General features: G+C 68.3%; 48 protein-coding genes, 1 tRNA gene and 2 riboswitches (1 of these 51 running past the window's edge). Of the genes, 25 read left to right on the plus strand and 24 right to left on the minus strand.

Annotation, left to right across the window (positions count from 1 at the left end; genetic code table 11):
• Positions 1-36 precede the first annotated feature (36 nt).
• On the plus strand, positions 37-3,909 hold the full coding sequence (locus ACTIGJ_RS02800) for a Calx-beta domain-containing protein (protein WP_439638759.1): 3,873 nt from the start codon (positions 37-39) through the stop codon (positions 3,907-3,909).
• Between the two features lie 54 nt (positions 3,910-3,963).
• Here ACTIGJ_RS02800 and astB read toward each other — a convergent pair whose 3' ends face one another.
• Genes astB through astD form a run of 3 tightly spaced genes read right to left on the minus strand, consistent with a single transcriptional unit; the run spans position 3,964 to position 7,845 of the window.
• Complete coding sequence (gene astB / locus ACTIGJ_RS02805; RefSeq protein WP_439638760.1) at positions 3,964-5,328, minus strand: N-succinylarginine dihydrolase; 1,365 nt, start codon at positions 5,326-5,328, stop codon at positions 3,964-3,966.
• A complete protein-coding gene (gene ltaE / locus ACTIGJ_RS02810; protein WP_439638761.1) occupies positions 5,325-6,383 on the minus strand; it encodes a low-specificity L-threonine aldolase in 1,059 nt (352 codons plus the stop codon). Before ltaE ends, astB begins: the two co-directional genes overlap by 4 nt.
• Before the next feature lie 4 nt (positions 6,384-6,387).
• Positions 6,388-7,845, minus strand: coding sequence for a succinylglutamate-semialdehyde dehydrogenase (gene astD, locus ACTIGJ_RS02815; protein WP_439638762.1), 1,458 nt, complete (start codon positions 7,843-7,845; stop codon positions 6,388-6,390).
• Between the two features lie 266 nt (positions 7,846-8,111).
• Between astD and ACTIGJ_RS02820 the strand changes: the two genes are divergently transcribed.
• From ACTIGJ_RS02820 to ACTIGJ_RS02860, 9 genes are all read left to right on the plus strand, one after another.
• Entirely contained in the window at positions 8,112-10,454 is a 2,343-nt protein-coding gene (locus ACTIGJ_RS02820; protein WP_439638763.1) for a catecholate siderophore receptor Fiu, read from the plus strand.
• A 25-nt stretch (positions 10,455-10,479) separates the two neighbouring features.
• Positions 10,480-11,163: a Fe2+-dependent dioxygenase gene (locus ACTIGJ_RS02825; RefSeq protein WP_439638764.1), complete on the plus strand. Its 684-nt coding sequence runs from the start codon at positions 10,480-10,482 to the stop codon at positions 11,161-11,163.
• Positions 11,148-11,861 (plus strand): energy transducer TonB, encoded by a 714-nt coding sequence (locus ACTIGJ_RS02830; protein ID WP_439638765.1) that lies wholly within the window; start codon positions 11,148-11,150, stop codon positions 11,859-11,861. The genes ACTIGJ_RS02825 and ACTIGJ_RS02830 overlap by 16 nt, the downstream gene beginning before the upstream one ends.
• 81 nt (positions 11,862-11,942) lie before the next feature.
• Positions 11,943-12,698, plus strand: coding sequence for a MotA/TolQ/ExbB proton channel family protein (locus ACTIGJ_RS02835; protein ID WP_439638766.1), 756 nt, complete (start codon positions 11,943-11,945; stop codon positions 12,696-12,698).
• Between the two features lies 1 nt (position 12,699).
• Positions 12,700-13,164, plus strand: a complete 465-nt coding sequence (locus ACTIGJ_RS02840; RefSeq protein WP_439638767.1) for an ExbD/TolR family protein — start codon at positions 12,700-12,702, stop codon at positions 13,162-13,164.
• Entirely contained in the window at positions 13,161-13,838 is a 678-nt protein-coding gene (locus tag ACTIGJ_RS02845; RefSeq protein WP_439638768.1) for a PepSY-associated TM helix domain-containing protein, read from the plus strand. The genes ACTIGJ_RS02840 and ACTIGJ_RS02845 overlap by 4 nt, the downstream gene beginning before the upstream one ends.
• Before the next feature lie 25 nt (positions 13,839-13,863).
• Positions 13,864-14,430, plus strand: coding sequence for a DUF2271 domain-containing protein (locus tag ACTIGJ_RS02850; protein WP_439638769.1), 567 nt, complete (start codon positions 13,864-13,866; stop codon positions 14,428-14,430).
• 8 nt (positions 14,431-14,438) lie between these two features.
• Positions 14,439-15,242 (plus strand): DUF4198 domain-containing protein, encoded by an 804-nt coding sequence (locus ACTIGJ_RS02855; RefSeq protein ID WP_439638770.1) that lies wholly within the window; start codon positions 14,439-14,441, stop codon positions 15,240-15,242.
• A 3-nt stretch (positions 15,243-15,245) separates the two neighbouring features.
• Complete coding sequence (locus tag ACTIGJ_RS02860) at positions 15,246-16,256, plus strand: FAD:protein FMN transferase (protein WP_439638771.1); 1,011 nt, start codon at positions 15,246-15,248, stop codon at positions 16,254-16,256.
• 20 nt (positions 16,257-16,276) lie between these two features.
• Here ACTIGJ_RS02860 and astA read toward each other — a convergent pair whose 3' ends face one another.
• From astA to ACTIGJ_RS02875, 3 genes are all read right to left on the minus strand, one after another.
• Positions 16,277-17,290: an arginine N-succinyltransferase gene (astA, locus tag ACTIGJ_RS02865; protein ID WP_439638772.1), complete on the minus strand. Its 1,014-nt coding sequence runs from the start codon at positions 17,288-17,290 to the stop codon at positions 16,277-16,279.
• A 106-nt stretch (positions 17,291-17,396) separates the two neighbouring features.
• Positions 17,397-18,653: a hydrolase gene (locus tag ACTIGJ_RS02870; protein ID WP_439638773.1), complete on the minus strand. Its 1,257-nt coding sequence runs from the start codon at positions 18,651-18,653 to the stop codon at positions 17,397-17,399.
• A gap of 78 nt (positions 18,654-18,731) precedes the next feature.
• Positions 18,732-19,781 (minus strand): NAD(P)-dependent alcohol dehydrogenase, encoded by a 1,050-nt coding sequence (locus tag ACTIGJ_RS02875; RefSeq protein WP_439638774.1) that lies wholly within the window; start codon positions 19,779-19,781, stop codon positions 18,732-18,734.
• Positions 19,782-20,102: 321 nt separating this feature from the next.
• Here ACTIGJ_RS02875 and ACTIGJ_RS02880 point away from each other — a divergent pair, with 321 nt between their 5' ends.
• Positions 20,103-20,522 carry a PaaI family thioesterase gene (locus ACTIGJ_RS02880; protein WP_439638775.1) on the plus strand — a complete coding sequence of 140 codons (420 nt, stop codon included), beginning with the start codon at positions 20,103-20,105 and terminating at the stop codon, positions 20,520-20,522.
• Here the strand turns inward: ACTIGJ_RS02880 and ACTIGJ_RS02885 are convergent.
• From ACTIGJ_RS02885 to ACTIGJ_RS02895, 3 genes are all read right to left on the minus strand, one after another.
• A complete protein-coding gene (locus ACTIGJ_RS02885; RefSeq protein ID WP_439638776.1) occupies positions 20,519-21,523 on the minus strand; it encodes an MBL fold metallo-hydrolase in 1,005 nt (334 codons plus the stop codon). The genes ACTIGJ_RS02880 and ACTIGJ_RS02885 overlap by 4 nt on opposite strands.
• A gap of 32 nt (positions 21,524-21,555) precedes the next feature.
• Positions 21,556-22,632 carry an alkene reductase gene (locus tag ACTIGJ_RS02890; RefSeq protein ID WP_439638777.1) on the minus strand — a complete coding sequence of 359 codons (1,077 nt, stop codon included), beginning with the start codon at positions 22,630-22,632 and terminating at the stop codon, positions 21,556-21,558.
• A 64-nt stretch (positions 22,633-22,696) separates the two neighbouring features.
• Entirely contained in the window at positions 22,697-23,428 is a 732-nt protein-coding gene (locus ACTIGJ_RS02895) for an SDR family oxidoreductase (protein WP_439638924.1), read from the minus strand.
• A 168-nt stretch (positions 23,429-23,596) separates the two neighbouring features.
• Here ACTIGJ_RS02895 and ACTIGJ_RS02900 point away from each other — a divergent pair, with 168 nt between their 5' ends.
• Positions 23,597-24,205, plus strand: a complete 609-nt coding sequence (locus ACTIGJ_RS02900; protein WP_439638778.1) for a TetR/AcrR family transcriptional regulator — start codon at positions 23,597-23,599, stop codon at positions 24,203-24,205.
• A gap of 43 nt (positions 24,206-24,248) precedes the next feature.
• Here ACTIGJ_RS02900 and ACTIGJ_RS02905 read toward each other — a convergent pair whose 3' ends face one another.
• Positions 24,249-24,815: a thymidine kinase gene (locus tag ACTIGJ_RS02905; protein ID WP_439638779.1), complete on the minus strand. Its 567-nt coding sequence runs from the start codon at positions 24,813-24,815 to the stop codon at positions 24,249-24,251.
• A 74-nt stretch (positions 24,816-24,889) separates the two neighbouring features.
• On the minus strand, positions 24,890-26,518 hold the full coding sequence (gene prpR / locus ACTIGJ_RS02910) for a propionate catabolism operon regulatory protein PrpR (protein WP_439638780.1): 1,629 nt from the start codon (positions 26,516-26,518) through the stop codon (positions 24,890-24,892).
• Between the two features lie 269 nt (positions 26,519-26,787).
• Between prpR and prpB the strand changes: the two genes are divergently transcribed.
• The 3 genes from prpB to acnD all read left to right on the plus strand — a co-directional run bounded on the left by prpB (position 26,788) and on the right by acnD (position 31,721).
• Positions 26,788-27,672 carry a methylisocitrate lyase gene (gene prpB / locus ACTIGJ_RS02915; protein WP_439638781.1) on the plus strand — a complete coding sequence of 295 codons (885 nt, stop codon included), beginning with the start codon at positions 26,788-26,790 and terminating at the stop codon, positions 27,670-27,672.
• Between the two features lie 140 nt (positions 27,673-27,812).
• Positions 27,813-28,970, plus strand: coding sequence for a bifunctional 2-methylcitrate synthase/citrate synthase (prpC, locus tag ACTIGJ_RS02920; protein ID WP_439638782.1), 1,158 nt, complete (start codon positions 27,813-27,815; stop codon positions 28,968-28,970).
• Between the two features lie 153 nt (positions 28,971-29,123).
• Positions 29,124-31,721: a Fe/S-dependent 2-methylisocitrate dehydratase AcnD gene (gene acnD / locus ACTIGJ_RS02925; RefSeq protein WP_439638783.1), complete on the plus strand. Its 2,598-nt coding sequence runs from the start codon at positions 29,124-29,126 to the stop codon at positions 31,719-31,721.
• An 87-nt stretch (positions 31,722-31,808) separates the two neighbouring features.
• On the opposite strand, the gene ACTIGJ_RS02930 is transcribed toward acnD, so the two are convergent.
• Positions 31,809-33,068, minus strand: a complete 1,260-nt coding sequence (locus ACTIGJ_RS02930) for an esterase-like activity of phytase family protein (protein ID WP_439638784.1) — start codon at positions 33,066-33,068, stop codon at positions 31,809-31,811.
• A gap of 90 nt (positions 33,069-33,158) precedes the next feature.
• Positions 33,159-33,245, plus strand: a riboswitch (glycine riboswitch).
• A 4-nt stretch (positions 33,246-33,249) separates the two neighbouring features.
• Positions 33,250-33,316: riboswitch (glycine riboswitch) on the plus strand.
• 234 nt (positions 33,317-33,550) lie between these two features.
• Here ACTIGJ_RS02930 and gcvT point away from each other — a divergent pair.
• From gcvT to ACTIGJ_RS02975, 9 genes are all read left to right on the plus strand, one after another.
• Positions 33,551-34,660, plus strand: a complete 1,110-nt coding sequence (gcvT, locus tag ACTIGJ_RS02935; RefSeq protein WP_439638785.1) for a glycine cleavage system aminomethyltransferase GcvT — start codon at positions 33,551-33,553, stop codon at positions 34,658-34,660.
• A gap of 59 nt (positions 34,661-34,719) precedes the next feature.
• Positions 34,720-35,103, plus strand: a complete 384-nt coding sequence (gene gcvH / locus ACTIGJ_RS02940) for a glycine cleavage system protein GcvH (RefSeq protein WP_439638786.1) — start codon at positions 34,720-34,722, stop codon at positions 35,101-35,103.
• Positions 35,104-35,140: 37 nt separating this feature from the next.
• Positions 35,141-36,505 carry an aminomethyl-transferring glycine dehydrogenase subunit GcvPA gene (gcvPA, locus tag ACTIGJ_RS02945; protein ID WP_439638787.1) on the plus strand — a complete coding sequence of 455 codons (1,365 nt, stop codon included), beginning with the start codon at positions 35,141-35,143 and terminating at the stop codon, positions 36,503-36,505.
• A gap of 32 nt (positions 36,506-36,537) precedes the next feature.
• Positions 36,538-37,038, plus strand: coding sequence for a thiol peroxidase (gene tpx / locus ACTIGJ_RS02950; protein WP_439638788.1), 501 nt, complete (start codon positions 36,538-36,540; stop codon positions 37,036-37,038).
• A 5-nt stretch (positions 37,039-37,043) separates the two neighbouring features.
• On the plus strand, positions 37,044-37,418 hold the full coding sequence (locus ACTIGJ_RS02955) for a hypothetical protein (RefSeq protein WP_439638789.1): 375 nt from the start codon (positions 37,044-37,046) through the stop codon (positions 37,416-37,418).
• Between the two features lie 111 nt (positions 37,419-37,529).
• Positions 37,530-39,017: an aminomethyl-transferring glycine dehydrogenase subunit GcvPB gene (gcvPB, locus tag ACTIGJ_RS02960; RefSeq protein ID WP_439638925.1), complete on the plus strand. Its 1,488-nt coding sequence runs from the start codon at positions 37,530-37,532 to the stop codon at positions 39,015-39,017.
• The gene (locus ACTIGJ_RS02965) at positions 39,017-39,376 is read left to right on the plus strand and encodes a diacylglycerol kinase (RefSeq protein WP_439638790.1); all 360 of its coding nucleotides are present in this window, start codon (positions 39,017-39,019) and stop codon (positions 39,374-39,376) included. The genes gcvPB and ACTIGJ_RS02965 overlap by 1 nt, the downstream gene beginning before the upstream one ends.
• Before the next feature lie 25 nt (positions 39,377-39,401).
• The gene (locus tag ACTIGJ_RS02970; RefSeq protein WP_439638791.1) at positions 39,402-40,343 is read left to right on the plus strand and encodes a carbohydrate kinase family protein; all 942 of its coding nucleotides are present in this window, start codon (positions 39,402-39,404) and stop codon (positions 40,341-40,343) included.
• Positions 40,344-40,386: 43 nt separating this feature from the next.
• Positions 40,387-40,462 (plus strand) — tRNA-Thr (locus ACTIGJ_RS02975).
• 122 nt (positions 40,463-40,584) lie between these two features.
• Here the strand turns inward: ACTIGJ_RS02975 and ACTIGJ_RS02980 are convergent.
• The 11 genes from ACTIGJ_RS02980 to ACTIGJ_RS03030 form a co-directional block, all read right to left on the minus strand.
• Positions 40,585-43,734 (minus strand): efflux RND transporter permease subunit, encoded by a 3,150-nt coding sequence (locus tag ACTIGJ_RS02980; RefSeq protein ID WP_439638792.1) that lies wholly within the window; start codon positions 43,732-43,734, stop codon positions 40,585-40,587.
• A gap of 32 nt (positions 43,735-43,766) precedes the next feature.
• Positions 43,767-44,717, minus strand: a complete 951-nt coding sequence (locus ACTIGJ_RS02985) for an efflux RND transporter periplasmic adaptor subunit (RefSeq protein WP_439638793.1) — start codon at positions 44,715-44,717, stop codon at positions 43,767-43,769.
• An 8-nt stretch (positions 44,718-44,725) separates the two neighbouring features.
• Entirely contained in the window at positions 44,726-46,009 is a 1,284-nt protein-coding gene (locus ACTIGJ_RS02990; protein ID WP_439638794.1) for a TolC family protein, read from the minus strand.
• A 48-nt stretch (positions 46,010-46,057) separates the two neighbouring features.
• Positions 46,058-46,510, minus strand: coding sequence for a hypothetical protein (locus tag ACTIGJ_RS02995; protein WP_439638795.1), 453 nt, complete (start codon positions 46,508-46,510; stop codon positions 46,058-46,060).
• Between the two features lie 27 nt (positions 46,511-46,537).
• Positions 46,538-47,101, minus strand: coding sequence for a phosphatase PAP2 family protein (locus ACTIGJ_RS03000; protein ID WP_439638796.1), 564 nt, complete (start codon positions 47,099-47,101; stop codon positions 46,538-46,540).
• Between the two features lie 123 nt (positions 47,102-47,224).
• A complete protein-coding gene (locus tag ACTIGJ_RS03005) occupies positions 47,225-48,022 on the minus strand; it encodes a class I SAM-dependent methyltransferase (protein ID WP_439638797.1) in 798 nt (265 codons plus the stop codon).
• A gap of 109 nt (positions 48,023-48,131) precedes the next feature.
• Positions 48,132-50,795 carry an aconitate hydratase AcnA gene (acnA, locus tag ACTIGJ_RS03010; RefSeq protein WP_439638798.1) on the minus strand — a complete coding sequence of 888 codons (2,664 nt, stop codon included), beginning with the start codon at positions 50,793-50,795 and terminating at the stop codon, positions 48,132-48,134.
• A 131-nt stretch (positions 50,796-50,926) separates the two neighbouring features.
• The gene (locus tag ACTIGJ_RS03015; RefSeq protein ID WP_439638799.1) at positions 50,927-51,430 is read right to left on the minus strand and encodes a DUF2505 domain-containing protein; all 504 of its coding nucleotides are present in this window, start codon (positions 51,428-51,430) and stop codon (positions 50,927-50,929) included.
• 27 nt (positions 51,431-51,457) lie between these two features.
• Positions 51,458-52,402, minus strand: a complete 945-nt coding sequence (locus ACTIGJ_RS03020) for an alpha/beta fold hydrolase (protein ID WP_439638800.1) — start codon at positions 52,400-52,402, stop codon at positions 51,458-51,460.
• On the minus strand, positions 52,399-53,253 hold the full coding sequence (locus tag ACTIGJ_RS03025) for an SDR family NAD(P)-dependent oxidoreductase (RefSeq protein ID WP_439638801.1): 855 nt from the start codon (positions 53,251-53,253) through the stop codon (positions 52,399-52,401). The genes ACTIGJ_RS03020 and ACTIGJ_RS03025 overlap by 4 nt, the downstream gene beginning before the upstream one ends.
• Positions 53,254-53,263: 10 nt before the next feature.
• Entirely contained in the window at positions 53,264-54,721 is a 1,458-nt protein-coding gene (locus ACTIGJ_RS03030; protein WP_439638802.1) for a flavin-containing monooxygenase, read from the minus strand.
• A 94-nt stretch (positions 54,722-54,815) separates the two neighbouring features.
• Between ACTIGJ_RS03030 and ACTIGJ_RS03035 the strand changes: the two genes are divergently transcribed.
• Positions 54,816-55,466: a TetR/AcrR family transcriptional regulator gene (locus tag ACTIGJ_RS03035; protein WP_439638803.1), complete on the plus strand. Its 651-nt coding sequence runs from the start codon at positions 54,816-54,818 to the stop codon at positions 55,464-55,466.
• Between the two features lie 106 nt (positions 55,467-55,572).
• Here ACTIGJ_RS03035 and acnB read toward each other — a convergent pair whose 3' ends face one another.
• A protein-coding gene (acnB, locus tag ACTIGJ_RS03040; protein WP_439638804.1) for a bifunctional aconitate hydratase 2/2-methylisocitrate dehydratase crosses the window boundary here: on the minus strand, positions 55,573-57,116 show its 3' portion. Its footprint extends 1,051 nt past the window's final position; the window shows 1,544 of its 2,595 coding nt (coding positions 1,052-2,595); the start codon falls outside the window, past its right edge; the stop codon is at positions 55,573-55,575.

The following is a 57,116-nucleotide window of genomic DNA, read 5'->3' on the forward strand; positions in this document are numbered from 1 at the left end:
AGCGCGGACTTTGTGGTGACGACTGCCGCGCCGACGGTGAGCATCAACGACATCAGCGTGACGGAAGGGAACAGCGGGACGCAGCAGGCGGTGCTGACGGTGAGCCTGTCGTCGGCGAGCGCGAACACGGTGACGGTGTCGTACGCGACGGCGGATGGGACGGCGACGTCGGGCAGCGACTATGTGTCGGCGAGCGGGACACTGACGTTTGCGCCGGGTGTGACGAGCCAACCGGTGAGCGTCGGGATCGTGGGCGACACGGTATTCGAGTCGGACGAGACGGTGCTGGTGAACCTGAGCAGCGCGAGTGGCGCGACGCTGGCGAAGAGCCAGGGCGCAATCACGATCGTCAATGACGATGCTGCAACGCCGGCCTTCAGCATCGCCGATGCCTCGGTCGTCGAAGGGAACTCCGGCACCCGCAATATCGTTTTCGTGATCACGCTCAATCCGCCTGCGACGACGACAACCAGTGTCCGCGCGACCACCACCAACGGTACCGCCACCTCCGGCAGCGACTACAACGGCGGGTCTGCGTCCGCCAGCTTTGCGCCTGGCGAAACCAGCAAGAGTGTTGCACTGAGCGTTCGTGGTGACACCGTGATCGAAGAAGACGAAACGTTCTTCGTGACACTCAGCGCACCTTCCAGCGGAACGACGCTGGGTCGCAGCATGGCCACCGGCACCATCATCGACGATGACGGCGATCGGTCTCCGGATCCGTTCTCGTTCCCCCCAGTCACCAACGCCGCACAGGGTAGTGTCGAGACCAGTGCCGCGACCGTGGTGACCGGAATCAATACTGCAACGCCGATCTCGGTGACCGGGGGCAGCTACAGCATCAACAGCGGCCCCTTCACTGCGGCGCCCGGAACGGTGACGGCCGGCCAGTCGGTGCGTGTGCAACTGACTGCAGCCAGCGCGCCGAATACGACCAGTGTTGCGACGCTGACGATCGGCAATGCTTCTGCTGCGTTCTCGGTGACCACGGCGGCAGCTGGAGACAGCGTTCCGGATGCCTTCAGCTTTGCACCGCTGACCGATGTCACTCCGGGATCAACGCAGACCAGCAACGCAGTCACGATCTCGGGAATCGATACTGCGTCGTCGATATCGGTGGCCGGCGGGCTTTACAACGTCAATGGCGGCCCCTACTCCGGCAATTCGGGCACGGTTCGCGCAGGTGATGTGGTGACAGTGCAACTGCTGGCGCCATTCACCGGCAGCACCACGGGTACGGCAACTTTGACTGTCGGCGGTGTCAGCGCGGAGTTCCGGGTGACCACGGCATCGGTGGTGGCCGACAGCACGCCAGACGCATTCAGCTTCGCGCCGCGTACAGAAGTCGAGCCAAGCTCCGAACAGACCAGCGACGGCATCACGGTCAGCGGCATCAACGTGGAGTCGCCGATCAGCGTCGTGGGCGGTAGCTACAGCATCAACAATGGGCCGTTCTCGACGGCCGCTTCGGTGGTTCGCAACGGCGACCTCGTGGCGGTTCGCGTGACGGCGTCGGCCGCCTTCACCACTTCAACGCAGACCACTCTCGACATTGGCGGGGTACAGGCGGTGTTCGTGGTGACGACACGCGCTTTCGTGGCGGACAACCAGCCCGATCCACTGGCGGTGTTCACGAACATTTTTGGCGCGACCCGTTCGACGACTTATACGAGCCTGCCGGTGCAAGTACGCGGCATCAACGTGCCAGTCCCGATCTCGATCACCGGTGGTGGCACCTACAGCATCAATGGTCAGCCTCGTACGATGGCGGTGGGGTCGGTTGTCAACGGCGACATCGTTGACGTGCAACTGCAGTCTGCGGCCGACTTCGGCGTGACTACCAGCGTCACGCTGACGGTTGGAGATGTCAGCTCGACTTACGCCGTCGAAACGCTTGCAGCCGACCAGCATCCGGATGCGTTCGAGTTCCAACCGGCGTTCAACGTGTTGCCGTTCACCGCGAGTACCAGCAACGCGATTACAGTCGCCGGCATCAACACAGCCACTCCGATCTCGATTTCCCGCGGCGCCTACCGGGTCAATGGCGGTCCGTGGACGATGCTGGCTGGGACGGTCGTCGCTGGAGATATCGTAGAGATCTCGTCGGGATTCGCCGAGCAGGACTCGACCGGGGCAGTTCTCACCATTGGCGATGTATCCGCCACCTTTCTGACGTTCGAGGCGAACGGTCTTGCAGCACCTACCGCATTCAGTTTCGCACCGACCACGGCATTCACTTTGCTCGGCACCGTTAGCGAACCGGTGACAATTTCGGGCCTCGTCAGTCCAGGTCGTGTCCAGATCAGTGGTGGAATGTTCAGCGTCAACGGCGCTCCCTTCACTGGGACGACGGGCGTTGTTCGCAATGGCGACACGCTGCGCCTGCTGGTGACGGCAGGACCGCTGATCGGTGATGTCCGTACTGCGACGGTGACGATCGGCAGCTACAGCACGTCGTGGTCGGTGACCACCCAGGCCCCGGTCGATACCCTTGTCGATCAGCTTCGGTTCCCGGATGTGCGCTCCGCACCGATCAACAGCGAAGTCGTGTCGCCGCCGATCCCTGTCAGCGGTGTCAACGTCGTCGTGCCGATCTCGATCAACGCGCCCTACAGCTACAGCCTCAATGGTGGCCCGTACACCGGTGATCAGGGGGTTGCTAAACCAGGCGATATCCTGCGAGTCCGCGTGCTGACGGGACCTGAGTACGGACGCACTTATTCGGTCGACATCACCATCGGCGGTGGAACGATCAACTGGCCTGTTCGTACCGCGTCGTCGCCGGCGCGGCCGAGCAGATTCACGCTGGCGCCTGCATCGACCTACTCGGGGGCGTTGGTGTTGCCGGGCACGGTGCAATTCACCCAGCCGGTTGTAGTCAGCAATTCCACGGGTCCGACAGCAGTGTCGGTGACCAATGGTTTCTACAGCATCAATGGGGGGCCGTTCACTGCGGTTGCCGGCACCGTCAACGAGGGTGACAGCATCGTTGTTCGATTCGTCATGCCGACCACTTACTCGGCCAGTGCAGCTGTGACGCTTCGCCTTGGCAACGTCAGTTCGACGCTGACCTTGTCGACTGTCATTGATCCTGTGGCGAACACGCCGACCGTGGTTTCAGGCGCCTCCACCAGCTATGTCATCCGGACAGACGCGGTGGTGCCGGTACGGGCGTTCGTATTCAACCCGCCGGGCCTGCAAGCGGGCGATCGCAGGGCTGCGTACATCGACTGGAGTGGAGGCGGTTGGGCGCGCGGTGGTTTGCCTCAGTCCCGGTCGCGGTATTGGGCAACTGACCAGGGCATGGTGGTCATTTCTCCTGATCAACGTGTGAACGAGCGCTTTGGCACTTATGCCTACGTGCATGCGGATGACGTTCGCAAGGTCGTGCGCTGGGCTCAGGAGAATGCTGCGCAACTGGGTATCGATCCGACTCGAATCGTGGTGACAGGAACCAGTTCCGGAGGCGGCAATGCGGTTTGGGCGTCGTTGCTGGAGCCGCCCGTCACAACCTCGTATCGAAACAACCCGCTGTCGCGAGTGGGTGCAGTCGTGTTGCGCTCCGGCGTGAGCTCAACTGCACCAGATAGCCAATTGGCTCAATCGCAGCTGGACCGGTTCGGCGAGTTTGTCGATGCGATCAGCCCTGAACGCGGCATTGAACGTAATCTGCCGCCGTACCTGATCTTCCATGCGGATGGAGACATCGTCTTCGCAGAGAACGCGAACCTGCGCCTGTGCACAACGATCCGAGCGCTTGGGCGGACTTGTGATTTCGTGAACATTGCCGGCCTCGGCCACGACTGGCCGAATTCTCCGGGCAAGTCGGAGGAATCGCGTGTTCAGGAACTGGAGTTCCTGACCAGGATCGGCATCCTCCCGTCGGTTCAGACCCCGCCAGCACCGTAGGCGCCGCTGCGCAGGCCGGAGCCTTGTATGGCTCTGGCCTGCGCGAGTGGATCGCTAGCGCTGGAAGTCGTAGAGGCTGCCCAGCCCCAACAGCTGCGTCAGCTCGTCAAGGGCGCAGCGGGATGCGTTCAACAACTGCGGATCGGCAAGATCGGCCAACACCAACCGGTCGCGGTAGTGCTTGCCGATCCACTCCTCCAGACGTGCCGCCAGCGGCTCATCGATCCATACCTTCGGGTTGACGGCAGCGGTTTGCGCTGCACCCAGGACCACGCGCAGGCGCAGACAGGCCGGACCGCCGCCGTTGCGCATGCTCTGGCGCAGGTCGAAGACCTCGACACCGGTGATCGGATTGTCTGGCGCGTCGATGATCCGCTGGATTGTCGCCCAGACCGTTTCCTGCTCCTGGCATTCAAGTGCGCACAACAGACGCATGCTGCCGTCCGGCATCGTCACCAGCTGGCTGTTGAACAGGTAGCTGCCGATGGCCGCGTCGACGCTCAGCTCGCGGGCCTTGATCTCGATGAAGACCGGATCGCGACCGCGCAGGCGGCGCCTGGCCCAGTCCCGGATGGCCTGGGCATCGACGAATGCCGACTCGTGATGCAGCAGCACGTGCTGGTTGCCGACCGCGATGACATCGTTGTGGAACACGCCGGCATCGATCGCCGACGGCTGCTGCTGGGCGTGGAGAACATGATCCGGATCGAGCCGGTGCAGCCGGGCAATCGCTTCGCCAGCGGCACGGTTCTGCCGCGCCGGATGCACCGCCGGTTTCGGTTCCTTGTCGCTGCCGGCGCCGTAGACGAACAGTTCCAGCCCGTGACGGCCATACTCGGCGCACAGGCGCGTGTGGTTGGCAGCGCCTTCGTCGCCCATCTGCGGGGTGGACGGCAGTGGCGCGTGATGCACGAAGTGCCGTTCGTCGCGAAAGATCGTCGCCAGTGCCCGGCCGGTCACCACCGGTTCGATCGAGCGATGCAGGTGGGTCGCCAGATTGGCCGGCGTGAAGTGCACCCGCCCGTCGGCGGTGTCGGCGCCTGGCGAGACAGTGGCGGCGTTGGCCGTCCACATCGATGACGCCGAGGACATGGCGGCCAGCAGCTGCGGGGCGTCGCGATGGACGCGCTTCAGCACGTCGGCTTCGCGGCCGTCGAAGCCAAGTTGCTTCAAGGTCGGGATGTGCGGGCGTTCCTGCGGTGGCAGCACGCCTTGTGCCAGCCCGAGTCGCGCCAGCGCTCGCATCTTGGCCAGGCCCTGCAGTGCTGCTGCCTTCGGATTCGACGGTTGCTCGGCATTCTTTGCCGCCGCCTGATTGCCTTGCGCCAGGCCCGCGTAGTTGTGTGTCGGCCCGACCAGGCCATCGAAGTTCGCTTCGACGGTGGCGGCTGTGGTGTTGCGCTCCGAATCGGGGTTCACGATGGGTCCTGCGATGAGTGGGTCGATGCTGTCTGGCGGCGGTGGGCGTAGTAGTCGCTGAAGACGGCCAGTACCTGCTCGACCTGCTGGCGGGAAATGTCCAGATGGGTGACCAGCCGGGTGCGTGGGCCGAGACTGGCGAGCACGCCACCGGTCTGCAACTGCGCCCGCAGCGCCGGCAGGTCTTCTTCCGAAAGGTGCAAGAACACGATGTTGGTCTGCACCGGTTCGACTGCCAGCCCCAGCGCTGTAAGCCCGGCGGCCAGGCGCGTGGCGTTGGCGTGATCCTCGGACAGCCTCGCCACATGATGTTCCAGCGCATACAGGCCAGCCGCCGCATAGAAGCCGGCCTGGCGCAGTCCGCCCCCGAGCGCCTTGCGCCAGCGCCGGGCGTTGGCGATCAGCGTCCGGCTGCCGAGCAGCAGCGAGCCGGCCGGCGCGCCGAGCCCCTTCGACAGGCACAGCGACGCCGAATCGAAGCCGGCGACCGCATCGCGCTCGTCCTGGGCCGACGCCACCACGGCATTCATCAGCCGCGCGCCGTCGAGATGGGTGGCCAGGCCGCGCGATTGCGCGAACGCGCAGGCCTCGCGGACATAGGCCGGCGGCAGCACCTTGCCACCGATGGTGTTCTCCAGCGCCAGCAGGCGCGTCCGCGCGAAGTGCAGATCGTCTGGCTTGATTGCGGCAGCGATGTCGGCCAGCGCCAGCGAGCCGTCCGGCTGGTGGGCGATCGGCTGCGGCTGGATCGAGCCGAGCACCGCAGCACCGCCCTGCTCGTAGCGGTAGGTGTGGGCATCCTGGCCGCAGATCACCTCGTCGCCGCGGCCGCAGTGGCTCATCAGTGCCGCCAGATTCGATTGCGTGCCGCTGGCGAACCACAGCGCCGCCTCGAAGCCCAAGCGATCCGCCGCGTGGGCTTGCAGACGATTGACCGAGGGATCGTCGCCGTAGACGTCGTCGCCGACTTCGGCGGCGTGCATCGCGGCACGCATCGCCGCCGTCGGGCGGGTGACGGTGTCGCTGCGCAGGTCGATCCAGCGGGTGGCGGTCATGGCGTCAGAGCGCAAGACCGGGCGCCAGTGTTGCAGGCAACTCGCTGGCCGGCGCCTCCATCGAGGCCACCGGGTAGGCGCAATAGTCAGCGGCGTAGAAAGCGCTCGGCCGATGATTGCCGCTGGCGCCGCTGCCGCCGAACGGGGCGGCGCCCGAAGCGCCGGTGGTCGGGCGGTTCCAGTTGATGATGCCGGCCCGGCTGCGCCGGTAGAACGCGTCGTACTCGGCCCGGTCGGCCGACAGCAGCGCTGCCGACAGGCCGAAGCGGGTGCGATTGGCCTTGTCGATGGCCTCGTCGATCGAGGCATATCGATCGACCTGCAACAGCGGGCCGAAGTATTCCTCGTCCGGCAGCTCGGCGATGGCGCTGACATCAAGCAGCGCCGGGCTGACAAAAGCCGGGCCGAGCGGCAGCGGCTGCATCTCGACAATCGTCCGAGCGCCCAGCGCCAGCAGGTTCGCCTGCGCAGCCAGCAGGCCCTGCGCCGCGCGGGCCGAGATCAGCGGACCCATGAACGGCTGCGGATCGGCATCGAAGGCACCGATCCGCAGGCGACGGATGATGTCGGCCAGGTGGTTGATGAAGGCGTCGCCGGCGCTGCCGGACGGCACATACAGCCGCCGGGCGCAGGTACAGCGCTGGCCGGAAGACAGATAGGCGGACTGGATGATGTCGTGCAGCGCGGGGCGCGGGTCGGCGATCCGGCCGACGATCAGCGGATTGTTGCCGCCCAGTTCCAGCGCCAGGATCTTGTCCGGCCGCTCGCCGAACTGGCGGGCCAGCAGGCGGCCGGTGGCAGCGCTGCCGGTGAAGTACAGACCGTCGAGTTCGGCGTCGGCCGCCAGCGCGGCGCCGGTCGTCCGTTCACCCTGCACGAGGCCGATCACGCCGGGCGGCAGGCCGGCTTCCAGCCACAGTTTCACGGTTTCCTCGGCCACCGCAGGTGTCAGCTCGCTGGGCTTGAACACCACGCAATTGCCGGCCAGCAGGGCAGGGACGATGTGGCCGTTCGGCAAGTGTCCCGGAAAGTTGTACGGCCCGAATACCGCCACCACGCCGTGCGGCCGGTGCCGCAGCACCTGGGTGACGGCGCCCAGCGGCTTCTCGCTGACGCCGGTGCGGGCGTGGTAGGCGCGGACGCTGAGGTCGATCTTGCCGATCATCGTCGCGACCTCGGTCCGCGTTTCCCACAGTGGCTTGCCGGTTTCCCTGCCGATCAGCTGCGCCAGCCGCTCCTGGTGCGCGTCGAGCAGCGCGGCGAAGCGGCGCGCGACCGCTTCGCGCTCGGCGAACGGCCATCCGGCCCAGTCGGGGAACGCGGCCCGCGCGGCAGTGGTGGCGGCGTGCACGTCGTCGGCGCTTGCCGAATGCCCGCGCCAGACAACGGCGCCGGTCGACGGATTCAGGCTTTCAAACGGCGCGCCCTGTCCGGGCTGCCAGCGGCCGGCGATGCAGTTCATCGCGAATCTCGCAAGGAGGGCAGGGCAGGATTATGGCGAAAGCGCGCAGGCAGCCTGCTGTCAGCCGCGTTTTCCAGCGGCTGGTCGGTGGCGTGCCAATGCCGAATTTATTGCAAATGCGAATACCTATCATTTAATCTAACAGCGTCTCGTCAGGCACAGCCGGGTAGGTCCGCTGCATCGGCACATACCGAAAAGACTCACGCCCGATGCGCGTCGCCTAGGCGACGCCGGGTTTCTAGTCCCCCTTTCCGGAGTGCCTGTCGATGTCGTTGCCGCCGCTGTTCCGCCTGAGTCCGATCGCCGCTGCCGTGCTGGCCGCCTACGCCCTGCCTGCTTCCGCCCAGACTGCCGCGTCCGTCCAGGTCGCGCAGTCCGATGCGGCCGCGACGCTGCCGACTGTGAAGGTCGAAGGCGAAGCCGCCAGCGCGATCAAGGCCGACAAGGTGTCGTCGCCCAAGTTCACGCAGCCGTTGGTCGACACCCCGCAGACCATCAACGTGGTCAAGAAGGAACTGATGCAGCAGCAGGGCGCGCTGACCCTGAGCGACGCGCTGCGCCTGACGCCGGGCATCACCTTCCAGCAGGGCGAGAACGGCAACACCACCAGTGGCGACGCCGTGTTCATGCGCGGCTTCGACAGCCAGGGCAGCATCTTCGTCGACAACATCCGCGACATCTCTCCGGCCACTCGCGACCTGTTCAACCTGGAGCAGGTCGAGATCGTCAAGGGTCCGGCCGGTGCCGACAACGGCCGTGGCGTGGCGTCCGGCTACATCAACCTGGTGTCGAAGACGCCGTTCGCCGACGACGCGATCGGCGGCACGCTGGCCTACGGCACGCGTGACCGCCGCCGCGCGACGGTCGACGTCAACCGCAAGATCAGCGACGACATCGCCGTGCGCCTGAACGTGGTCGGCCAGGACGGCGGCGTCGCCGGTCGCGACCGGGTCGAGAACCAGCGCTGGGGCGTGGCCCCGTCGATCGCCTTCGGCCTCGGTAGCCCGACCCGCATCACCCTGTTCACCCAGCACATCTTCCACGACAACATTCCGGACGGCGGCGTCACGGCCATCGGCGTGTCCGGTTGGCGCAACCCGACGCTCGACAGCGCGGGCGTCGTTGCCCAGCCGGTCGACAGCACGAACTTCTATGGTCTCGACAGCGATTACGAGAACATCGACGTCAACACGTTCACCGGCCGTATCGAGCACGACATCAAGCCCGGCTACACGGTCACCAACATCTCGCGCTACAGCCGCACGTCACAGTGGCGCGTGCTGACCGCGCCCGGGCCGCACCAGACCGCGAATGCCGCGCAGGATTTCCCCGACGTCAACGATCCCTCCACCTGGACGGTCAACCGTTCGCGTCAGGGCATCATCCGCCACAACGATCTGCTGACCAACCAGACCAATCTGCGCGGTTCGCTCGCGACCGGTGCGGTCAAGCATGACTTCGCCGGCGGCTTCGAATTCATCGAGGAAGCACAGAATTCGCCGTCCCTCGTGGTCACGGCCACCACGCCCGCGCAGACCCAGCAGCGTGCCAACGCCTACAACCCGGACCCGTCCGATCCCGGCGTCACGCTGTCGCAGAACGGCGCGTTCACCGATGGCCGCACGCGAACCGGCGCCGTCTATCTGAACGACACCGCGAAGTTCGGCGATCGTGATCAGTTCCAGTTGAGCGGCAGCCTGCGCTTCGAGCGCTATCGCACCGAAACCGAGGCCGGCACGCTGTCGACGGCCGCCGCGAATCCGGGCGTGACGCCGGTCGGCACGGTGCTCGGCTCACGGCTTGTCAAGAGCGGCACCCTGGTCACCTACAAGGCCGGCGGCCTCTGGAAGCCGCTGCCGAACGGCTCGGTGTACGCCTCGTACGGCACCAGCAAGCGCCCGCCGAGCGGCGACAACTTCGCGCTCAGCGCATCGGCGACCAATATCAACTCGGCCGCGCTCGCGCCGTCGAAGGCGGACAGCGTCGAAGTCGGCACCAAGTGGGATCTGCTCGACAACAAGCTCGCCGCCACCGCCGCGCTGTTCCGCACCGAGTCGAAGAACGACCTCGCCCGGCAGTCCGGCAACGAAATCGTCCAGTACGGCGAACGCCGCATCCAGGGCGTGGAACTCGGGCTGGTCGGCAACATCACCGAGGCCTGGCAGGTGTCGGTGGGCTATACCTTCCAGGACGCGAAAGTCACCTCGGGCACGATCGTGACCGACGGCGTTCCATCGACCCAGACCGGTGCCGCGATCCAGTTCTCGCCGAAGAACAGCATCACCACCTGGACCAGCTACAAGCTGCCGCTGGCTTTCGGCCCGATCACCGGCCCGCTGACCATCGGTGGCGGCCTGCGTTACATCGACAGCCAGGCGCGCCAGATCAACAACAATTTCGCCACTATCACCAGTGGCATCGCCACGATCGAGGACTACATCGTCGTCGATGCCGTGGTCAGCTACGACGTGACGGCCAATGTCGGTCTGCAGGCCAACATCTACAACCTGCTCGACGAGCGCTATATCAGCGCGGTCAACAACGGCGGCGGGCGCTACCAGCCCAGCATCCCGCGCTCGTTCCTGCTGGCGCTGAACATCAAGTACTGAAACCACCCCACCTACGCCGCCCGCCATGATCGTCCGCATTGCCAACCTGCTGGACCCGGGCACCGTGGCCATGATGTGCGAGCGGCTGGCGGCGGCTGACTGGGAAGACGGCCGCCGCACGGCCGGCGGCGAGGCGGCGAGAGTCAAGCAGAACGAGCAGCTGACCGAGACGCATCCGGTGGCCGCCGAATTGGGCGCGCAGGTACTGGCGGCGCTCGGCCGGTCGCAGCAGTTCACCTCGGCGGCGCTGCCGCTGAAGGTGTTTCCGCCGCTGTTCAACCGCTACACCGGCGGCGGTCATTTCGGCGCCCACATCGATACCGCGGTGCGGCTGACCGAGCAGCCGCCGTACCGCGTGCGGACCGACCTGTCGGCAACCCTGTTCCTGGCCGATCCGAAGAGTTACGACGGTGGCGAACTGGTCATCGAGGACACCTACGGCGTTCACCAGCTGAAGCTGCCAGCCGGCCATCTGCTGCTGTACCCGGCGACCAGCCTGCACGAGGTGCGGCCGGTGACGCGCGGCGCGCGGCTGGCGTCGTTCTTCTGGGTGCAGAGCATGGTGCGCGACGACGACAACCGGCGTCTGCTCTACGAGATGGACCGCGCCCTGATTCAGCTCCGCGAACTGCATCCGCAAGGGCATCCGGCGCTGGTGCGGCTGTCGGGCACGTACCACAACCTGCTGCGCAAATGGGCGGACCTGTGAGCGCAGCGGCGCCGCCCGCCATCGACGAGATCGGCTCGCGGGCCGACTACCGCGCCGGCCAGCGGCTGTCGCCCCGGGGGCGGTTGCTGGCGGCGCTGGCGGTCGGCGGGCTGCATCTGGGCGGCCTTGCCGCGCTGTTGCTGGCCAGCCCGGAGCCGCCACCGCCGGAGCCGGTGCTGATGCAGGTGGCGATGCTGGCCGAAGCGCCGCTGGTGACAGTGCCTCCGCCACCTCCGCCGCCGCCGGAAAAGCCGAAACCGCAGCCCCGGCTGGTGTCGACGCCGAAGCCGACGCCGTCGGCGATCGCCACGCCGCCGCCCGACCCCGAGCCGGTGGTCGAAACGGTGGCCGAAGCGCCCGCTCCCCCGGCGCCGGCGGCACCAGCGGCTGCGCCGGCCGCCGAACCTGCCGTGGTGCCGCCGAACTTCGTGGCCGCCTATCTGAACAACCCGCCGCCGGTCTATCCGTACGCCGCCAAGCTGCGCCGCGAAAGCGGCGAGGTGCGGTTGCGCGTGCTGGTGACCCGGGAAGGCACGGCTGGCGACGTCAGGATCGAGCAGTCCAGCGGCTCCAGCAGCCTCGACCAGGCAGCACGCGACATCGTGTTCCGCAAGTGGCGTTTCGTGCCGGCCCGGCGCGGCGACGAGACCATCGAAGCCTGGGTGATCGTGCCGGTGGTGTTCGAGATGAAGTCCTGAGGGCGCGGCCCATTCCTCATCTGCCGGGCGAACGCGTCCGGCCTGATGTTCGTTTTTCGTATTCGTTCGAGAGATTGCGCAATGGACCCAGCGGCAAGCGGTATCGGCTTCGGCCACTTCCTGACCCAGGCTGATGGCGTGGCCAAGACCATCCTGGTGCTGATGGCGCTGGCCTCGGCCGCCAGCTGGTACCTGATCGTCACCAAGGTCATCAGCTACTCGCGTGCCCGTAGGCGCACGGCGAAGTTCCTCGACTTCTTCTGGAACGCGCCGTCGCTCGACGTGGTGGCCGCCAAGGTCGAGCAGCAGCATCCGGATGAGCCGTTCTCGCATCTGGTCTACCACGCGATCGCCGCCAGCCGGCATCACGAGCGGCACGGCATCAACCGCCTCAACGAGGCCGGCTCGGCGTCGGATTTCGTGACCCGGACGATGCGCAAGACGATTGACGAGGAAACCGCCAGCCTCGAATCGGGCCTGACCGTGCTGGCCTCGGTCGGCGCCACCGCGCCGTTCGTGGGCCTGCTCGGCACGGTCTGGGGCATCTACCACGCGCTGGTCGCGATCGGCGTCAGCGGTGCCGGCACCCTGGACAAGGTGGCCGGTCCGGTTGGCGAGGCGCTGATCATGACTGCCATCGGTCTGGCGGTCGCGATTCCGGCGGTGCTCGGCTACAACCTGATTGTCCGTGCCAACCGACTGACCCTGGCCCAGCTCGATGCTTTCGCGCACGACCTGTTCGCCTTCCTCGGCACCGGCTGCAAGATCGATGCGGTCGCCAGCGCCAATGTCACGCCGCTGAAGACCGGCGGCGTCGGCACCGGCGGGGCGCGCTGAGATGGCGTTCGGCAGCTTTGGTGGCGGCGCCCGCAATTCGGCGCCGATGGCGGAGATCAACGTCATTCCGCTGGTCGACATCATGCTGGTGCTGCTGGTGATCTTCATCATCACCGCGCCGCTGCTGACCCATGCAGTGAAGATCGATCTGCCGAAGGCGGATTCGGCGACCAACGTGCAGAAGGCCGATGCCGTGCAGTTCGCGATCGACGGCGACAACCAGCGCTGGTGGAACGGCGAGCGCATCGACGAGACCCAGGCGGTCGAACGGCTGCGCGCCGCCGGCCAGCAGCAGCCGACGCCGGAGCTGCATCTGCGCATCGACCGCAACGCGCGCTACGAGATCATCGCCACGGTGATGAGCGAAGCGGCCAAGGCCGGTCTGACCAAGGTCGGCTTCGTCACCGACCCGGGCGGCGCGCCGCTGGCCTCGGTCGTTCCGGCCGGGAACATCGCTCCGCCGTGAGCGCCACCGTATCGTCTTCGACGCCGGTTGCAGACCCGGCGCGCGCCCGGCAGAAGCGCCGCGCCTGGTGGCTCAAGCAGCTGCACACCTGGCACTGGATCTCGGCGGCGGTGAGCCTGATCGGCATGGTGCTGTTCTCGGTCACCGGCATCACGCTGAACCATGCGGCGGACATCCCGACCACGCCGGTCGTCGTCCGCAGCCAGGCGCAGATGCCGGCGGCAGCGCTTGCGTCCTTGCAGGCCGCTGCGCGGCAAGCGGCCGACGGCAGCACCGGCGTGGCGATGCCGGATCAAGCCGCCGCCTGGCTGGCTGAGGCCTTGCAGGTCCGCGTGGCCGGACAGCCGGTGGAGTGGTCGGACGAAGAAGCGTACGTATCGCTGCCGCGCCCGGGCGGCGACGCCTGGATCAACGTCGATCTGGCGACCGGCCAGGTCGAGCGCGAAACCACCGATCGCGGCCTGGTCAGCTACCTGAACGATCTGCACAAGGGCCGCCACGCCGGCACGGCCTGGAGCCTGTTTCTCGATGTCTTCGCGGTCGCCTGCCTGCTGTTCTCGCTGACCGGCCTGTGGCTGCTGCACCTGCATTCCAAGGGGCGTCGGCTGACCTGGCCGCTGGTCGGCTTCGGCCTGCTGGTGCCGGTGGTCGTCGCCGTGCTGTTCATTCACTGATCCGCTGTTCCACCCGCACCACCCGATGACGAGCCCGATGAACCGGCATTCCCTTCTCCCCTTGCTCGCCGCCCTTGGCGTGCTGCCCGCGCAGGCGGCCCAGCTCGATGTCAGCGTGCAGATTCCGCAGCTCGACGTCGCCGAATACCACCGCCCCTATGTCGCCGTCTGGGTCGAGCGCGAGGACCGCTCGGTCGCCGCGCAGCTCAGCGTCTGGTACCAGGTCAAGCGCAGCGGCCCGGGTGGCGGTCCGCCGGCGGTCGGTGCCGACGGCAAGCCGCAGTCGGGCACCAAGTGGCTGCCCGACCTGCGCCAGTGGTGGCGGCGCGGCGGCCGCGACATCGCGATGCCGGCCGATGGCCTCAGCAGCGCCACCAAGCCGGTCGGTACGCACGAGCAGAGCTTCGGCGACAAGAGCCCGCTCGCGGCGCTGCCGCCGGGCCGCTACAAGCTGGTGGTCGAGGCGGCGCGCGAGGACGGTGGCCGCGAGCTGGTCGACCTGGCCTTCGACTGGCCGGCCAAGGCGGCCACCACGCTGGACGCCAGCGGCAAGTCCGAACTGGGCGCGATCCGCGTCGCCGTCAAACCCTGAGGTCCGCCATGAACCGTATCCCCCGCATCCTGCTGCTCGCGGCCGCGCTGCTGCCGTTCGCCGCCAGCGCCCACAAGGGCTGGCTGGCACCGTCGAAGACCGTGCTTGATGTCGACCAGTGGATCACCGTCGACGCCGGCGTTTCCACCGAGCCCTTCGTCCGTGACCACAACGCCCTGCGCCTCGACAACCTGGTGATCGTCGCGCCCGATGGCAGCACCGTGGCGCCGGAAAACGCCTCGACCGGCAAGCTGCGCTCGACCTTCGACCTGCAACTCAAGCAGCCCGGCACCTACCGCATCTCGGTGCTCAACGACGGCCTGATGGCGAGCTGGGAAGAAGACGGCAAGCCGAAGCGCTGGCGCGGCACCGCGGCCACATTCGCCACCGAAGTGCCGGCCAAGGCCAAGGGCCTGAAGGTCAGCGAATCGCAGGGCCGGATCGATACCTTCGCCACCGCTGGCAAGCCGAACGACGGCGCGCTGAAGCCGACCGGCCGGGGGCTCGAACTGGTGCCGCTGTCCGGCATCGCCGACCTGTTCGTCGGCGAAGACGCCCGCTTCCGTTTCCTGCTCGACGGCAAGCCGGCGGCGGGGCTGGAGGTCGAGGTGATCCGCGACGGCACCCGCTACCGCAGTGCCATCGGCGAGCAGCACCTGAAGACCGATGGCGACGGCGTGCTCAGCCTGCGCTGGAGCGAACCGGGCCTGCACTGGATCAGCGCCAGCGTGCAGGACGCCAAGGCCAGCGTGCCGCAGGCCAAGGAGCGGCGGGCGAGCTATACGGCGACGGTCGAAGTGCTGTCGCCCTGAGGCATGGCGCCGGAAGTCCTCATCCCGACGCGGTTCAGCGCCGCCACCGAGGCGGGCCCTGATATCGTCGGCCGGATCTGGCGGCTTGACGGCCAGACCATGGGCACCGGCTGGTCGGTACGTTTCGTGGCGCGGGCGCCGGTCGCGGTCGAAGCGATTCGCGCCGGCATCGACGCCGTGCTGGCCGATCTCGTCGCCCAGCTCAGCCACTGGGCGCCGGAGTCGGCCCTGTGCCGCTACAACCGCGCGAAGGCCGGCAGCCGCATGCGCCTGCCGGCGGATTTCAGCGCCGTGCTGGAAGGGGCGCTGGACATCGCCCGGCTCAGCGACGGCGCGCTGGACCCGACCGCCGGCCCGCTGGTCGATCTCTGGGGTTTCGGGCCGCCCGGCCCGCAGCCGCTGCCGCCGCCTGCGGCCGATCTCGCGGCCGCGCGCCGGCGGGTCGGCTGGCAGCAGTTGCAGCGGGACGGCGATGGCCTGCTGCAGCCGGGCGGCGTGCAGCTGGATTTTTCGGCGATCGCCAAGGGCCACGCGGTCGACCGGCTGGCCGTCTGGCTGGAACGGGCCGGCTTCGCGCATCACCTGGTGGAGATCGGCGGCGAACTGCGCGGGCAGGGCGTGAAGCCTGACGGACTGCCGTGGTGGGTCGATGCCGAGCTGCCGGAGGGCCTGGCGCCGTGCCCGGCGCGGGTCGCGCTCGATGGCCTGAGCATCGCCACGTCCGGCGATGCCGTGCGGCATGTCGAGCACGCGGGCCGCCGCTATGCCCACACGCTGGACCCGCGCAGCGGCGCGCCGCTGGCCGAGGCGCCGGCGGCGGTCACCGTGATCCACCCGCTGTGCCGCGAAGCGGATGGCTGGGCAACGGCGCTGACCGTGCTCGGTCCGGCGGCGGGCTTGCCGCTGGCCGACCGGCTGGGGCTGGCCGCGCGCTGGCAGCTGCGCGGTACCGGCCCGGCGGTGGTGCGCAGCGCCGCCTGGCGGCAGCTGGGCGACGACGGCGACGGTGACTGAACGCTGCCGCTGCAGCGTCTTCAGCTGATCAGGCTGACCCGTACCTCGTCGCCGCCATCCACTTCCAGCGCCGCTGCCAGTTCGGCCGGCAGCGTGATGTGGCCGTTCTTGATCGCGTACTCGGCGTAAGCGCAGCGGAAGTTCGCCAGCTCGGTGTTGGCGATCAGGCAGGGCGCGCCGGCGGCCGGCTTGCCGACGAACACGGTCAGCACCTGGGCGCGGCGGATGCTGCGGATGTCCTCCAGCGGCGCCTCGACACTGGGGCCGCCGTCAAAGATGTCGATGTAGCCCTGGTAGCGGAAACCTTCCTGTTCCAGCAGGTGCAGCGCCGGCGCGGTTTCCGGATGCACCTGGCCCATCACGGCGCGCGCGGCCTCCGGCAGCAGCACCGTGTAGATCGGATGCGGCGGCATCAGCTCGGCGATGAAGGCCTTGTTGCCGGTGCCGACGATGTGCTCGGCATGGGCGTAGTCGACGGTGAAGAAATGCCGGCCCAGCCCTTCCCAGAACGGCGAGCGGCCCTGCTCGTCGGACACGCCGCGCATCTCGGCGATCACCTTCTTCGCGAAGCGTTGCGGATGGTGGGCCATGAACAGGAACCGGCATTTCGACAGCAGCTTGCCGGCGCCGAGGCCGCGGAAATCCGGCCGCAGGTACAGCGAGCAGAGCACGCTGCTGCCGGTCAGGTCGTTCGACAGGTACAGCGTCGGCACGCTGTTGTAGATGCCCAGCTCGCGCGAGGCATGCACGGCGAGACCGACCCGGTAGTTGTAGAACGCCTCGTCCAGCCCGCAGGCGGCCTCGATCGCGCAGGCGGCACCGATGTCGCCGGTCTCGGTTTCCTCCATCACGAACAGGTAGCGCTGGTGGCCGGGCGTGTGGACATCGGCCGCGAACGAGGCCTCGCTGAGCGCGATCTTGGCGGCCAGGAATTCCGGCACCGGCGGCAGCGAGGTGAAGCCGGCGCCGGCATTGCGCGCCATGTCGAGCAGCGCGGGCAGGTCGTCGTGGCGGATCGGGCGGATGATCTTCATGGCAGCGGCTGGCGACGGTGGAACGACGGGAACAGTCCTGGCTGCGACAGCGGCTGCGACCCCGGTTGCAGCGGCCGCGATGATGACCCGAACGGCCGCGCGGGCGTCACTGCGCGGCGTTCCAGCTGCGGCTGCCGCTGGCCAGCGACAGCAGCAGCCGGGCGCTGAGCCGGGCTCGTTCGGCGACGCTGGACCAGCGCATCCATTCGCGATCGGAGTGGATGTCGCCGCCGACCACGCCGAGGTTGTCGAGATTGGCCAGGCCGGCCGCCGCAAGATTGTTGCCATCGCAGCAGCCGCCGGTCGGCCGGAACTGCAGCGCCAGGCCCTGTTCGCGGCCGCAGTCGGTGAGCAGGGCCTGCAGCTGGGCGATGCCGGCGCTGAGCGGCTTCGGCGGCCGCGTGAAGCCGCCGAAGCGCTGTATCCGGAAGCCGTTGCGGTCGTTGGCGCGGGTCAGCAGCAGGTCCAGCTGCTCCTCGAGCCAGCAGGCGTCGCCGGCATCGGCGCAGCGCACGTTGAATTTCAGCACCGCCCGATCCGGGACGATGTTCAGCGCGCCGCCGCCGTGGCAGTAGCCGAGGTTGACCGTCAGCCCGTCGCGCTGGCCGTTCAGCGCGTGCAGCGCCAGCGCCAGCTCTGCTGCCAGCGCGATGGCATTGCGGCCGTCCTCCGGATTGCGGCCGGCGTGGGCGGCGCGGCCTTCGATCACCAGGTCGAAATTGCCGCTGCCCTTGCGCGCCGAAGCGAGGCCGCCGTCCGCGTAGGCCGGCTCGAAGATCAGGCCGAAATGGTTGCGCGCTGCCGCTTCGACCAGCAGCGGCGCCGAGCCGGTGCTGCCGATTTCCTCGTCAGGATTCAGCAGCACTTCCCAGCCGATCCGCTCGCGATGCGGGCTGCGCTCCAGCGCGCCGAGCACCAGCGCCATCACCAGCAGGCCGCCTTTCAGATCGGCGACGCCAGGGCCGTTGAGGTGCTCGGCATCGCGCCAGCGTGCCGTCTGGAACGGGTGTGCGGGCCCGAACACGGTGTCCAGATGGCCGCCGAGGAAAACCCGCAGCGGCGCTTCCGGCCGCTTGCGCAGCCGCAGCGCCTGGCCGATCGGCCGCTGCACGCGCGCGCCGCGATCGTCGGTGCTGGTGAAGGCCGGCAGCGCGATCCGCTCGACTGTTGCCTCCAGCGGCGCCAGCAGTGCCAGCAGCTGCGCGGCCGTGGCGTCGACGCCGTCGGGATGGAAGCTGCCGGAGTTCTGGTTCGACAGCGCCAGCAGGGTGTCCGGCAATTGCGCGGCGACGGCGTCGATCCAGGCCAGGGGGTCGGTGACCCCCGAGCATCCGGCCATCGGGTGATCGGCGCTGACAGGCATGGGCCGAGTGTAGCGGCCGGCTGCGCGCCGGCGCACCCGAGCGGCCGTCGCGCGCCGCGCCCCGTCAGCCGGCCGGACTCAGTAGATGACCAGCGGCTTGATGATGTTGTCGCGCTTGTCGCGCATCATCTGGAAGCCTTCGACGACGTCGTCGAAGCGGAAGCGATGGGTGGTCATCCGGGTCGGATCGAAGCGACCGCCGCCGATCAGCTTGAACAGCCGTTCCATGCGCTCCCGGCCGCCGGGGCACAGCGCGGTGCGGATGGTCTTGTTGCCCATGCCGAGGCCGAACTCCGGCAGCGGGATGCTCAGGCTGGAGTAGCCGTCGCCGTGGTAGCCGATGTTGGAGATCACGCCGCCCGGGCGCGTTGCCTTCACGCAGGCTTCGAAGGTCTGCTGGCTGCCGAGTGCGTCGATGGCGGCGTCGACGCCGTCGCCGGTCAGGGCGATGATTTCTGCGACCAGGTCGTCACGGCGCGGATCGAGCACCACATCGGCGCCGTAGCTGCGCGCCAGCGCCGCGCGTTCCGGCCGCGATTCGATGGCGATGATCAGGCCGGCGCCGCGCAGCTTGGCGCCGATGGTCGCCGACAGGCCGACCGGCCCCTGGGCGAAGATCGCCACCGAACCGCCGAGCGGGATGTCGGCCTGTTCGACGCCGACAAAGCCGGTGGACAGCATGTCGGTCGCGTACAGCGCCTGTTCGTCGCTCAGGTCGTCGGGGATCGAGACCAGATTGAAATCGGCGTCGTTGACGTGGAAGTACTCGGCGAGGTTGCCGTCCTTCTGCGCGGTGAACTTGTAGCCGCCGAGCATGCCGCCGCACTGCGAGGCATGGCCACGCTGGCAGGGATTGCAGTGCCCGCACGGCGTCACCGCGTTGACCGCGACCCGATCGCCCGGCCGGAAGCCGGTGACGCCGGCGCCGACGGCATGGACCACGCCGACGCTTTCGTGGCCCAGCACGCGGCCTTCGGGAATGGCGATGGTGCCGGCCACCGTGTGGACATCGGAGGTGCAGATCAGCGAGGCCGTGGTGCGGATCACGGCGTCGCCGAAGCCGGGTTCGGGGATGGGCTTGTCGATGATGCCGACCTTGCCGGCGCCGAGAAATGCCAGTGCACGCATGGGGATGCTCCTGAAGGTTCCGGTGGTGCTGCGCGTCGCCACTCAGCGGCGACGGCGGCAGTGAATCCGGCGGCCGGCGGCAGCGTCAATCAGGACAGCGCCCATCAGGACAGTCACTCGCCAGACTTATCAGACACTTGCCAGCGGCATCGCCGGGCTGGCCGGCGAACGCGGGAACAGTTCCCGGTACGTTTCCCGAGCGGCTGCCCGGCGCTGGCGAACCTCGCCGCAGTGGCAGCGGGCCTCGGGCAAGATGTCGCGCGGCGGGTTGCGAGCCCGGCCGTCCACCTTCACGCCCCGAATGACGACCCGAGTGCCGAGATGAGCGAACTGCGCCCCGAGATCACCCCCGAATCATTCATGAAGCTGCAGGCCGGCACCTTGCCGGACCTGCTGGGTCTGGAAATCCTCGAGATCGGCGAGGGCCGGCTGACCGGCCGGATGAAGGTCGAGCGCCGGCACTATGCGCCGAACGGCTTCCTGCACGCCGCCAGCATCGTGGCGCTGGCCGACACCTGCGCCGGCTACGCGACGGTGGCGCATCTGCCGAAAGGAGCGAAAGGCTTCACGACGATCGAGCTGAAGACCAATTTCTTCGGCACGGCGCTGGATGGCCACGTCCACTGCACGACGACCTCGAAGCACCGGGGCCGCACGACGCAGGTCTGGGATTCGGAAGTGTTCAACGATGCCGGCAAGCTGATCGCATCGTTTCGTTGCACGCAGATGGTGCTCGTCTAGCGCCGGTCCAGCGCCCGGGTTTCACCGATCCGCATCACCCAGCGATCGTCGTCGTCATAGCCGCTGGCCTGCGCCGCCTGCAGGAAGCGGCCCGGCGGTTCGAAGGCCGGCTCGGTGGTCAGCGCGATGGTGCCCCAGTGCATCGCCACCAGACGCCGCGCCTGCAGCGCGCGGCCGATGCGCACGGCTTCCTCGGGACTGGCGTGCACCGCTTGCATGAGTGCCCGGGGTTCGTAGGCGCCGATCGGCACCAGACCGACGTCGAACGGACCGAAGCGCCGACCGACGTGTTCGAAGACCTCGCCCCAGCCGGTATCGCCGGCGAAGTAGAGGTGATGGTGGGCGCTGCGCAGGCCGAAGCCGCACCACAGCGTGCGGTTGCGATCGAACGGCGTGCGCGACGAGAAATGCACCGCCGGCAGCGCGGTGACGGTCAGGCCGTCGCTGGTGTGTGCCTGGCCCCAGTCCAGCTCGTGGACGTTGCGGAAGCCGAGCCGGCGGATGATCGGCACCAGCCCCAGCGGCACCAAGAATGGGGTGTCGCGGTGATCGGCGGCGAGCTGCCGCAGCGCCACCGCATCGAGATGGTCGTAGTGGTTGTGCGACAGCAGGATGGCATCGAGCTTCGGCAGCCGGTCGATCGGAAGACCGGTGCCGGCGAAGCGTTTCGGCCCAAGGCCAGGCAGCGGCCCGGCATACGGGCTGAGATAGGGATCGGTCAGCACCGCGCGGCCATCGATGCGGATCAGGAAGCAGGCATGGCCGAGCCAGGTCAGGCTGTCGCGGTCCTGATGCGCGGCCAGCTGGGCGCAGGCCTGTTCCGCATCGAGCACATGGCCGGCGGGCAGCGCCGGCTGGCGCAGCGCGCGCGGGCCGAAGCTGACATCGCGCAGGAAGCGCAGCCAGTCGGCCGTGCTGCCGCGCGCCCGCGGCGAGCCCGGCGGATTGTGGAAACCCCGCCGGCTGCGGTGCGGCGGCAGGGCGGGGTCGTGGTCGCGCACAGCGGGTGGTGGGGGCCGGATGGCGCCGCCGCTCAGGCCGCTGCGGCAGCCAGCGGCGGGTAGTCCGTGTAGCCGTGTTCGGCGCCGCCGTACAGCGTGCCGAAGTCGACCGCGTTCAGCGCCGCGCCGGTCTCGAAGCGCTGCACCAGATCCGGATTGGCGATGAACGGCTTGCCGTAGACGATGGCATCGGCGCGGCCTTCGGCCACCGCCGCCTCGCCGCTGGCCTGGTCGAAGCCGCCGTTGAGCATCAGCACGCCCTTGAAGTGGGCGCGGGCGATCTTCGCCAGTTCCAGTTCCTCCGGGCGATCCCACTGTTCGTGGCGCAGTTCGAAGAAAGCGATGCCGCGCTTCGACATTTCCTTGGCCACGTACTCGACCAGCGCCTTCGGATTGGAGTCGCTCATGTTGTTGAACGCCACCAGCGGCGAGATGCGGATCGACACGCCGCCGGCGCCGAACACGCTGATCGCGGCATCGGTGACTTCCAGCAGCAGGCGGGCGCGCTTTTCCAGCGTGCCGCCGTAGCCGTCGGTACGGTTGTTGTGGCTGTCGCGCAGGAACTGGTCGATCAGATAGCCGTGGGCTCCGTGGATCTGCACGCCATCGAAGCCGGCGGCCTTCGCGCGCTCGGCAGCCTTGCGGAACAGCTCGACAATGCCGGGCAGTTCGGACTCGGCGAGCACGCGCGGCACTTCGTACGGCAACTTGCCCTTCAGCGTGTGGGTTTCATCGGGAATGGCGACCGCCGCCGAGGAGATCGGCTGCACGTTGTTGATGCCTGAATGCGCGGCCCGGCCCGGATGCCAGATCTGCATGATGATCCGGCCGCCCTTGGCGTGGACGGCGTCGGTGACCTGCTTCCAGCCGGCGACGGTGGCGTCGTTGAAGATGCCGCCTTCGCCGATGAAGGCGCTGGCGTCCTCGGCGACCATCGAGCACTCGGTCATGATCAGCCCGGCGCTGGCGCGCTGGCTGTAGTACTCCGCCATCAGCGCGTTCGGCACGTGGGTGATGCCGGCGCGGGCACGGGTCAGCGGCGCCATCACCAGGCGATTCGGCAGGGTCAGCGGGCCGACCTTGATCGGCGTGAGCAGCTTCTGGGTCATCGGGATGCTCCGTAAAAGCGGGGTAAGGAATCAGGGTCGGATGGGTGCGCGAGCGGTTGCCCGCTTACCAGGGCAGCGTGTCGCCCATGTGGAAGTAGCCGCCGTTCGGGCCATCGGCCGGCAGCAGCGCCAGCCGCACGCTGGTCTTCGCGCCATCGGTGATCGCCATCGGCGCGTTCGGGCCGCCCATGTCGGTCTGCACGTGGCCGGGATGTGCGGCGTTGACCTTGATCGCGGTGTCGCGCAGCTCGTAGGCCAGCTGCACGGTCCAGCCGTTCAGCGCGGTCTTGGAGACGTTGTAGGCCGGCACCTTGAAATCGTAGATCGGCGAGCCAGGCGTGGCGTGCAGCGTATTGGAGCCGAGGATGCTCGACAGGTTGACGATGCGTCCGGCGGCCGACTTGCGCAGCAGCGGCAGGAACGCCTGGGTCACCGCGATGACGCCGAACAGGTTGGTGTCGAAGGTGCTGCGCCAGGTGTCGAGCGACTGCTCGCTGACCTTCTTCGCCGGGTCGTCGTGCATGACGCCGGCGTTGTTGATCAGGATGTCCAGCCGCCCGTGGCGGGCGGCCACCGCAGCGGCGGCGGCCGCGATGCTGGCAGCGTCGGTGACTTCCAGCGCCAGCGCCTCGACCGGCAGGCCTTCGGCCTTCAGCCCGGCAACGGCGGCATCGGCCTTGTCCTGGCTGCGCGCGGCGACGATCACGTGGACGCCGGCCTGCGCCAGCTGGCGGGCGGTTTCAAAGCCGATGCCTTTGGCGGCACCGGTGATCAGGGCAATCTTGCTCATCTGCAGTTCTCCTGAGGGGTCTCCGGCGCGACACCCGGTGTTGCAGCGTGTCGACACACTATTGCAACATCGTCCGCCCGGTGCTGTTACCGATCGGTAACAGTGGCGGCGAAGTTACTGATCGGTAACATGCCTGTCAAGTGCATCGAATCCCAGGACCGCGAGTGCCGTGAGATGAGCGTCGCCAAGCCCGAAGACCTGCCTGCCTGCGAACCGGCCGCGGGGCCGCGCGTGCGCGACCGCATCTTCGAGACGGCCTGCGAGCTGTTCTACCGGCACGGCATCCGCGCGGTCGGCATCGACGCCATCGTCAATGCTGCCGGCACCAACAAGATGAGTTTCTACCGCAGCTTTCCGTCCAAGGACGAGCTGGTGGCCGACTATCTGCGCCACAAGGACGCCCACTTCTGGAGCTGGTGGGACGAGGTCGTCGCGCCGTACCGGAACCAGCCGCGCCAGCAGGTCGAGGCGTTGTTCGCGGCGCACGTCAACAAGACCTGCTCGAAGGAATCGCGTGGCTGCGGGCTGGCCAATGCGGCAGTCGAGATCGTCGAGGACGACCACCCCGGCCGGGCTGTCGTGGTCAGCCACAAGAGCGAGATCCGCCGCCGCTTCCGGGCGCTGGCCGCGGCGATGAAGGCGCGTGATCCCGAGCAGCTCGGCGATGCGCTGATGCTGCTGATGGAAGGCGGCTATCTGGCGCGGCTGACCTTTCCGAAAGGCGGCCCGGTGGTCAGCGCGCTGCACGCCGCCCAGACGCTGATGGACGCGCACGGCGCCTGAGCCGGTCCGGGCCTGAGCGTTCACGCCGGCGCGCGGTCGCCGGTCAGCAGCTGCCGGTGTAGAAGCGGCGCGCGCAGACGGCTTCGTAGCGTTCCTCGCCGCCGATCTCGACCTGTTCGCCGAACAGCGTCTGCTGGCCGGAAGCGTCGAAACGCAGGTTCATGGTCGCCTTCCGGCCGCAGCGGCAGACCGTCTTCATCTCCTCCAGGTCATCGGCCAGCGTCAGCAGCGCGCGCGAGCCGGGAAAGGCGTCGCCGCGAAAATCGCTGCGGATGCCGTAGCAGATCACCGGAATGCCGCACAGGTGCGCGATCCGGTGCAACTGCGTCACCTGTCCGGCGCTCAGGAACTGCGCCTCGTCGATCAGCACGCAGGACGGCGCGCTGCGCAGCCGGTACAGCGCTTCGAAATCGGTGGTCGCCGAATACGCTTCGGCCTCGCGGGACAGGCCCAGCCGCGAGGCGATGCGGCCGTAGCCGGAGCGCACGTCGAGCGCCGACGTGAACAGCTCGACGCGCTGGCCGCGCTCCTCGTAGTTGTGCGCCACCTGCAGCAGCGCGGTCGATTTGCCGGCGTTCATCGCGGCATAGCGGAAGTACAGCTTGGCCATCTCAGGAGTCGATCCGGTCGGGCGTCGATGTTCGCATGCGCAGCCGGCCGTCGAGCGCTGGCGCGCGGCGGGCTTCAGGCCGCGCCGTCTTCCTGCAGCCAGCGCCACAGCGTGCTGCGCGACACGCCCAGCGCCTGCGCCACCGCGCCGCGCTGGCCGCGGTGCGCGGCCAGCAGCGCCGCCAGCGCCGCCGCTTCCGGGCGCTTGCGGGCGGGCGATGCGGACGACGCCGCCACCGGAGATGCGCCCTCGATGCTGCCGGCGGCGGCGATCGCGCGGGTCGGCGCGGCCGCGCTGCCGGCGGCGAACAGCTCCGGCGCGCAGCGCAGCAGCAGCGGCCGGGTCAGCGCCGCCAGCGGCGATTCCGCCGGGCCGAGCACGGCGATCCGCTCGGCCAGATTGCGCAGTTCGCGGATGTTGCCGGGCCAGTCGTGGCGCAGCAGCGCCGCCTCGGCCGGACCGTCGATCACCATCGGCCCGGCACCGGTGGCGCGCAGGAAGCTCATCAGCAGCAGCGGCACGTCATCGGCATGGTCGCGCAGCGGCGCCAGCGCGATGCGCAGCACGTTCAGCCGGTAGTAGAGATCGCGCCGGAAGCGGCCTTCGCGGACCAGTGCGTCGAGTTCGCAGTGGGTGGCGGCAATCACCCGGACATCGACCGGCGTCGCCCGCACGCTGCCGACTCGCAGCACTTCGCGTTCCTCCAGCACCCGCAGCAGGCGGGTCTGCAGGGCCAGTGGCATCTCGCCGATCTCGTCGAGGAACAGCGTGCCGCCGTTGGCGGCTTCGATCAGACCGATGCGGCCACCTCGCCGCGAGCCGGTGAAGGCGCCGTCGGCGTAGCCGAACAGCTCCGATTCGAGCAGCGATTCGGCGATCGCGCCGCAGTTCACCGCCACGAAGGCGGCGCTGCGCCTGGGGCTGGCGCCGTGCAGCGCCTGCGCCACCAGTTCCTTGCCGGTGCCGGTCTCGCCGGTGATCAGCACTGTGCGGTCGCTGGCGCCATAGAGCCGCACCTGGTCGCGCAGCGCCACCATCGGTTCGCTGTTGCCGATCAGCCGGCGCAGGCTGTAGCGGGAATCCGGCGGGGTCGGCGCGCGTCGCTGGCCGCTGCGGGCATGGGTCAGCATGCGGGCGAGGTCGATCGCCTGTTCGAAGGCGCGGCGGATCGAATCCGGCGAATACATCAGGATGCCGACCACGCCGGCCCGATCGGCCAGTTCGGTCACATAGCCGGTGCCGACGATCGCCTGACAACCGATCGACACCAGTTCGGCCACGCGGTCGCGGGCGTCCTCGGTGTGGGTGTAGGCGCGCTGCTCGATCTCCAGGCCGAACTCCTGCTTGAAGGCGCTGAACGCCGGCAGCTCGTCGCCGTAGCTGACGATGCCGATCCGGTCGCCATGATGGCGGGCGCGGGTCAGCGCCTGCATCAGGTCGAAGCCGTCGGGGCGCACCAGCACGATCGGCTTGTCGATGCGGTTGCGCAGGTATTCGCCGTTGGAACCGGCCGACAGCACGACATCGCAGTCCTCGTCGCGCAGCCGCTCGCGGATTTCGGTGACCGCTTCCTCGAAGCCGAGGTTGATGGTGTCGATCGCCGCGCGGCCGTCGAATTCCGGCGTCACTTCCTGCACCAGCCGCGACAGGCGGGTGACGCTGACGGTCCAGATGGCAGGCAGATGGGATTCGGGCGTGAGCATGTCGCGCATTATGTTTCATGCAACGTTCCGCGTGTTCCATGAAACCCTGGAAGCGGCCGACGGCCGGGCCTGGTGGCCCGGGTGACAGATGACGAAACCCAGGGAAATTCAATAAAAACATGAAATTGTGATCGATTGGCCGGCGCGGTCTGGCCGCCGATCGCGATGGCACGCGTCTTGGTTATGAGCCACGCCTGCCATTTCATGACGGGCCTTCGGGGTGCCGGTTGCCGGCCCCGCTGTCCGCCCGACATTCGAGGAGTTGCCCCATGACGTCTTCCGCCGGTGCCCGTTTCCGCGCCGCTCTCGCCGCCGAGTCGCCGCTGCAGGTGATTGGCGCGATCAACGCCAACCATGCGCTGCTGGCCCAGCGCGCCGGCTTCAAGGCGATCTACCTGTCGGGCGGCGGCGTGGCGGCCGGCTCGCTGGGCATGCCGGACCTCGGCATCAACAACCTCGACGACGTGCTGGTCGACACCCGCCGCATCACCGACGTCTGCGACCTGCCGCTGCTGGTCGACATCGACACCGGCTTCGGTGCCAGCGCCTTCAACATCGAGCGCACCGTGAAGTCGCTGATCAAGGCCGGCGCTGCCGCCTGCCACATCGAGGACCAGGTCGGCGCCAAGCGCTGCGGCCACCGGCCGGGCAAGGAAATCGTCTCCAAGGAAGAGATGGCCGACCGCGTCAAGGCCGCCGCCGACGCCAAGACCGACCAGGATTTCTTCGTCATCGCCCGCACCGACGCGATCCAGGCCGAAGGTGTCGATGCCGCGATCGAGCGTTCAATCGCCTGCGTCGAAGCCGGCGCCGACGGCATCTTCGCCGAGGCTGCCTATGACCTGCCGACCTACAAGCGCTTCGTCGATGCAGTGAAGGTGCCGGTGCTCGCCAACATCACCGAGTTCGGCGCCACCCCGCTGTTCACCCGCGAAGAACTGGCCTCGGTCGGCGTGGCGATCCAGCTGTATCCGCTGAGCGCGTTCCGTGCGGCCAACAAGGCGGCGGAAGCGGTCTACACCTCGATCCGCGGCAACGGCCACCAGAAGGACGTGATCGAGCTGATGCAGACCCGCGCCGAGCTGTACGACCGGATCGGCTACCACGCGTTCGAGAACCGCCTCGACGCCCTGTTCGCCGCCAAGAAGAAGTGACGCGCAGCGTCATCCCGGCGAAAGCCGGGACCCAGGTGAGATGCAGCGTCATTCCGGCACCCGCCGGAATCCCGTGACCCGCTAGATCAGAAAACGAACGCCCGCCCCGGCGGGACCGACAACCGAAACGGAGATTGAGAATGAGCGAAACCACCGCCGCCCCCGGCTTCAAGCCGAAGAAGTCCGTCGCGCTGTCCGGCACCGCTGCCGGCAACACCGCGCTGTGCACCGTCGGCCGCACCGGCAACGACCTGCATTACCGCGGCTACGACATCCTCGATGTCGCCAATGCCTGCGAGTTCGAGGAAATCGCCCATCTGCTGGTGCACGGCAAGCTGCCGAACGCCGCCGAGCTGAAGGCCTACAAGACCAAGCTGAAGGCGCTGCGCGGCCTGCCGGCGGCGGTGAAGAGCGTGCTGGAGCAGCTGCCGGCCGCATCGCATCCGATGGACGTGATGCGCACCGGCGTGTCCGCACTCGGCTGCGTGCTGCCGGAGAAGGACGACCACAACCATCCGGGCGCCCGCGACATCGCCGACAAGCTGATGGCCAGCCTCGGCTCGATGCTGCTGTACTGGTACCACTACAGCCACAACGGCAACATCATCGACGTCGAGACTGACGACGATTCGATCGGCGGCCACTTCCTGCACCTGCTGCACGGCGAGAAGCCGCGCGAGTCGTGGGTGAAGGCGATGCACACCAGCCTGATCCTGTACGCCGAACACGAATTCAACGCGTCGACGTTCACCAGCCGCGTGGTCGCCGGCACCGGTTCGGACATGTACTCGGCCATCGCCGGCGGCATCGGCGCGCTGCGCGGCCCGAAGCACGGCGGCGCCAACGAAGTGGCGTTCGAGATCCAGAAGCGCTACGACAGCCCGGATGAAGCGGAAGCCGACATCAAGGCGCGCGTCGAAAAGAAGGAAGTGGTGATCGGCTTCGGCCACCCGGTCTACACGGTCAGCGATCCGCGCAACAAGGTGATCAAGCAGGTCGCCAAGGAACTGTCGATCGAGGCGGGCAGCACCAAGATGTTCGACATCGCCGAGCGGCTGGAAACGGTGATGTGGGACATCAAGAAGATGTTCCCGAACCTCGACTGGTTCTCGGCCGTCAGCTACCACGTGATGGGCGTGCCGACCGCGATGTTCACCCCGTTGTTCGTGATCGCCCGCACCAGCGGCTGGTCGGCGCACGTCATCGAGCAGCGCATCGACGGCAAGATCATTCGCCCGAGCGCGAACTACGTGGGGCCGGAAGACCTCAAGTTCGTGCCGCTGAAGGATCGCAAGTAACACCGCTGCACGCCCGCTCCGTGGTGGAGCGGGCCGGGTGAGGGTCTTTCCGGCGTTCGCGCTGGCGCCGACGGAAAGATCCTCATCCCGCCTCCTCCCGGCGGGAGCAGGCATCGTTCCCCGCATTCGGCCGCACCGGATCTCAAAACGCCCATGAATACCCAGTACCGCAAGAACCTTCCCGGCACTTCTCTCGACTACTTCGACGCCCGCGCGGCGGTCGACGCCATCCAGCCCGGTGCCTGGGCGAAGCTGCCGTACACCGCCCGCGTGCATGCCGAAAATCTGGTGCGCAAGGGCGAGCCGGAAAAGGTCAATGCGTACCTGGGCCAGCTGATCGAGCGCAAGCGCGACCTCGATTTCCCGTGGTTCCCGGTGCGCGTGGTCTGCCACGACATCCTGGGCCAGACCGCGCTGGTCGATCTTGCCGGCCTGCGCGATGCGATTGCCGACATGGGCGGCGATCCTGCCAAGGTGAACCCCGTCGTGCCGGTGCAGCTGATCGTCGACCACTCGCTGGCGGTCGAATACGGCGGCTTCGAGAAGGACGCGTTCGCCAAGAACCGCGCCGTGGAAGACCGCCGCAACGATGACCGCTTCCACTTCATCGACTGGACCAAGAAGGCCTTCAAGAACATGGAAGTGATCCCGCCGGGCAACGGGATCATGCATCAGATCAACCTGGAGCGAATGAGCCCGGTGATCTACACGCAGGACGGCGTGGCCTTCCCGGACACCTGCGTCGGCACCGACAGCCACACGCCGCACGTCGATGCGCTGGGCGTCATCGCCATCGGCGTCGGCGGCCTGGAAGCCGAGAACGTCATGCTCGGCCGCGCCTCGTGGATGCGCCTGCCGGACATCACCGGCGTGGAGCTGACCGGCAAGCCGGGCCCGGGCATCACCGCCACCGACGTGGTGCTGGCGCTGACCGAATTCCTGCGCAAGGAAAAGGTCGTCGGCCACTACCTCGAATTCCGCGGACCGGGCGCCGCCGCGCTGACCCTGGGCGACCGCGCGACGATCTCCAACATGGCGCCGGAATACGGCGCCACGGCGGCGATGTTCTTCATCGACAAGAACACCATCGACTACCTGAAGCTGACCGGCCGCTCGGACGAGCAGGTCAAGCTGGTCGAGACCTACGCCAAGCACTGCGGCCTGTGGGCCGAGAGCCTTGCGACCGCCGAATACGAGCGCGTGCTGACGTTCGATCTCGGCACCGTGGTCCGCAACATGGCCGGCCCGTCGAACCCGCACAAGCGCCTGCCGACCTCGGCGCTGGCCGAGCGCGGCATCGCCGCACCGTGGGAGCTGCCGGCGGACGGCAAGATGCCGGACGGCGCGGTGATCATCGCGGCCATCACCAGCTGCACCAACACCTCGAACCCGCGCAACGTGATCGCCGCCGGCCTGCTGGCGCGCAACGCGAACAAGGCCGGCCTGACCCGCAAGCCGTGGGTGAAGTCGTCGCTCGCACCCGGCTCGAAGGTCGTCGAAAGCTATCTGAAGGACGCCCAGCTGCTCGGCGAACTGGAGAACTTGGGCTTCGGCATCGTCGCCTTCGCCTGCACCACCTGCAACGGCATGTCCGGTGCGCTCGATCCGAAGATCCAGCAGGAAATCATCGATCGCGATCTGTATGCCACCGCCGTGCTGTCCGGCAACCGCAACTTCGACGGCCGCATCCATCCGTATGCGAAGCAGGCCTTCCTGGCGAGCCCGCCGCTGGTCGTCGCCTACGCGATTGCCGGCACCGTGCGCTTCGACATCGAGAAGGACGTGCTGGGTCTGGACAACAACGGCAAGCCGGTCACCTTGAAGGACATCTGGCCGACCGATGCCGAGATCGACGCCGTGGTCGCCAAGAGCGTCAACCCGACGCAGTTCCGCGCCGTCTACGAGCCGATGTTCAAGAAGGAGGCCGACGACGGCAAGACCATCAGCCCGCTGTATGCCTGGCGCGAGATGAGCACCTACATCCGCCGTCCGCCGTACTGGGAGGGCGCGCTGGCCGGTGTCCGCACCCTGAAGGGCCTGCGCCCGCTGGCGGTGCTGCCGGACAACATCACGACCGACCATCTGTCGCCGTCGAACGCGATCATGATGGACTCGGCCGCAGGCGAGTACCTGCACAAGATGGGCGTGCCGGAAGAGGACTTCAATTCCTACGCGACGCATCGCGGCGATCACCTGACCGCGCAGCGCGCCACCTTCGCCAACCCGCAGCTGGTCAACGAGATGGCGGTGGTCGACGGCAAGGTCAAGAAGGGTTCGCTGGCGCGCATCGAGCCGGACGGCAAGGTCGTGCGCATGTGGGAAGCGATCGAGACCTACATGGAACGCAAGCAGCCGCTGATCATCGTCGCCGGTGCCGACTACGGCCAGGGCAGCTCGCGTGACTGGGCGGCCAAGGGCGTGCGTCTGGCCGGCGTCGAAGTGATCGCCGCCGAAGGCTTCGAGCGCATTCACCGCACCAATCTCATCGGCATGGGCGTGCTGCCGCTGGAGTTCAAGCCGGGCACCACGCGTCTGACGCTGGGTCTGGACGGCACCGAAACCTACGACGTTGAAGGCAAGCTGGCGCCGCGCACGACGCTGACCCTGGTCATCACGCGCAAGAACGGCGAGAAGCTCGAAGTGCCGATGACCTGCCGTCTGGATTCCGATGAAGAAGTGCTGGTCTACGAAGCGGGCGGCGTGCTGCAGCGCTTCGCGATGGACTTCCTGGCCTCCAACAAGGCGGCCTGAAGCAGGACGTCCGACCGGCCGATGCGGCCGGTCGGATGACAAAAAAGCCCCGCCTTGCGCGGGGCTTTTTCGTGGCGGCGGCCGTGCTCAGCGGCAGTTGCGGAACTGCTGCGGCTGGTAGTCCGGCAGGTCGGCCGCGTCGATGCCGAAGACGAAGATCTTCGACGGCTGGCTGGCCATGAAGTCGTTGTCCGAGGTCACCAGCAGGCTGTGCTGGCCGCTCGGCAGATCCGGGCCGAAGGCCAGCCCTTCGATCTTTTCCGGGAAGCCGGCGCCGGCCAGGCCGTAGGCGGGATCGAGCAGGTCGAGGAACGGCGTCTTGGCAACCGGCGCGACGCCGGCCGGCAGGCCGGTCGACGGCAGCGACTTGAGATTGCGGATGTCGCTGGCACCGCTGATGTCGATCCTGAACACGCGCTTGAACTGCGCGGCGGCACCGGCGCGGCCGTCGCGCTCGATGACCAGGAAGCTGTGATCGCTGACCGCCAGGATTTCGTTCAGGCCGTTGCTGGCGGCGTCCAGCGGGTAATAGAACTCGCGCAGTTCGCCGGTCGCCAGGGTGATCTCCACCAGGCGTGCGCCGGTGCTGATCCGGGCATTGCCGGCGCCGAGCGCGCCGTCCTGGATCAGCGCGTTCTGCATCAGCCCGTAGAGCTTGCTGCCGTCCGGGCTGATCGCCAGGCCTTCCATGCCGCGGTTCGCCTGGCGGCCGGCGGCGTTGTTGTTCAGTTCGTTGGCCGGCAGCGATGACGGCGCGTCGATCAGCAGCTTGTTCGGCAGCTTGATCGCGCTGCGGCGGCGGCCGCTGGCCAGGTCGAACGCGTACAGGTACGGGCCGTACTCGTCGGAGATGTAGGCGGTGGTGCCGCAGGCGTCGACGCGGATGCCTTCCGGGTCCAGCCGCAGGCTGTCGGTCGAGCCGCTCGGATCGAACGCCGCGCTGCTGCCGGTGAACGGCTGGCCGGCTTCGTTGGCGAGCAGCAGCGTGCCGGTCACCACCGGCGAGAACTGGAAGGCGTTCGGGCCGTAGGGTGCGATCTGGCGGACGCCGATGTCGATCCGGTACAGGCGGTCGACATAGCTCGTTGCGCCGTCGGCCGGGCCGCGGTCGGGCGCTGCGACGAAGCGCTGACTGCGTCCGGTGTAGGCGAACGCCGAGCCGAAGCCGCCGATCTGGTTCTTCAGGGTCACGCCGTCCTCGAGCACGCCGGTGAAGCCGGACTGGTCGGTGGCGGTGCCAGCGATGGCGCCGGTGCCGAGCAGGGTGACGGCGGCGGAGGCGCTGCCGAACGGCAGGCCGCCGGCAACGGCGAGGGTGACGAGACAACGGCGCAGACGGGCTTTCATCGGGGGCACTCCAGACGGGACAGGTGGGCGATGCTGAGCCCGCAACATGAAGCGCCGATGGCAGGCCGGCCCGCGATCGGACTACACTTCGACCTGCAGGCAAGAGAGTCCGGAACCCCCGGCACCGAAGGCGCAATCCCCCCGGAATCGCTCAGGTCAACGGATTGCCTGCTGTGGACACTCTGGAGAGCGCTCGCGAGGTCGGCGAGCCACCGAAGGCGCCAAACGCTCAGGTACGAAAGGACAGATGGGGGTGAGAAGCCACGGCTTTGCGAGCACGGCTCGCAGTGGCTTCGAACGCCGGCGCGAAAGCGACGGCCGGAGCACCGGTACCCCGAAACGTGGCCCTGCGGTTCCGAATGCCGGAGCGAAGGGCGAATGATGGGGACACTGGCGCACGGGCCTTCGAAGGCTGCGCTGCAAGCCCCGCACCTCATGCAAACTCTGCCTGAGGCCCTTCGTCGCCGAGTCCGATCCGCCACATGCTGAAGCACACCGCGCTGCACGCCGAACACCTGCGCCTCGGCGCCCGGATGGTGGATTTCGCCGGCTGGGACATGCCGATCCAGTACGCGTCGCAACTCGACGAACACCACGCCGTGCGCACGGTCGCCGGCATGTTCGACGTGGCCCACATGAGCGCCGTCGACGTGCTGGGCAGCCAGGCGCGCGACTTCCTCCGCCATCTGCTCGCCAATGACGTGGCGCGGCTGCAAAGCCCCGGCAAGGCGCTGTACAGCTGCATGCTGAACCGCGACGGCGGCGTGATCGACGACCTGATCGTCTACCACCTCGATGAATCCTGGTTCCGGCTGGTGGTCAACGCCGGTACCACCGACAAGGACCTCGCCTGGCTGCAGGCCGAGGCCTGTGGCTTCGAGGTCGAGATCCGCCATCGTCACGATCTCGGCATCCTCGCCGTGCAGGGCCCGGCGGCGCGCCAGCGGGTGCAGGCGCTTCTGCCGCCGGAACTGGCGGAACGCGCCTCGGCGCTGACGCCGTTCAGCGCTGCCTGGCACGGCGAACTGTTCGTAGGCCGCACCGGCTACACCGGCGAGGATGGCTACGAGCTGATCCTGCCGCATGACGAACTGCTGCCGCTCTGGCAGGCGCTGCTGGCCGCCGGCGTCACGCCCTGCGGCCTTGGCGCCCGCGACACGCTGCGCCTGGAAGCCGGCATGAATCTCTACGGCCAGGACATGGACGAGACGGTCAGCCCGCTCGAATGCGGCCTGGCCTGGACGGTATCGCTGGCCGACAGCCGCCGCGCCTTCGTCGGCCGCGAGGCGCTCGAAGCCCGGCAGGCCGCGCTCGGCCGCAAGGCGATCGGCCTGGTGCTCGAAGGCCGTGGCGTGCTGCGCGGCCACATGCCGGTGCGCGCTGCCGGCCAGCAGGTCGGCGAACTGACCAGCGGCGGCTATGCGCCGACCCTGAAGGGCTCGATCGCGCTGGCCCGCGTCGCCGCCGATGCCGAGCCGCCGTTCGAGGTCGAGATCCGCGGTCAGTGGCACGCCGTTCGCGAAGTGAAGCCGCCGTTCGTGCGCCACGGCAAGGTTCTGGTTGCAAGCGCGGCCCCGGCGCCGCGCAGCTGATTGAGATGGATCGTCCCTGTTCGTTCGCCCACCGGCCCGTTGGCCCCGAGACCTAACCCATGAGCAACACGCCTGCAGACCTCAAGTACGCCAAGTCCCACGAGTGGGTGAAGACCTTGCCCGACGGCACCTTGCTGATCGGCATCACCGACCACGCGCAGGCTGCGCTCGGCGATCTGGTGTTCGTCGAAACCCCGAAGGTCGGCCGGGTGCTGGCCGCCGATGAAGCCTGCTGCGTTGTCGAATCGGTGAAAGCCGCCAGCGATGTCTATGCCCCGGTGGCCGGCACCGTCGTCGACGCCAACACCAAGCTCGGCGAGAACCCCGAACTGGTCAACGATGCGCCGTACGAGGCCGGCTGGCTGTGGAAGCTGAAGCCGGCGAATCCGGCCGATGTCGACGGCCTGCTGGACGCCGCCGGCTATATCGCGTCGCTGAGCTGAGCGCCGCCGCCGCACCGCTGCCCGGGTCCTGACCGTCATGCCTTTCATTCCCCATACCGAAACCGATGTCGCCGAGATGCTGGCGACCATCGGCGCCCCGTCGATCGATGCGCTGTTCGGCGAGATTCCCGCCGAGCTGCGCTGCCAGGGCCTGTCCCAGGTGCCGCCCCGGATCGCCGAGATGGACATCGCCCGGCTGATGCAGGCACGCGCCGCACAGGACGGCACGCTGCTGAACTTCTGCGGCGCCGGTGCCTACGAGCACCACATTCCGGCGGCGGTCTGGGAAATCGCCACGCGCGGCGAGTTCTACTCGGCCTACACGCCGTACCAGGCCGAGGCCAGCCAGGGCACCTTGCAGCTGCTCTACGAATACCAGTCGATGATGTGCGCGCTGACCGGCATGGAGGTGTCGAACGCCTCGCTGTACGACGGCGCTTCCGCGCTCGCCGAAGCGCTCCTGATGGCGGTGCGCGCCAACCCGGGCGTCGGCGACGGCCGGGTGCTGATGCCGGCGGCCGTGCATCCGTACTACCGCGAGGTGGTCGGCTCGATCACCGAAGCGCAGGGCATCCAGCCGCTGCCGCTGGCTTTCGACCCGGCCAGCGGCCAGACCGCGCTCGACAGCCTCAAGGCGCATGAAGGGCAGGGCATCACGGCGGTGGTGATCGCCCAGCCGAATTTCTTCGGCGTGCTCGAGGATGTCGATGCGATCACCGACTGGGCGCATGCCAACGGCGCGCTGGTGGTGGCGCTGGTCAATCCGGTGTCGCTGGCGCTGCTGAAGCCGCCCGGTGAATGGGGCACGAAGGGTGCGGACATCGTCTGCGGCGACGGCCAGCCGCTCGGTGCGCCGCTGTCGTCCGGCGGGCCGTACTTCGGCTTCCTGACCGCGCGCCAGCAGTACGTGCGGCAGATGCCGGGCCGCATCGTCGGTCGCACCGTCGATCTCGACGGCAAGCCTGGCTTCACGCTGACCCTGCAGGCGCGCGAGCAGCACATCCGCCGCTCCAAGGCGACCTCAAACATCTGCACCAACCAGGGCCTGCTGGTCACCGCTGCAACCATCCACATGAGCCTGCTCGGGCCGGATGGCCTGGAGAGCGCGGCCGCGCATTCGCTGGCCAACACGGCGGCGCTGGTCGCGAAGCTGACCGCGATCCCGGGCGTCGAAGCGGTGTTCAGCGGCGCGCGCTTCCACGAAGCCGTCATCCGCCTGCCGCAGGCCCCTGCGATCGTGCTGGCGCGGCTGGCCGAGGCCGGCATCTTCGGCGGCTTCGATCTCAGCGCTCATTACCCGGAACTCGGCCATGCGCTGCTGGTCTGCGCCACCGAAACCCGCACCGAAGCCGATCTCGACCGCTACGCCGATACGCTGCGCGACGTGCTTGCCACCTGCTGAACCGCTGAACCCACCATAACGAGGAGACCCCGATGGCCCTGATCACCCTGCGCGGCAATGCGCTTTCCACCAATGGCGAACTGCCGAAGCCGGGCAGCGATGCGCCGGGCTTCCGCCTGGTCAACGGCGATCTGAAGGACGTGTCGCTGCACGACTACGCGGGCAAGAAGAAGGTGCTGAACATCTTCCCGTCGATCGACACGCCGACCTGCGCGATGTCGGTGCGCAAGTTCAACGAGAAGGCCGCCGATCTGACCGACACCGTGGTGCTGTGCATCTCCGCCGACCTGCCGTTCGCGCAGAAGCGCTTCTGCGGCGCCGAAGGCATCAAGAACGTCGAAACGCTGTCGCTGATGCGCGGCCGCAGCTTTTCCGACGAGTACGGCCTGACCATCGAGAACGGCCCGCTGGCCGGCCTGACAGCGCGCGCCGTGGTCGTCGTCGGCGCCGACAACAAGGTGTTGCACAGCGAACTGGTCACCGAGATCGCCGACGAGCCGAACTACGACGCGGCGCTGAAGGCGCTGGGCTGATCGCCATGCATCGCCTGTACCGACATCGGCTGTTCGTGCTGCTGGCTGCGCTGCTGCTTGCGGCCTGCGGCGGCAGCAAGGCGCCGGTGTCGGTGCCGGCGGATTTCGTCGGCGAGTGGACCGCGCCGGGCATCACGCTGGTGCTGACCGAATTCGGCGAGATCCACTACAGCCGCTTCCGCGATGCCGGCTCGACGGTATCCGTCACCGGCCCGCTGCGCAGCTTCGAACGCCAGCACTTTTCTGCCGGCTGGGGGCCGCTGTCGACGACCTTCCACATCGATGTGCCGCCGTACCAGGACGGGCTGGTCTGGCGGATGAAGATCGACGGCATCGAACTGGTGCGGCCGGCCGAAGGCCCGGCACCGCCCGAAGCCTGAACCCCGACCCCGAACCCCGACGCTGTACCCGTGACCCGATCGAGAGCTGCCATGGCGCACGCCGCTGAACCGCTGAATCCTTCCGCCGATATCCGGCCCGTTGCCGGGCCGATGGTGTCGCCGCTGAATCCGCTCGAACCGCTGATCTTCGAACTCGGCCGCGCCGGCCGCAGCGCGGTGGCGCAGCGGCCGGTGGCGACCGTGGCGGTGGAACTGCCGGCCGCGCTGCGTCGGCGTGTGCCGCCGGCGCTGCCGCAGGTGTCGGAGCTACAGGCGGTGCGCCACTACACGCGGCTGTCGAAGCTGAACTTCTCGATCGACACCCACTTCTATCCGCTCGGCAGCTGCACGATGAAGTACAACCCGCGCGCCTGTAACCGGCTCGCGATGCTGCCCGGCTTCCTCGGCCGCCACCCGCTGGCGCCGGCCGCGCAGTCGCAGGGCTTCCTGGCCTGCATGTTCGAGCTGCAGGAGATCCTCAAGGACGTCACCGGCATGGCTGGCGTCAGCCTGACGCCGATGGCCGGCGCCCAGGGCGAGTTCGCCGGTGTGGCGATGATCCGCGCCTATCACCGGGCCCGGAACGATCTGGCGCGGACCGAAATCCTGGTGCCGGACGCCGCTCACGGCACCAATCCGGCCACCGCGACGATGCTCGGCATGACCGTGCGCGAGATTCCCACCAATTCCGAAGGCGACGTCGATCTCGACAAGCTGGCCGCGGTGATCGGCCCGCAGACCGCCGGCATCATGCTGACCAATCCATCGACGCTCGGCGTCTTCGAGCGCTCGATCGCGACGATCGCCAGACTCGTCCACGACGCCGGCGGCCTGCTGTACTACGACGGCGCTAACCTCAACGCCATCCTCGGCGAAGTGCGGCCCGGCGACATGGGCTTCGACGTCATCCACATGAACCTGCACAAGACCTTCTCGACGCCGCACGGCGGCGGCGGGCCGGGGGCAGGGGCGGTCGGCGTGTCCGAGCGGCTGCTGCCGTTCATGCCGATTCCGGTGGTCGGCAAGACCGGCGACGCCTACCGCTGGCTCGATGAAAACGACCTGCCGCAGACCATCGGCCGCCTCAGCGCCTTCATGGGCAATGCCGGCGTGCTGCTGCGCGCCTATGTCTACGCCCGGCTGCTGGGCCGCGAGGGCATGCAGCGGGTCGCCGAGTTCGCCACGCTGAACGCCAACTACCTGCAGGCGCGGTTGCGCGAGCGCGGCTTCGAGCTGGCCTTCCCGACCCGGCGCGCGACCCACGAGTTCATCGTCACGCTGAAGCGCGACAAGCAGCAGCACGAGCTGACCGCCACCGATATCGCCAAGCGCCTGCTCGACTACGGCTACCACGCACCGACCGTCTACTTCCCGCTGCTGGTGCCGGAGTGCCTGCTGATCGAACCGACCGAGACCGAGGACAAGGACACCCTCGATGCCTTCGTCGAGGCGCTGTGCGCGATCCGCGAGGAAGCGCGCACCGACATCGCCACGCTGAAGGGCGCGCCGTACCGGATGCCGGTGCGCCGGCTCGACGACGTGCGTGCCGCGCGCCAGCTCGACATCCGCTACGTCGCACTGGCCGGGAGCGCCCGCTGATGGCCGACGGCATCAAGGGCTGGCGGCGGATCCTGCGCGCCACCAAGGTCAGCTACGACGGCATGGGCTGGGCGCTGCGCGAGGAGGAAGCCTTCCGCATCGAGCTGGTGATCTTCTTCGCGATGCTGCCGTTCGCTTTTTGGCTCGGTGACGGGGCGGTCGAGAAGGTGATCCTGTTCTGGAGCCTGCTGCTGGTGCTGATCGTCGAGCTGCTCAACACGGCGGTCGAGGTGGTGGTCGATCGCATCGGCCTGGAACGTCATGTATTGTCCGGGCGCGCCAAGGACCTGGGGTCTGCGGCGGTCCATCTTTCACTGCTGCAGGTGCCGCTGGTCTGGGGCCTCGTCCTGCTGTCCTGACCACCTTTCACGCTTCGGAAACCCAATGTCTGCACTGATCTGCGGTTCACTCGCCTACGACACCATCATGGTGTTCTCGGGCCGCTTCCAGAACGAGATCCTGCCGGACAAGGTGCACATCCTGAACGTCGCCTTCCTGGTGCCGGAACTGCGCAAGGAATTCGGCGGCACCGCCGGCAACATCGCCTACAACCTGAAGATGCTCGGCGGCGAACCGCTGCCGATGGCCACCGTCGGCAAGGACTTCGCGCAGTACGAGGCCTGGCTCGACCAGCACGGCATCAGCCGGGAATACGTCAAGACCATTCCCGAGGCCTATACCGCGCAGGCCTACATCACCACCGATCTCGACGACAACCAGATCACCGCCTTCCACCCCGGCGCGATGAGCTTCGCCCACACCCAGGATGTGCACGCGGCGATCAAGGCTGGGGCGAAGATCGGCTCGGTGTCGCCGGACGGTCGCGACGCGATGATCCTGCACGCCGAGCAGTTCGCCGACGCCGGCCTGCCGTTCATCTTCGATCCGGGCCAGGGCCTGCCGATGTTCGGCGGCGACGATCTCAAGGCGTTCATCGAAAAGGCCACCTACGTGGCGGTCAACGACTACGAGTCGGAAATGATCATGGACCGCACCGGCTGGTCGCTGAAGGAGATCGCCGATCGCGTCGAGGCGCTGATCGTCACCCGTGGCGGCAAGGGCTCGCACATCTACACGCGCAGCAAGACCCACGAGATCCCGACCGCGACCGCCCAGGCCCTGGCCGACCCGACCGGCTGCGGCGACGCCTACCGCGCCGGCCTGCTCTATGGCCTGCTGAACGGCATGGACTGGGAAACCACCGGCCGCGTCGCCTCGCTGATCGGCGCGATCAAGATCGAGCGTCCGGGCCCGCAGAACCACTACGTCGGCCCGGAAGACTTCCGCGCCCGGTTCAAGAAGGAATTCCGTTACGACCTCGCCTGAAAGACCGCCGGCGCGGAAAACTTTGTCTATAATCGCGGCCCGCGCCGAAATAGCTCAGTCGGTAGAGCAACTGATTCGTAATCAGTAGGTCGGAGGTTCGATTCCTCTTTTCGGCACCATCTTCAAAGCATCCTGAAAGCCTGCCTCGCGCAGGCTTTTTGCTGGGCGGCGCCTTTGTCGTCCGCAGCACCGGCCGGCAACGGCCGGGCTGCGGACAGCTCACTGGATGCCCGGTGCGGCTTCAGCCCGGCGCGGCACCGGTGGCGGCATCGCTTGTTGCCGGTCGGGGCATCCGGGCGCGCCCGGCCAGCCGGTACAGCGCCGGCAGCACCAGCAAGGTCAGCAGGGTCGACGAGCCGATGCCGCCGATCACGACCGTCGCCAGCGGGCGCTGCACTTCGCTGCCGATGCCGGTATTGAAGGCCATCGGCACGAAGCCGAGGCTGGCGACCAGTGCGGTCATCAGCACCGGGCGCAGGCGGCTCAGCGCGCCTTCGGCGATGGCGTCGTCGAGCGGCCGGCCGCGCGCCAGCAGGTCGCGGATGAAGCTGACCATCACCAGGCCATTGAGCACGGCGATGCCGGACAGCGCGATGAAGCCGACGCCGGCGGAAATCGACAGCGGGATGCCGCGCAGCCACAACGCCAGCACGCCGCCGGTGAGCGCCAGCGGCACGCCGCTGAAAATCACCAAGGCGTCGCGCAGCGAACCGAAGGCCAGCCACAGCATGGCGAGGATCAGCGCCAGCGTTGCCGGCACCACCACGGCCAGCCGCGTCGCAGCCGACTGCAACTGCTCGAAGCTGCCGCCGTAGTCGAGCCAGTAGCCGGTCGGCAGCGGCACGTCCGCCGCCAGCCGGCGTTGGGCGTCGGCGACGAAGCTGCCGAGATCGCGGCCCCGGACATTGGCGGTGACCACCGCCCGGCGCTTGCCGTTTTCGCGGTTGATCTGGTTCGGTCCGGCGCGCAGCGCCACGGTCGCGACCTCGGCCAGCGGCAGGCTGCCGCCGCCCGGCAGCGGCACCGGCAGCACGGTCAGCGCGTCGACATCGCTGCGCAGCGCTTCCGGCAGGCGCAGCACGATGTCGTAGCGGGCATCGCCCTCGAACAGCCGGCCGGCAGCCTGGCCGCCGATCGCACCGGCCACCACCGTCTGCACGTCGGCCACGTTGAGGCCGAAGCGCGACAGCTGTTCGCGATCCGGCGTGACGGTCAGCAGCGGCAGGCCGTCGAGCGGTTCGGCACGGACATCGGCGGCGCCCGGCAGGTCTTGCAGCACACGGGCGATGTCGGCGGCGAGCCGCGCCAGGGTGTCGAGATCGTCGCCGTAGACCTTGACGCCGAGATCCGAGCGGACGCCGGAAATCAGCTCGTTGAAACGCAGCTGGATCGGCTGCGACAGCTCGTAGCTGCTGCCCGGCACCCGGCCGGCGCGGGCTTCGATATCGGCCATCACGGCGGCCTTCGGCTTGCCGGGGTCCGGCCACTGCGCGCGCGGCTTCAGCATCACGTAGCCGTCGGCGATGTTCGGCGGCATCGGATCGGTCGCGACTTCCGCGGTGCCGAGCCGCGCGAACACCCGTTCGACCTCGGGCAGCGCAGCGATCTCGCGTTCCAGCTCGCGCTGCAGCTGCAGCGACTGGCCGAGCGAGGTGCCGGGAATGCGCAGCGCCTGGATCGCGGCGTCGCCCTCGTCGAGGTTGGGCACGAACTCGCTGCCGAGCCGCGTCGCCAGCACGGCGCAGCCGAGCACCAGCAGCAAGGCCAGCGGCGCCACTTTCCGGCGCTGGCGCAGGGCCGCATCGAGCAGCGGCCGGTAGGCGCGCAATGCCAGCCGCAGCAGCGGGTTCTCGGCGTCCCGGACCGGCGCCCGGAACAGCAGCGCGATGCCGGCCGGGATGAAGCTCAGCGCCAGCAGCATGCCGGCCAGCAAGGCGATCACCACGGTTGCCGCCATCGGATGGAACATCCGGCCCTCGACGCCTTCCAGCGCGAACAGCGGCAGGTAGACGGCGGTGATGATCACCACGCCGAACAGCGCCGGGCGGATCACTTCGCGGGTGGCGCGGAACACCACGTCGAGGCGTTCCGCCAGCGGCAGGCGGCGACCGCCGTGGCTGGCCTCGGCCAGCCGGCGCAACGCGTTCTCGACGATGATCACCGCGCCGTCGACGATCAGCCCGAAGTCGAGCGCGCCGAGGCTCATCAGGTTGGCGCTGACCCGGTTGCCGACCATGCCGCTGATGGTGATCAGCATCGCGAACGGAATCACCGCTGCCGTCAGCAGCGCGGCGCGCACATTGCCGAGCAGCGCGAACAGGATCGCCACCACCAGCAGCGCGCCCTCGGCGAGGCTCTTCTCGACGGTGGCCAGGGTGCGGTCGACGAGCGTCGTGCGGTCGTAGACCGGCGTCAGGCGCACGCCGGGCGGCAGGCCGGCGGCGATCGCCGGCAGGCGAGCGGCGACTGCCCGGGCCACGGTCCGGCTGTTTTCGCCGACCCGCATGATGGCGGTGCCGAGCACCACCTCGTCGCCGTTCAGCGTCGCCGCGCCGCTGCGGGGCGCGGCGCTTTCGCTGACGGTGGCGACGTCGCCGATCCGCAGCGGCACGCCATCGGTCTGGCTGACCACGATCCGGCGCAGGTCGTCGAGCGTTTCCGCCTGGCCCGGCACCCGCACCAGCAGCTGGCTGCCGTTCTTCTCGATCGAGCCGGCGCCCTGGTTGCCGTTGTTGGCGTTCAGGCGGGCCGCCAGGTCGGCGAAGCTCAGGCCATGCGCCTGCAGCCGGGCCGGGTCCGGCGCGACCAGGATTTCCTTGTCGTCGCCGCCGACCGCATTGATCTCGGCGACCCCCGGCACCCGCAGCAGCTGCGGCCGGATCACCCAGTCCTGCAGGCTGCGCAGCTGCATCGGCGTCGGCAGCGCCGTACCCGCCGGCAGCTGGCCGGGATCGGCTTCGACGGTGTACAGGAAGATCTCGCCGAGGCCGGTGGCGATCGGCCCGAGCGCCGGCTCGATGCCGGCCGGCAGCTGCGCCCGTGCCGCGTTCAATCGCTCCGCGACCTGGGCGCGCGCGAAGTACAGGTCGGTGCCGTCGGCGAACACCACGGTGACCTGCGACAGGCCGTAGCGCGACAGCGACCGCGTGTGGTCGAGCTGCGGCATGCCGGCCATCGCGGTCTCGATCGCCCAGGTGATGCGGCGCTCGGTTTCCAGCGGCGTGTAACCCGGCGCCTCGGTATTGATCTGCACCTGGACATTGGTGATGTCCGGCACCGCGTCGATCGGCAGGCGCTGGAAATTCCAGAGGCCGAGTGCGGCACTGAGCAGCACCAGCACCATGACCAGCACCCGATGATCGACGGCCAGCCGCAGGCTTCTATCGAGCATGGCGCAGCTCCGGTGTCGTGGCGGCAGTCAGTTCAATGCGCATGTTCGGCCCCCGACTTTTCCAGTTCGGCCTTGATCACATAGCTGCCGGCGGCGACCACCGGCGTACCGGCGGCGAGGCCGTCGAGCACTTCCACCTGTTCGCGGTCCTGGCGGCCGAGGCGCACCGGACGCGGCGTGTAGCGGTCGCCGTCGACGACGAAGACGACGCTGGCGCCGTCGAGATCCTGGATCGCCGTGCGCGGTACCCGCACGGCCACCGGCGTTGCGCCGACCGTGACTTCGGCGGTCACGAACAGGCCGGGCGGAAACGCCCGCGCGCGGTTGTCGAGCGGCACATGGGCCTTGAGCGCCTGGTTGGCGGTCCCCAGCAGATCGATGCGGGCGATGCTGGCCTGTGTCGTCGCGCCGCCATCGGCCGCCCGCAGGTGCACCGGCTGGCCGCTGCGGATCGCTGCGCGGTCGCGCGGGAACACCGACAGCTCGGCCCAGACGGTGTCGACATTGGTGATCACGAACAGCGGCGTGTCGCCGGTCTTCTGGCCGCTGTTGGCGGTGCGCGCGGTGATCACACCCGACAGAGGCGCGCTGACCGTGTAGTTCTCCAGGCTCAGGTCGCTTTCGACGACCGCCAGCGGCTCGCCGCTGCGCACCTCGTCGCCGAGCGCCTTGCGGACGCTGCGGACGACGCCGGGGAAGCGGGCATGGACCTCGCGCACCGTTTCCGGATTGGCGTTGATGCGGCCATACAGCACCCGGCTTTCGGCCAAGGTGCCGGGCCCGGCGATGGCGCGGGCCAGGCCCAGGCGGCCGGCCATGCCGGAGTCGATGCGCACCGATGGCGGCGCGGCATCGGCGGGATCGGTTTCGGTGGCCGCGAGCGGTGCGACGGCCTGCGTGTCGATCGGGGCGTCGACCGGCGCGGCAGCGCGATCGCAGGCGCCGACCAGCAGCGCCAGCAACAGGATCAGCAGGGTTTTCATCGGCATTCTCACGGGGTGTCGCCGGCCGGCAGCACGCCGGTCAGACGATCGATTTCGGTGGCGAACTGCCAGGCGTCGGCGGCGGCCTGGATGCGGGCTCGGCGGGCCTCGAACAGTTCCTTGCGGGCGGCGACCAGCTCCTGGTAGCCGTAGCGGCCCCGGGCGTAGGCGTACTCGGTCTGCTGCAGCGCCTTTTCGATGCGCGGCAGCACAGCGGTCGCCAGCGTGTTGGCCGCCGTGTGGGCGTGCTTCAGCTCTTGGAACCACTCGTAAAGTTGCGTCAGGCTGGCGATGTCGGCCGCATTGCGGCGCAGGCCGACCTGATCGGCGCGCGCCTGGGCTTCGGCGATCTCGCCCTGGCCACGGTCGTTGACCGGCAGCGGGATCTGCAGCGAGAACACGCCGGCCACGTCCTGGCCATCGCCGAAGCGCCGCAGGCCGGCACTGACCTGCCAGGCCGGCCGGCGGCGCTGCTCGGCCAGCCGCAGCTCGGCATCGCGGACACGCTGCTCGGCGATCAGCCGCAGCTGCGCCGGATTGGCCTTGAGCCGCTCGGTCAGGGCCTCGAACGGCGCCAGTGGCGGCAGCGCTAGCAGGTCGCCCTCAGCGATGCCGAACGTGGCTTCGCGCGCGCCCCACAGCGCGGCGAGCTGGCGGCGGCTGGTCAGCAGTTCGTGCTCGGCGTGCTCGTGATCCAGCTCGGCCAGTGCCAGCGAGGCTTCGGCGCGCGCCAGTTCGGCGGACGGCACCGCGCCGGCCCGGACCCGTTTGCGCGTCGCCTCGACGGTGCGCCGCGCCAGTTCCGAGGCCTCATGGGTGACCGCCAGCTGCGCCTGGTCGGACAGCACATGGCCGTAGCGGCGCGCGGTTTCGGCAGCGGTGTCGACCTGCCGTTCGAGCTGCTCGGCGGCCAGCAGGCCGGTGCCGGCACGAGCGGCGTCGAGCCGCCGCTGGCGCGCGCCGCGTTCCAGCAGCTGGCTCAGGCTCAGCGTCTGCTCGGCAGCGCGGAAGCCGCTGCGGCTGCCGCTGCCGAGCGCGTCCTCGACGCTCAGGTTGAGCGTCGGATTCGGCGCCAGACCGGCCTGCAGCACGCGGCCGTCCTGGATGCGGAAGGCTTCGGCGTACACCGCCAGTTCGGGATTGCTCGCCAGCACCTGGCGAATCGCCGTCGCCAGGCGGATCGGCGGGCCGTCGGGCGGCAGCTCGGGTTCGGCCTTGAGCCCGGCGGGCTGGGCGGACAGCAACAACAGCAGCACGCCGGGCAGATGCCGGCGCACGGAAGACAGCAACATCGGGAATCTCCTTCGAAAATGCCGGCGGCACGCTGTGCGGCGCGGCGATCAGGCCCGGCGGATCAAGCCGCCGGGCGCGTTCGGATCAGGCGAAGGAGAACAGGGGCGGGCCGCGCAACGGCGGCCGAAGGTGGGGTGGGCGCGTCGGCCGCCGCTGCTCGGCTGCCGTCGGCGGCGGGGCGTCGACAGGCGCGGCAGCAGCATTACCGCCAGCAGCAGGCCGATCAGCGCCGTCGGCTCCGGCGGCGACAGCTTGCCGAGCGGATCGCTGGCCACGCCGGTATCGAGGTCATCGTGATGCGGCGCGCCGTCGGCGCCGTGGCCGCTGGCGTCGGCCATGCGGTCGCCGGCCGCGCTGTGATGCAGACCGGCGTCAGCGAAGTGGACGGCGTTCCCGGGCTCGCTGCCGTCGAAGCAGTGATGCAGGTGCGCGCCGCCCAGCCGCATCACCAGGAAGGCGAGGCAGGCGAGCAGCATCGGCAGCGGCTTGAGGGTCGTCACCGGCGCACCTTAGCAAAAGGCGGCCGCCTACCAGTTCGCGCTCAGCGTCAGGCCGACCTCGCCGGGACCGAGCACCGGCAGCAGCGATACCTGCGCCGGCAGCCAGGGCTTGACGACGAGCTTCGACAGGCCGTAGGCCAGCGCGCAGCCGGCCACCACGTCGCGCACGTAATGCTTGTCCTCGTTGACCCGGATGTAGGCGACCCAGGCGGAGACCGCATAGGCCGGCGCGGCCTGCTGCCAGCCATAGCGTTCGCCGAGGTAGGCGGCGCCGGCACAGGCGGTGGAGGTGTGGCCGGACGGGAACGACTTGCTGCCGCCGTCCGGCCGGGTGCCCCAGTCGCCGTCCTTGAACGCGTACTTCAGTGCCTGGGTGGCCGCGACGGTGGCCGCCAGTTCGCCACCCAGCTGCCACAGGCCGGTGCTGTCGCCCCGGTAGCCGGAGTAGGCGGCAGCGCCGGCGGCGGGCACGAACTTGAGCCAGTTGGATAGCGTCAGCTGGTCGCGATTGGCGTCGGCGGCGCCGCGCAGCGGAACGGCGAGGGCAGCGGCTGACAGCAGCGCAAGGAGGGGACGGCGGGCACGGAGCATGGCGGTGGGGCAGGACGGTCAGGATTCGGAGGCGGCGGGAGGCGCCGGGCAGGCGGCGCCCGGCAGCATGCCGCAACCGACCGGTTTCGGCATGCCGCGCGCCCTGCGCGGGCGGCGATCCGGTCAGCGCTTGAGGGCGCGGCTCATCAGGTAGGACTGGCGCACGCGGTTGTCGGCGAAGTAGGTCTGCACGATGGCGATCACTTCGGCGCGGAATGCGGCCAGCCGTTCGGGCTCGGCGGCGAGACCCTGCACCACCTTGATGAACGGTGCGGCGGTCAGTTCCATGCTGGCCCCGTAGTGACGCGGGCTCAGTGCCGGGATGCTCATCTCGTCGCGATGGAACTCGGGTTCGCCGGTGGCCGCGCCGAGCCAGCGGCGGATGTTGGCGGTCTCGCCCCAGCTGCTCGGCGCTGCGGCGCCGGGCGGGCCGGGCAGGTAGCGGCCGACCAGGTCGAACAGGCGGCCGATGCACAGCTCCGGCGGCCAGGTCGAGAAGGCGATCCGGCCGCCGGGCTTCAGCACCCGCAGCATCTCGGCGATCGCCCGCTCCGGGCGCGGCGCGAACATGTGGCCGAACTGGCTGACCACGACATCGAAGTGAGCATCCGGGTACGGCAGCGCCTCGACATCGCCTTCCAGAAAGGCGATCGGCGCTTCGATCAGCGTGGCGTTGCGGCGGGCCTCGACGAGCAGCGCCGGCGCCAGATCCAGGCCGCTGACCATCGCGCCCTGCAGCGCGGCGGTGATGGCGACGACGCCGGTGCCGCAGGCCACGTCGAGCACCTGCTGGCCGCGGCCGATCCCGGCATAGCGGACCAGCGCGGCGGCGGCCGGCGTGGTGAACGGGGCAATCGGTGCAAACAGGCCCCAGCCTTCGCGCTGGGCGGCCTTCATCGCGGCATAGGGATCGTCGGTCATTGGCGGGCGGGTCGGAATCGGGAAGCGGAAGTTTGCAGCACGCCGGCCGCCGGCTGGCGGGATGCGGGTGGGCCCGCATTCCGTGGCCGGCGCCGGACGCAGCGCCGGTTCAGGCCGCCATCTGCCGCAGCATGTACGGCAGCACGCCGCCATGCCGGTAGTAGGCCCATTCGACCGGCGTGTTGATGCGCACCCGGGCGCTGAAGCGGCGCTGTGTGCCATCGGCCCGGCGGGCGGTGACGGCCACCGTTTCGGCGCCGTCGAGCAGGCCGTCGATGTCGTAGACCTCGCTGCCGTCGAGGCCGAGCGTGGCGGCGTTGTCGCCATCGACGAAGTTCAGCGGCAGCACGCCCATGCCGACCAGGTTGGCGCGGTGGATGCGCTCGAAGCTTTCCGAGATCACTGCCTTCACGCCGAGCAGCCGCGTGCCCTTGGCCGCCCAGTCGCGTGACGAGCCGGTGCCGTATTCCTTGCCGGCCAGCACCACCAGCGGCGTGCCGCTGGCGGCGTAGCGCATCGCCACGTCGTAGATCGCTTCCACCGGGCCGGCGGTGTCGCCATCGAAATGGCGCGACACGCCGCCTTCGACACCCGGCGTCATCGCGTTCCGGATGCGGGTGTTGGCGAACGTGCCGCGCATCATGATTTCGTGATTGCCGCGCCGCGAGCCCAGGCTGTTGAAGTCGGCCCGCTGCACGCCGTGCGCCTGCAGGTAGCGGCCGGCCGGGCTGTCGACCGGGATATCGCCGGCCGGGCTGATGTGATCCGTGGTGATCGAATCGCCGAGCAGCGCCAGCACCCGCGCGCCGCGGATGGTCGGGATGCCCGGCGGTGTCAGCGTCATGCCGGTGAAGTACGGCGGGTTCTGCACGTAGGTCGAACGGGCATCCCAGGGATAGGTTTCCGACTTCGTCACCCGGATACCCTGCCAGCGGGCGTCGCCGCCCAGCACGCCGTCATAGCTCTTGCGGAACAGCTCCGGCGTCACCGCCGCCGCGACCGCCGACTGGATCTCGGCATTGCTCGGCCAGATGTCCTTCAGGTAGACGTCCTGTCCGTTGCTGCCCTGGCCGATCGGCTCGGCGCTGAGATCGATGTCGGTGGTGCCGGCGATCGCGTAGGCCACCACCAGCGGCGGGCTGGCCAGGTAGTTCATCCGCACGTCCTGGTGGATGCGGCCCTCGAAGTTGCGATTGCCGGACAGCACCGCCGAGACGCTCAGGCGGTGCTTCTGGATCGCCTCGCCGATCGCCGGGTTCAGCGGGCCGGAATTGCCGATGCAGGTGGTGCAGCCATAGGCGACGACATGGAAGCCGAGGTGTTCCAGGTCATCGTTCAGGCCGGCCTTGGCGAGGTATTCGGTGACCGCCTTGGAGCCCGGTGCCAGCGAGGTCTTGACCCAGGGCTTGGTCGTCAGGCCCAGCGCGCGCGCTTTCTTCGCCAGCAGGCCGGCGCCGATCAGGACACTGGGGTTGGAGGTATTGGTGCAGCTGGTGATCGCCGCGATCACCACCGCGCCGTCGTGCAGCGCGTAGCGCTGGCCGGCATCGCTGACGGTGGCCGGCCCCTGCGACGGACGGGTCTTTTGCTCGGCGGCCAAGGCGGCGCGGAAATTGGCCTTGACCTTGCCCAGCAGCACGCGGTCCTGCGGCCGCTTCGGGCCGGCCAGCGACGGCTGGATGGTCGACAGGTCCAGGTGCAGCACATCGGTGTACTCGGCCTCCGGCGCGTCCGGTGTCCACCACAGGCCCTGCGCCTTGGCGTAGGCCTCGACCACCGCCAGATGCGCTTCGCTGCGACCGGTCAGCCGCAGGTAGGCAAGGGTTTCGCTGTCGATCGGGAAGATGCCGCAGGTAGCGCCGTATTCCGGTGCCATGTTGCCGATGGTGTTGCGATCGCTGGCCGACAGGTTCGCCAGGCCCGGGCCGAAGAACTCGACGAACTTCTCGACCACGCCGCGGGCTCTCAGCATCTCGGTGACGGTCAGCACCAGATCGGTCGCGGTGGCGCCCTCGGCCAGCTTGCCGGTGACCCGCACGCCGATCACTTCCGGCATCAGCATCGACGACGGCTGGCCGAGCATCGCCGCTTCCGCCTCGATGCCGCCGACGCCCCAGCCGAGCACGCCGATGCCGTTGACCATCGTCGTGTGACTGTCGGTGCCGAAGCAGGAATCCGGATAGAGGACGCCGTCGTCGTTCTCGAACACCACGCGGGCGAGGTACTCGATGTTGACCTGGTGGACGATGCCGGTATCCGGCGGCACCGCCTTGAAGTTCTTCAGCGCCTCCTGGCCCCAGCGCAGGAAGGTGTAGCGCTCCTCGTTGCGCTGGAATTCGACCTTGGCATTGAGATCAAGCGCGGCGCGCGAACCGTAGTGGTCGATCATCACCGAGTGGTCGATGACCAGTTCGACCGGGCACAGCGGGTTGATCCTGGTGGCGTCGCCGCCGAGTGCCTTCATGGCATCGCGCATCGCCGCGAGGTCGACCACGCAGGGCACGCCGGTGAAGTCCTGCAGGATCACCCGGGCCGGCGTGAAGTTGATGTCCTTGGCGGCGAGCGCACGGAGGTCGGCCGAGGCCAGCGCCCGGATGTCGTCGGCCGTGGTGGCGACGCCGTCCTCATGGCGCAGCAGGTTTTCCAGCAGGATCTTGTAGCTGTACGGCAGGCGCGAGACCCGGAACGCCGGCTCCAGCTGGGTCAGGTCGTGGTAGGTGTACCGGGTCGACCCGATGGCAAGCGTGGCGCGGGTTTTGAAGCTGTCGAGCATGTCAGTCTCCTGAGGCCGGCGAACACCGCCTGCCTGTAGAGACCTTGGCGGCAAGCCGGCGTTCAGGCAAGCCCCGCGTGCTGGCCCGACCCGCTACAGAAGACCCGCTTCAGACCGGCCTGCGCCGCGCCTCAGCCTCGGGCAGCGAGCAGCCGCTGGGCGACCAGACCGTCCTGTTCGGACTTGCGCTGGATGTCCTGGGCAATGAACTTGGCCATCGTGCCGCCCACCAGCGGCACCGAGCAGTCGACGATCCAGCGCATCCGGTTCACGGCGCCGGCCGGCGTGGCTTCCAGCTTCATTTCGCAGCGGATCGAGGTGATCGACTTCAGCGGTTCGATGACCACATCGAGGCGGCCGCTGCGGCTGGCGATGTCCCAGCGATCGGTCTGCTGCGCCGGTACCCAGTCGCTGCTGCCAATGAACTTCTGGGCCATCTTCGGCACCTCGATGCTGGACTTGCGCTTGAAGCGGCAGACTACCTGGAAGTGCTGGTCGTCCGCCGTGCGCGAGACGATCTCGATGTCGCGCAGGCCCAGTTCGCGGTACTTGCTCGGGATGTAGTCGGGGTCGCGGTACATCGCCAGCACCTGGTCGACGGTGGCGTTGAAATGGTGTTCGCAGGTGAATTCCATGAAACGGCTCCTCTAATCGGGTGGGGGTCAGCCGTGGTGGCCGATGAACTTGCGGACGTCGGCGGCGCTGCGGGCCGGGTCTTCGACCATCGGCATGTGGCCCAGGTCGGGGTAGGTGACGAGCTGCGCGCCGGGAATGCCGCGCGCCCAGACGTCGGCGGCGCTGCGGTGCACGAGGCGGTCCTGATCGCCCCACATCACCAGCACCGGCACGGTGATTTCGGCGAGCCGCGTATCGAGCAGATCGACACCGCGGAAGTCCGTGAAGATGCGCGCCAGCGACGCGCGGCGCACGGCGTAGTCCGCGGCGATCCAGTCCAGGGTCATGCCCGGCACCCACGGCGGCTGGGCCATGGTCATCGCGTAGAACGCGTCGAAATCCTTTCGGCTGTTCACTTCGAACGGATTGCCTTCGCCGCGACTCAGCATCTGCTCCATGTCGCTCGGGGTCGGCGCGGTGACGCCGGCGGCGTCCATCAGGGTGGCGCTCTGCACGCGATCCGGGTGATGCAGCGCCAGCTGGGCGGCGATGAAGCCGCCCATCGAATTGCCGACCAGATGCGCCTTCGCGATGCCGAGCGCGTCCATCGCCTTCAGCACCCGCTGCGCCTGGCTCATCGTGTCGTAGCGCAGCGCCGGATCGAACGGTGTTTCGCCGTGGCCGGGCAGGTCGAGCACCAGCACCCGGTAGCGATCGGTGAAGTGCGGCGCGAAGCGCATCCACACGGTCTTGTCGGCGCTGTAGCCGTGGATCATCACCACGGTCTCTACCGCATCGGCCGGGCCGCCCTGCCAGGTCATCATGCGGCTGTCGCCGACATCGACCGTGGCGCGCTTCAGTCCCGCAATCGCGGTCTCGATGCGGGTATCGGCATCCAGCGCCAGCTTGCCGACCGCCGGGTAAGTGAGGACTGCCCAGCCGGTGAAGCCGAGCGCGGCGATGGCTGCCGTGATCAGGAAGGGCCGCTTCATGAGGCCTGCTTCCGACGGCGAGCGGCGGCCTTGGCGGCCGGGGGCGGGTAGTCGCTGCGGTCGATGACGCCGCGCAGGTCGCGCCAGACGATCGGGTTCAGCAGCCGCAGCGGCAGCAGGTTGGCGCCGAGCCAGGTCTTCAGCGAGTCCTTGCCGTAGACCATCTTCGGCGTGCCGCGCCGGATGCCGCGGATCACGTGGCGGACGATCGCCTCCGGCGGCGTCGACAGGTACTTGTTCGAGAACGCCTGATGCTGTGGTGCGTTGGCGATGTTGGTGGCGATGCCGCCCGGATGGACCAGATGCACCGAGATCGGCGATTCCTGCAACTCGGTCATCAGCGCTTCGGTGAAGCCGCGCACGGCGAATTTCGAGGCGCTGTAGTCGCAGTGATTCGGCGGGCCGATCAGCCCGAAGATGCTCGACACGTTGACTACCGCGCCTTCGCCATTGGCGATGAGCTGCGGCAGGAACACCTGGGTGCCGTGGACCACGCCATAAAAGTTGATGCGCATGACCCGCTCGATGGTCTCGACCGGTGTGGCCCAGACCGGCTTGCCGGCCCCGGCGATACCGGCGTTGTTGATGATCACGTGGGCGTTGCCGAGCTTCGCCTGCACCTCGGCGGCGAAGCCTTCCATCGCGCGGCGATCGGAGACATCAAACGCGGCGCTGTGGATCGCGATGCCCGGTTGGCCTGCGATCAGTGCCACCGTTTCGGCGAGGCTGGCGGCGTCGTAGTCGTTCAGTGCCAGCTTCGCACCCAGCCTCGCGAACTCGACCGCATACGCGCGGCCCATGCCCGAACCGGCTCCGGTGACCACCACGACCTTGTTGCGGAAATCCTTCATGGCGGAGGGCTCAGGCGAACACGTGGTGCTGCGGACGGAAGCGGCTCGCGAGCCGGCGATAGGTGAAGCTGAAGCCGGGGAACATCGCGATCACATGGCCGGACTTCGACTGGTACCAGCTCTTGCAGCCGCCGGCCTTCCAGACCGTCTTCTCCATTTCCGAGTGGACCATCCGCGTGTAGGCGTCCTCGGCCTCGCGGCTGACTTCGATCGACTGCTTGCCCGAGTTTTCGAGCTGCCGGAGGCTGTTCACGATGTAGTTCATCTGCGATTCGATGACGAAGATCGCCGAGGTATGGCCGATGCCGGTATTCGGGCCGGTGACGACGAACAGGTTCGGGAAGCCGGGAATCGCAGTGCCGAGGTAGGCGCGCGGGTACTCCTCCCAGACTTTGGCGAGGCTGACGCCGTCGCGGCCGATCACCGGGTAGGAGATGACGCCGTCGGTCGCGTCGTAGCCAGTGGAGTAGACGATCAGGTCGAGATCGAGCTGTTCGCCGCTGGCGGTGACGATGCCGCGTTCGTTGATCTCGCGGATGCCGTCGTGGCGGTCATGCAGGCTGACATTCGGCCGCGACAGCGCCGGGTACAAGGTGCTCGACAGGATGATGCGCTTGCAGCCGATGGTGAAATCCGGCGTCAGCTTCTGGCGCAGCACCGGGTCTGGCACCTGCTTCTTGAGATGATTCAGTGCCTCGCGCTGGGCGACGAGGTTCAGCATCGTCTTCGAATATTTGAAGCCGATGACGCGGGTTTCGAGGCCCCAATAGATCGCGAGCCTGAGCGCCTTGTGCAGCCATTTCACGCCGAGCAGCTTGCGCTGGAACGGCGAGAACTTGCGGTCCGGACGCGGCAGTACCCAGTGAGGCGAGCGCTGGAATACGTGCAGTGCGCCGACCTTGTCGGCGATCGCCGGAATCACCTGCGCGGCACTGGCCCCGCTGCCGATGATCGCCACGCGCTTGCCGCGATAGTCGTAGCTGTGGTCCCAGGCATTGGTGTGGAAACTCTTGCCCTGGAACGTGTCGCGGCCCGGGAAGTTCGGAATCACCGGCGTGCTCAAGGGGCCGGAGGCATTGATCAGGATCTGCGCCTCGAAGGTGCCGGCGGCGTCGGTGGTCACGATCCAGCGCTTGGCGGTTTCGTTCCAGCGCACTTCGCGCACATTGGCGTTGACCGTGGTGCGCTGCCGAAGGCCATGCTTGTCGATCACCTCGTTGGTGTAGCGCTGCAGCTCTTCCTGCTCGGCAAACATCTGCGACCAGGCGTAGGGCTCCGAGGAGATCGAATAGAGCGGCGACTGCACGTCGACCGCCGCGCCCGGATAGCTGTTCTGGCACCAGGTGCCACCCATGAACGGCCGCCGTTCAAGGATGCGGAAATCGGTGATGCCCTGTTCCAGCAGGCGCAGCGCGGCGCATTGCCCGCCGAAGCCGCTGCCGATGATCACGACCTTGTAGCTGTTCATGGTCCGCACTGCCTCCGGGCCTTGCGGCCTCGCGTTTATGTGATGACGAATGCCCTCACTTTACATCTGAGGTTGTGCGTCGTCAAATAACGACATGACCAGCAAGCGACGTCCGGAAGCAGCGGGAAGGACCTACGGCGGCGAAAGCGCGGCCGAACGACAGGCCCGCCAGCGCCAGCAGTTCATGGCGGCGGGACGCCAGCTGTTCGGCAGCGTCGGCTATCGGGCGACGACAGTAAGAACACTGTGCAAGCAGGCGGGATTGATCGACCGCTACTTCTACAAGAACTTCGTCGATACCGAGGACCTGCTGGCGGCGGTCTACGCCGAAGCGATTGACGACATCCAGGCCACGGTCATGCGGGCGCTGATGCAGGAACTGCCCGGCGGTCACGCCGAGCGCATCGTCACCGCCGGCGTCGGCGCCTTTTTCACCTCGTTCGAGAATCCGGAGGTGGCCCGCATCTGCTGGCTGGAGGTGCTGGGCGTCAGCGCCCGCATCGATGCGCTGTACATCGAACGGATTCAGCGTTTCGCGGACCTGCTGATCACGCTGGCGCGGACCTTGGTGCCGGACATGAAGCTGCATCCGGACGACATGCAGTTCACCGGCTTCGGACTGGTCGGCGCGGTGAGCCAGTCGGCGCTGCAGTGGCTGCTCAGCGGCTACCGCGCCGATCGCCAGCATCTGGTGGCCGCCAACACGCGGCTGCTGCTCGGTGCGGTGCAGATGCTGCGCAGCTGAGACGCGGCCCGCCGACGACGGAAAGCAGAAAGCCCGCCGGCTTGCGCCAGCGGGCTTTCCGTTGCAGCCGTCGCGGTCATGCCGACCCGCGACGCGGTGCCGGACCTCAGGCCACCGTCACTTCCTTGGCCGTCTCGACGTACTCGTCGATCTGGTTGAAGTTCAGGTACTGGTAGATCTTGTCGGCGTTCTTGGCGACCACGCCGGTCTCCTGCAGGTACTCGGCAACGGTCGGCAGACGACCGAGCTTCGAGGCCACCGCCGCCAGTTCCGCCGAGCCCAGATACACGTTGGTGTTCTTGCCGAGACGGTTCGGGAAGTTGCGCGTTGACGTGGAGATCGCCGTCGAGCCTTCCTTGATCTGCGCCTGGTTGCCCATGCACAGGCTGCAGCCCGGCATTTCTGTGCGCGCACCGGCGGTGCCGAAGGTGTTGTAGACGCCTTCCTGCGTCAGCTTCTCGGCGTCCATCTTGGTCGGCGGGGCGACCCAGAGGCGGACCGGGATGTCCTTCTGGCCTTCCAGCACCTTGCTGGCGGCGCGGAAGTGACCGATGTTGGTCATGCACGAACCGATGAAGGCTTCGTCGATCTTGGCACCGGCGACTTCCGACAGGAACTTCGCGTCATCCGGATCGTTCGGGCAGCAGACGATCGGCTCCTTGATGTCGGCGAGATCGATCTCGATGACGGCGGCGTACTCGGCGTCCTTGTCGGCTTCGAGCAGGCTCGGCTTGGCCAGCCACTCCTGCATCTTCTTGATGCGGCGTTCCAGGGTGCGGGCGTCCTTGTAGCCGTTGGCGATCATGTTCTTCATCAGCACGATGTTCGAGTTCATGTACTCGATCACCGGGGCCTGGTTGAGCTTGATCGTGCAGCCGGCGGCCGAGCGCTCGGCCGAGGCGTCGGACAGCTCGAACGCCTGTTCGACCTTCAGATCCGGCAGACCTTCGATTTCCAGGATGCGGCCCGAGAAGATGTTCTTCTTGCCGGCCTTGGCGACGGTCAGCAGCCCGGCCTTGATCGCGTACAGCGGGATCGCGTGGACGAGGTCACGCAGCGTGACGCCCGGCTGCATGCTGCCCTTGAAGCGCACCAGCACCGATTCCGGCATGTCCAGCGGCATCACGCCGGTGGCTGCACCGAAGGCGACCAGACCCGAACCAGCCGGGAACGAGATGCCGATTGGGAAGCGGGTGTGGCTGTCGCCGCCGGTGCCGACGGTGTCCGGCAGCAGCAGGCGGTTGAGCCAGGAGTGGATGACGCCGTCGCCCGGACGCAGGCTGACGCCGCCGCGGTTGCTGATGAACGTCGGCAGCTCGCGATGGGTCTTGACGTCGACCGGCTTCGGATACGCGGCGGTGTGGCAGAACGACTGCATCACCAGATCGGCCGAGAAGCCGAGGCAGGCGAGGTCCTTCAGCTCGTCGCGGGTCATCGGACCGGTGGTGTCCTGGCTGCCGACCGTGGTCATCTTCGGTTCGCAGTAGGTGCCCGGGCGGATGCCCTTGCCTTCCGGCAGGCCGCAGGCGCGGCCGACCATCTTCTGGGCCAGCGTGTAGCCGCGGCCCGAGTCTTTCGGGGTCGCCGGCAGGCGGAACAGCGTCGAGGCCGGCAGGCCGAGGAATTCGCGGGCCTTGGCGGTCAGGCTGC

This window comes from Nevskia sp., assembly GCF_051860985.1.
Taxonomy (GTDB): Bacteria; Pseudomonadota; Gammaproteobacteria; order Nevskiales; family Nevskiaceae; genus Nevskia.

Coding starts and splice junctions, on each gene's coding strand:
- ACTIGJ_RS02970 (WP_439638791.1), top strand. CDS start 39,402: ATGTCTGCACTGATCTGCGGTTCACTCGCCTACGACACCATCATGGTG.
- gcvT (WP_439638785.1), top strand. CDS start 33,551: ATGCTGAAGCACACCGCGCTGCACGCCGAACACCTGCGCCTCGGCGCC.
- ACTIGJ_RS02990 (WP_439638794.1), bottom strand. CDS start 46,009: ATGTTGCTGTCTTCCGTGCGCCGGCATCTGCCCGGCGTGCTGCTGTTG.
- ACTIGJ_RS02930 (WP_439638784.1), bottom strand. CDS start 33,068: ATGAAAGCCCGTCTGCGCCGTTGTCTCGTCACCCTCGCCGTTGCCGGC.
- gcvPB (WP_439638925.1), top strand. CDS start 37,530: ATGGTGTCGCCGCTGAATCCGCTCGAACCGCTGATCTTCGAACTCGGC.
- ACTIGJ_RS02860 (WP_439638771.1), top strand. CDS start 15,246: ATGGCGCCGGAAGTCCTCATCCCGACGCGGTTCAGCGCCGCCACCGAG.
- ACTIGJ_RS02855 (WP_439638770.1), top strand. CDS start 14,439: ATGAACCGTATCCCCCGCATCCTGCTGCTCGCGGCCGCGCTGCTGCCG.
- ACTIGJ_RS02905 (WP_439638779.1), bottom strand. CDS start 24,815: ATGGCCAAGCTGTACTTCCGCTATGCCGCGATGAACGCCGGCAAATCG.
- tpx (WP_439638788.1), top strand. CDS start 36,538: ATGGCCCTGATCACCCTGCGCGGCAATGCGCTTTCCACCAATGGCGAA.
- ACTIGJ_RS03005 (WP_439638797.1), bottom strand. CDS start 48,022: ATGACCGACGATCCCTATGCCGCGATGAAGGCCGCCCAGCGCGAAGGC.
- ACTIGJ_RS02820 (WP_439638763.1), top strand. CDS start 8,112: ATGTCGTTGCCGCCGCTGTTCCGCCTGAGTCCGATCGCCGCTGCCGTG.
- ACTIGJ_RS02890 (WP_439638777.1), bottom strand. CDS start 22,632: ATGACCCAGAAGCTGCTCACGCCGATCAAGGTCGGCCCGCTGACCCTG.
- ACTIGJ_RS02880 (WP_439638775.1), top strand. CDS start 20,103: ATGAGCGAACTGCGCCCCGAGATCACCCCCGAATCATTCATGAAGCTG.
- ACTIGJ_RS03035 (WP_439638803.1), top strand. CDS start 54,816: ATGACCAGCAAGCGACGTCCGGAAGCAGCGGGAAGGACCTACGGCGGC.
- ACTIGJ_RS03030 (WP_439638802.1), bottom strand. CDS start 54,721: ATGAACAGCTACAAGGTCGTGATCATCGGCAGCGGCTTCGGCGGGCAA.
- ACTIGJ_RS02835 (WP_439638766.1), top strand. CDS start 11,943: ATGGACCCAGCGGCAAGCGGTATCGGCTTCGGCCACTTCCTGACCCAG.
- astD (WP_439638762.1), bottom strand. CDS start 7,845: ATGAACTGCATCGCCGGCCGCTGGCAGCCCGGACAGGGCGCGCCGTTT.
- astA (WP_439638772.1), bottom strand. CDS start 17,290: ATGAAGATCATCCGCCCGATCCGCCACGACGACCTGCCCGCGCTGCTC.
- ACTIGJ_RS02900 (WP_439638778.1), top strand. CDS start 23,597: ATGAGCGTCGCCAAGCCCGAAGACCTGCCTGCCTGCGAACCGGCCGCG.
- prpR (WP_439638780.1), bottom strand. CDS start 26,518: ATGCTCACGCCCGAATCCCATCTGCCTGCCATCTGGACCGTCAGCGTC.
- acnD (WP_439638783.1), top strand. CDS start 29,124: ATGAATACCCAGTACCGCAAGAACCTTCCCGGCACTTCTCTCGACTAC.
- ACTIGJ_RS03020 (WP_439638800.1), bottom strand. CDS start 52,402: ATGAAGCGGCCCTTCCTGATCACGGCAGCCATCGCCGCGCTCGGCTTC.
- ACTIGJ_RS02830 (WP_439638765.1), top strand. CDS start 11,148: ATGGGCGGACCTGTGAGCGCAGCGGCGCCGCCCGCCATCGACGAGATC.
- ACTIGJ_RS02955 (WP_439638789.1), top strand. CDS start 37,044: ATGCATCGCCTGTACCGACATCGGCTGTTCGTGCTGCTGGCTGCGCTG.
- acnA (WP_439638798.1), bottom strand. CDS start 50,795: ATGCTCGACAGCTTCAAAACCCGCGCCACGCTTGCCATCGGGTCGACC.
- ACTIGJ_RS02980 (WP_439638792.1), bottom strand. CDS start 43,734: ATGCTCGATAGAAGCCTGCGGCTGGCCGTCGATCATCGGGTGCTGGTC.
- prpB (WP_439638781.1), top strand. CDS start 26,788: ATGACGTCTTCCGCCGGTGCCCGTTTCCGCGCCGCTCTCGCCGCCGAG.
- ACTIGJ_RS02825 (WP_439638764.1), top strand. CDS start 10,480: ATGATCGTCCGCATTGCCAACCTGCTGGACCCGGGCACCGTGGCCATG.
- ACTIGJ_RS02870 (WP_439638773.1), bottom strand. CDS start 18,653: ATGCCTGTCAGCGCCGATCACCCGATGGCCGGATGCTCGGGGGTCACC.
- ACTIGJ_RS03015 (WP_439638799.1), bottom strand. CDS start 51,430: ATGGAATTCACCTGCGAACACCATTTCAACGCCACCGTCGACCAGGTG.
- ACTIGJ_RS02850 (WP_439638769.1), top strand. CDS start 13,864: ATGACGAGCCCGATGAACCGGCATTCCCTTCTCCCCTTGCTCGCCGCC.
- ACTIGJ_RS02840 (WP_439638767.1), top strand. CDS start 12,700: ATGGCGTTCGGCAGCTTTGGTGGCGGCGCCCGCAATTCGGCGCCGATG.
- ACTIGJ_RS02965 (WP_439638790.1), top strand. CDS start 39,017: ATGGCCGACGGCATCAAGGGCTGGCGGCGGATCCTGCGCGCCACCAAG.
- ACTIGJ_RS03000 (WP_439638796.1), bottom strand. CDS start 47,101: ATGCTCCGTGCCCGCCGTCCCCTCCTTGCGCTGCTGTCAGCCGCTGCC.
- ACTIGJ_RS02875 (WP_439638774.1), bottom strand. CDS start 19,781: ATGCGTGCACTGGCATTTCTCGGCGCCGGCAAGGTCGGCATCATCGAC.
- prpC (WP_439638782.1), top strand. CDS start 27,813: ATGAGCGAAACCACCGCCGCCCCCGGCTTCAAGCCGAAGAAGTCCGTC.
- gcvH (WP_439638786.1), top strand. CDS start 34,720: ATGAGCAACACGCCTGCAGACCTCAAGTACGCCAAGTCCCACGAGTGG.
- ltaE (WP_439638761.1), bottom strand. CDS start 6,383: ATGACCGCCACCCGCTGGATCGACCTGCGCAGCGACACCGTCACCCGC.
- gcvPA (WP_439638787.1), top strand. CDS start 35,141: ATGCCTTTCATTCCCCATACCGAAACCGATGTCGCCGAGATGCTGGCG.
- ACTIGJ_RS03025 (WP_439638801.1), bottom strand. CDS start 53,253: ATGAAGGATTTCCGCAACAAGGTCGTGGTGGTCACCGGAGCCGGTTCG.
- ACTIGJ_RS02985 (WP_439638793.1), bottom strand. CDS start 44,717: ATGAAAACCCTGCTGATCCTGTTGCTGGCGCTGCTGGTCGGCGCCTGC.